Source organism: Herbaspirillum sp. GW103 (genome assembly GCF_000261365.1).
GTDB lineage: Bacteria > Pseudomonadota > Gammaproteobacteria > Burkholderiales > Burkholderiaceae_D > Herbaspirillum.
This window is the reverse complement of record NZ_AJVC01000006.1, coordinates 283,183-339,381: the sequence shown is the minus strand read 5'-3', so window position 1 is coordinate 339,381 and position 56,199 is coordinate 283,183. Positions and strand designations below refer to the sequence as shown.

53 protein-coding genes, 2 tRNA genes and 3 rRNA genes (2 of these 58 cut by a window edge) are annotated in these 56,199 nt (G+C 62.1%); 29 read left to right on the top strand and 29 right to left on the bottom strand.

Annotated features, from left to right (window positions below; translation table 11 throughout):
* Positions 1-931 carry the 3' portion of an FAD-dependent 5-carboxymethylaminomethyl-2-thiouridine(34) oxidoreductase MnmC gene (gene mnmC, locus GWL_RS20090; RefSeq protein ID WP_034351514.1) on the top strand. It extends 947 nt beyond the left edge of the window, so only the last 931 of its 1,878 coding nucleotides appear in the window; its start codon lies off the left edge, out of view; its stop codon occupies positions 929-931.
* Here mnmC and GWL_RS20085 read toward each other — a convergent pair.
* A complete protein-coding gene (locus GWL_RS20085) occupies positions 906-1,241 on the bottom strand; it encodes a YXWGXW repeat-containing protein (RefSeq protein WP_008333829.1) in 336 nt (111 codons plus the stop codon). The genes mnmC and GWL_RS20085 overlap by 26 nt on opposite strands.
* A gap of 236 nt (positions 1,242-1,477) precedes the next feature.
* On the bottom strand, positions 1,478-2,455 hold the full coding sequence (locus tag GWL_RS20080) for a helix-turn-helix domain-containing GNAT family N-acetyltransferase (protein ID WP_008333827.1): 978 nt from the start codon (positions 2,453-2,455) through the stop codon (positions 1,478-1,480).
* A 243-nt stretch (positions 2,456-2,698) separates the two neighbouring features.
* On the opposite strand from GWL_RS20080, the gene GWL_RS20075 reads away from it, so the two are divergent.
* On the top strand, positions 2,699-4,306 hold the full coding sequence (locus GWL_RS20075) for an NAD(P)/FAD-dependent oxidoreductase (RefSeq protein ID WP_008333825.1): 1,608 nt from the start codon (positions 2,699-2,701) through the stop codon (positions 4,304-4,306).
* Between the two features lie 89 nt (positions 4,307-4,395).
* On the opposite strand, the gene phaP is transcribed toward GWL_RS20075, so the two are convergent.
* The 3 genes from phaP to GWL_RS20060 form a co-directional block, all read right to left on the bottom strand.
* Entirely contained in the window at positions 4,396-4,965 is a 570-nt protein-coding gene (phaP, locus tag GWL_RS20070) for a TIGR01841 family phasin (protein WP_008333823.1), read from the bottom strand.
* 239 nt (positions 4,966-5,204) lie between these two features.
* Entirely contained in the window at positions 5,205-6,410 is a 1,206-nt protein-coding gene (locus GWL_RS20065; RefSeq protein WP_008333822.1) for a patatin-like phospholipase family protein, read from the bottom strand.
* 130 nt (positions 6,411-6,540) lie between these two features.
* Entirely contained in the window at positions 6,541-6,747 is a 207-nt protein-coding gene (locus tag GWL_RS20060) for a DUF3717 domain-containing protein (RefSeq protein ID WP_008333821.1), read from the bottom strand.
* Positions 6,748-6,950: 203 nt separating this feature from the next.
* On the opposite strand from GWL_RS20060, the gene GWL_RS20055 reads away from it, so the two are divergent.
* Both GWL_RS20055 and GWL_RS20050 read left to right on the top strand, forming a co-directional pair.
* Positions 6,951-7,883: a DMT family transporter gene (locus GWL_RS20055; RefSeq protein ID WP_034351512.1), complete on the top strand. Its 933-nt coding sequence runs from the start codon at positions 6,951-6,953 to the stop codon at positions 7,881-7,883.
* A gap of 12 nt (positions 7,884-7,895) precedes the next feature.
* On the top strand, positions 7,896-9,230 hold the full coding sequence (locus GWL_RS20050; RefSeq protein ID WP_008333819.1) for a DUF2863 family protein: 1,335 nt from the start codon (positions 7,896-7,898) through the stop codon (positions 9,228-9,230).
* A gap of 9 nt (positions 9,231-9,239) precedes the next feature.
* Here the strand turns inward: GWL_RS20050 and GWL_RS20045 are convergent, their stop codons facing one another.
* Complete coding sequence (locus GWL_RS20045; RefSeq protein WP_008333818.1) at positions 9,240-9,566, bottom strand: hypothetical protein; 327 nt, start codon at positions 9,564-9,566, stop codon at positions 9,240-9,242.
* Between the two features lie 412 nt (positions 9,567-9,978).
* Here GWL_RS20045 and GWL_RS20040 point away from each other — a divergent pair, with 412 nt between their 5' ends.
* Positions 9,979-10,824 carry a transporter substrate-binding domain-containing protein gene (locus GWL_RS20040; protein ID WP_008333817.1) on the top strand — a complete coding sequence of 282 codons (846 nt, stop codon included), beginning with the start codon at positions 9,979-9,981 and terminating at the stop codon, positions 10,822-10,824.
* Between the two features lie 93 nt (positions 10,825-10,917).
* On the opposite strand, the gene GWL_RS20035 is transcribed toward GWL_RS20040, so the two are convergent.
* Together GWL_RS20035 and GWL_RS20030 are read right to left on the bottom strand one after the other, a co-directional pair.
* On the bottom strand, positions 10,918-11,109 hold the full coding sequence (locus tag GWL_RS20035) for a hypothetical protein (protein WP_008333815.1): 192 nt from the start codon (positions 11,107-11,109) through the stop codon (positions 10,918-10,920).
* Complete coding sequence (locus GWL_RS20030; protein WP_008333814.1) at positions 11,109-11,399, bottom strand: hypothetical protein; 291 nt, start codon at positions 11,397-11,399, stop codon at positions 11,109-11,111. Before GWL_RS20030 ends, GWL_RS20035 begins: the two co-directional genes overlap by 1 nt.
* A 203-nt stretch (positions 11,400-11,602) precedes the next feature.
* On the opposite strand from GWL_RS20030, the gene GWL_RS24060 reads away from it, so the two are divergent.
* From GWL_RS24060 to GWL_RS20020, 3 genes are all read left to right on the top strand, one after another.
* Positions 11,603-11,734: a hypothetical protein gene (locus GWL_RS24060; protein ID WP_008333813.1), complete on the top strand. Its 132-nt coding sequence runs from the start codon at positions 11,603-11,605 to the stop codon at positions 11,732-11,734.
* A gap of 31 nt (positions 11,735-11,765) precedes the next feature.
* On the top strand, positions 11,766-12,917 hold the full coding sequence (locus GWL_RS20025) for a helix-turn-helix domain-containing protein (RefSeq protein WP_008333812.1): 1,152 nt from the start codon (positions 11,766-11,768) through the stop codon (positions 12,915-12,917).
* 84 nt (positions 12,918-13,001) lie between these two features.
* Positions 13,002-14,804: an NAD(P)/FAD-dependent oxidoreductase gene (locus tag GWL_RS20020; RefSeq protein ID WP_008333811.1), complete on the top strand. Its 1,803-nt coding sequence runs from the start codon at positions 13,002-13,004 to the stop codon at positions 14,802-14,804.
* An 88-nt stretch (positions 14,805-14,892) separates the two neighbouring features.
* Here GWL_RS20020 and GWL_RS20015 read toward each other — a convergent pair whose 3' ends face one another.
* The gene (locus tag GWL_RS20015) at positions 14,893-15,666 is read right to left on the bottom strand and encodes an amino acid ABC transporter ATP-binding protein (protein ID WP_008333810.1); all 774 of its coding nucleotides are present in this window, start codon (positions 15,664-15,666) and stop codon (positions 14,893-14,895) included.
* A 10-nt stretch (positions 15,667-15,676) separates the two neighbouring features.
* A complete protein-coding gene (locus GWL_RS20010; RefSeq protein WP_008333808.1) occupies positions 15,677-16,342 on the bottom strand; it encodes an amino acid ABC transporter permease in 666 nt (221 codons plus the stop codon).
* 355 nt (positions 16,343-16,697) lie between these two features.
* On the opposite strand from GWL_RS20010, the gene GWL_RS20000 reads away from it, so the two are divergent.
* Both GWL_RS20000 and GWL_RS19995 read left to right on the top strand, forming a co-directional pair.
* Positions 16,698-17,495 carry an SDR family NAD(P)-dependent oxidoreductase gene (locus GWL_RS20000; RefSeq protein WP_008333805.1) on the top strand — a complete coding sequence of 266 codons (798 nt, stop codon included), beginning with the start codon at positions 16,698-16,700 and terminating at the stop codon, positions 17,493-17,495.
* Between the two features lie 78 nt (positions 17,496-17,573).
* A complete protein-coding gene (locus GWL_RS19995) occupies positions 17,574-18,839 on the top strand; it encodes a D-amino acid dehydrogenase (RefSeq protein ID WP_008333796.1) in 1,266 nt (421 codons plus the stop codon).
* A 38-nt stretch (positions 18,840-18,877) separates the two neighbouring features.
* Here the strand turns inward: GWL_RS19995 and GWL_RS19990 are convergent, their stop codons facing one another.
* Positions 18,878-19,321, bottom strand: a complete 444-nt coding sequence (locus GWL_RS19990; RefSeq protein ID WP_008333794.1) for a hypothetical protein — start codon at positions 19,319-19,321, stop codon at positions 18,878-18,880.
* Positions 19,322-19,556: 235 nt separating this feature from the next.
* Here GWL_RS19990 and GWL_RS19985 point away from each other — a divergent pair, with 235 nt between their 5' ends.
* Positions 19,557-20,132, top strand: a complete 576-nt coding sequence (locus tag GWL_RS19985; protein WP_008333792.1) for a hypothetical protein — start codon at positions 19,557-19,559, stop codon at positions 20,130-20,132.
* A 137-nt stretch (positions 20,133-20,269) separates the two neighbouring features.
* Here the strand turns inward: GWL_RS19985 and GWL_RS19980 are convergent, their stop codons facing one another.
* A complete protein-coding gene (locus GWL_RS19980; RefSeq protein ID WP_034351704.1) occupies positions 20,270-20,935 on the bottom strand; it encodes a flagellar basal body L-ring protein FlgH in 666 nt (221 codons plus the stop codon).
* Positions 20,936-21,384: 449 nt separating this feature from the next.
* On the opposite strand from GWL_RS19980, the gene folE reads away from it, so the two are divergent.
* Both folE and GWL_RS19970 read left to right on the top strand, forming a co-directional pair.
* On the top strand, positions 21,385-22,128 hold the full coding sequence (folE, locus tag GWL_RS19975; protein WP_008333788.1) for a GTP cyclohydrolase I: 744 nt from the start codon (positions 21,385-21,387) through the stop codon (positions 22,126-22,128).
* A gap of 2 nt (positions 22,129-22,130) precedes the next feature.
* Positions 22,131-22,556: a BLUF domain-containing protein gene (locus GWL_RS19970; protein ID WP_008333777.1), complete on the top strand. Its 426-nt coding sequence runs from the start codon at positions 22,131-22,133 to the stop codon at positions 22,554-22,556.
* Positions 22,557-22,638: 82 nt separating this feature from the next.
* Here GWL_RS19970 and GWL_RS19965 read toward each other — a convergent pair whose 3' ends face one another.
* Positions 22,639-23,880: an HD-GYP domain-containing protein gene (locus tag GWL_RS19965; RefSeq protein ID WP_008333774.1), complete on the bottom strand. Its 1,242-nt coding sequence runs from the start codon at positions 23,878-23,880 to the stop codon at positions 22,639-22,641.
* Between the two features lie 329 nt (positions 23,881-24,209).
* Complete coding sequence (locus GWL_RS19960; protein WP_008333771.1) at positions 24,210-25,631, bottom strand: MFS transporter; 1,422 nt, start codon at positions 25,629-25,631, stop codon at positions 24,210-24,212.
* A 150-nt stretch (positions 25,632-25,781) separates the two neighbouring features.
* On the opposite strand from GWL_RS19960, the gene GWL_RS19955 reads away from it, so the two are divergent.
* The 11 genes from GWL_RS19955 (at position 25,782) to GWL_RS23525 (ending at position 37,538) form a co-directional block, all read left to right on the top strand.
* The gene (locus GWL_RS19955; RefSeq protein ID WP_008333769.1) at positions 25,782-27,026 is read left to right on the top strand and encodes a M20/M25/M40 family metallo-hydrolase; all 1,245 of its coding nucleotides are present in this window, start codon (positions 25,782-25,784) and stop codon (positions 27,024-27,026) included.
* A gap of 179 nt (positions 27,027-27,205) precedes the next feature.
* Positions 27,206-28,684 carry an ATP-binding protein gene (locus tag GWL_RS19950; RefSeq protein ID WP_008333762.1) on the top strand — a complete coding sequence of 493 codons (1,479 nt, stop codon included), beginning with the start codon at positions 27,206-27,208 and terminating at the stop codon, positions 28,682-28,684.
* Complete coding sequence (locus GWL_RS19945) at positions 28,674-29,174, top strand: hypothetical protein (protein WP_008333760.1); 501 nt, start codon at positions 28,674-28,676, stop codon at positions 29,172-29,174. Before GWL_RS19950 ends, GWL_RS19945 begins: the two co-directional genes overlap by 11 nt.
* Positions 29,175-29,244: 70 nt before the next feature.
* Positions 29,245-30,627, top strand: coding sequence for a sigma 54-interacting transcriptional regulator (locus GWL_RS19940; protein ID WP_034351508.1), 1,383 nt, complete (start codon positions 29,245-29,247; stop codon positions 30,625-30,627).
* A gap of 233 nt (positions 30,628-30,860) precedes the next feature.
* Entirely contained in the window at positions 30,861-31,205 is a 345-nt protein-coding gene (locus GWL_RS19935) for a BON domain-containing protein (RefSeq protein WP_008333756.1), read from the top strand.
* A gap of 695 nt (positions 31,206-31,900) precedes the next feature.
* Positions 31,901-33,433: ribosomal RNA gene (locus GWL_RS19930) — 16S ribosomal RNA — on the top strand.
* A 121-nt stretch (positions 33,434-33,554) separates the two neighbouring features.
* A tRNA-Ile gene (locus GWL_RS19925) sits at positions 33,555-33,631 on the top strand.
* 7 nt (positions 33,632-33,638) lie between these two features.
* A tRNA-Ala gene (locus GWL_RS19920) sits at positions 33,639-33,714 on the top strand.
* 283 nt (positions 33,715-33,997) lie between these two features.
* Positions 33,998-36,869 (top strand): 23S ribosomal RNA (locus tag GWL_RS19915).
* A gap of 139 nt (positions 36,870-37,008) precedes the next feature.
* A 5S ribosomal RNA gene (gene rrf / locus GWL_RS19910) occupies positions 37,009-37,121 on the top strand.
* The 16S, 23S and 5S rRNA genes sit together here with 2 tRNA genes alongside, the layout of an rRNA operon.
* 69 nt (positions 37,122-37,190) lie before the next feature.
* Entirely contained in the window at positions 37,191-37,538 is a 348-nt protein-coding gene (locus tag GWL_RS23525) for a hypothetical protein (protein WP_157174294.1), read from the top strand.
* On the opposite strand, the gene GWL_RS19905 is transcribed toward GWL_RS23525, so the two are convergent.
* Both GWL_RS19905 and GWL_RS19900 read right to left on the bottom strand, forming a co-directional pair.
* Entirely contained in the window at positions 37,519-38,922 is a 1,404-nt protein-coding gene (locus GWL_RS19905; RefSeq protein ID WP_008333754.1) for a sensor histidine kinase, read from the bottom strand. The two genes, GWL_RS23525 and GWL_RS19905, sit on opposite strands and share 20 nt — an antisense overlap.
* 4 nt (positions 38,923-38,926) lie before the next feature.
* Positions 38,927-39,613, bottom strand: coding sequence for a response regulator transcription factor (locus GWL_RS19900; protein WP_008333752.1), 687 nt, complete (start codon positions 39,611-39,613; stop codon positions 38,927-38,929).
* Between the two features lie 267 nt (positions 39,614-39,880).
* Between GWL_RS19900 and phnD the strand changes: the two genes are divergently transcribed.
* The 5 genes from phnD (at position 39,881) to glpD (ending at position 45,040) form a co-directional block, all read left to right on the top strand.
* Complete coding sequence (gene phnD, locus GWL_RS19895) at positions 39,881-40,870, top strand: phosphate/phosphite/phosphonate ABC transporter substrate-binding protein (protein ID WP_008333750.1); 990 nt, start codon at positions 39,881-39,883, stop codon at positions 40,868-40,870.
* 160 nt (positions 40,871-41,030) lie between these two features.
* Complete coding sequence (gene phnC, locus GWL_RS19890) at positions 41,031-41,801, top strand: phosphonate ABC transporter ATP-binding protein (RefSeq protein WP_013236645.1); 771 nt, start codon at positions 41,031-41,033, stop codon at positions 41,799-41,801.
* Positions 41,798-42,601, top strand: coding sequence for a phosphonate ABC transporter, permease protein PhnE (phnE, locus tag GWL_RS19885; protein ID WP_008333745.1), 804 nt, complete (start codon positions 41,798-41,800; stop codon positions 42,599-42,601). The genes phnC and phnE (GWL_RS19885) overlap by 4 nt, the downstream gene beginning before the upstream one ends.
* On the top strand, positions 42,594-43,424 hold the full coding sequence (gene phnE / locus GWL_RS19880) for a phosphonate ABC transporter, permease protein PhnE (protein ID WP_008333743.1): 831 nt from the start codon (positions 42,594-42,596) through the stop codon (positions 43,422-43,424). The genes phnE (GWL_RS19885) and phnE (GWL_RS19880) overlap by 8 nt, the downstream gene beginning before the upstream one ends.
* Positions 43,425-43,435: 11 nt before the next feature.
* Positions 43,436-45,040: a glycerol-3-phosphate dehydrogenase gene (gene glpD / locus GWL_RS19875; RefSeq protein WP_008333742.1), complete on the top strand. Its 1,605-nt coding sequence runs from the start codon at positions 43,436-43,438 to the stop codon at positions 45,038-45,040.
* Here glpD and GWL_RS19870 read toward each other — a convergent pair.
* From GWL_RS19870 to urtA, 13 genes are all read right to left on the bottom strand, one after another.
* On the bottom strand, positions 45,022-45,633 hold the full coding sequence (locus GWL_RS19870; protein ID WP_008333734.1) for a HupE/UreJ family protein: 612 nt from the start codon (positions 45,631-45,633) through the stop codon (positions 45,022-45,024). The genes glpD and GWL_RS19870 overlap by 19 nt on opposite strands.
* A 58-nt stretch (positions 45,634-45,691) precedes the next feature.
* Positions 45,692-46,324 (bottom strand): urease accessory protein UreG, encoded by a 633-nt coding sequence (ureG, locus tag GWL_RS19865; RefSeq protein ID WP_008333732.1) that lies wholly within the window; start codon positions 46,322-46,324, stop codon positions 45,692-45,694.
* Between the two features lie 51 nt (positions 46,325-46,375).
* Complete coding sequence (locus GWL_RS19860) at positions 46,376-47,056, bottom strand: urease accessory protein UreF (protein WP_008333731.1); 681 nt, start codon at positions 47,054-47,056, stop codon at positions 46,376-46,378.
* A 4-nt stretch (positions 47,057-47,060) separates the two neighbouring features.
* A complete protein-coding gene (gene ureE / locus GWL_RS19855; RefSeq protein WP_008333728.1) occupies positions 47,061-47,594 on the bottom strand; it encodes an urease accessory protein UreE in 534 nt (177 codons plus the stop codon).
* Between the two features lie 18 nt (positions 47,595-47,612).
* The gene (gene ureC / locus GWL_RS19850) at positions 47,613-49,313 is read right to left on the bottom strand and encodes an urease subunit alpha (RefSeq protein ID WP_008333727.1); all 1,701 of its coding nucleotides are present in this window, start codon (positions 49,311-49,313) and stop codon (positions 47,613-47,615) included.
* Positions 49,310-49,654, bottom strand: coding sequence for an urease subunit beta (locus tag GWL_RS19845; RefSeq protein WP_008333725.1), 345 nt, complete (start codon positions 49,652-49,654; stop codon positions 49,310-49,312). The genes ureC and GWL_RS19845 overlap by 4 nt, the downstream gene beginning before the upstream one ends.
* A gap of 10 nt (positions 49,655-49,664) precedes the next feature.
* Positions 49,665-49,967: an urease subunit gamma gene (locus GWL_RS19840; RefSeq protein WP_008333723.1), complete on the bottom strand. Its 303-nt coding sequence runs from the start codon at positions 49,965-49,967 to the stop codon at positions 49,665-49,667.
* 90 nt (positions 49,968-50,057) lie between these two features.
* Complete coding sequence (locus tag GWL_RS19835; RefSeq protein WP_008333721.1) at positions 50,058-50,957, bottom strand: urease accessory protein UreD; 900 nt, start codon at positions 50,955-50,957, stop codon at positions 50,058-50,060.
* A gap of 112 nt (positions 50,958-51,069) precedes the next feature.
* The gene (gene urtE, locus GWL_RS19830) at positions 51,070-51,768 is read right to left on the bottom strand and encodes an urea ABC transporter ATP-binding subunit UrtE (protein ID WP_008333719.1); all 699 of its coding nucleotides are present in this window, start codon (positions 51,766-51,768) and stop codon (positions 51,070-51,072) included.
* An 18-nt stretch (positions 51,769-51,786) separates the two neighbouring features.
* The gene (urtD, locus tag GWL_RS19825; protein WP_008333717.1) at positions 51,787-52,656 is read right to left on the bottom strand and encodes an urea ABC transporter ATP-binding protein UrtD; all 870 of its coding nucleotides are present in this window, start codon (positions 52,654-52,656) and stop codon (positions 51,787-51,789) included.
* Complete coding sequence (gene urtC / locus GWL_RS19820; RefSeq protein WP_008333714.1) at positions 52,653-53,783, bottom strand: urea ABC transporter permease subunit UrtC; 1,131 nt, start codon at positions 53,781-53,783, stop codon at positions 52,653-52,655. Before urtC ends, urtD begins: the two co-directional genes overlap by 4 nt.
* Positions 53,780-55,396 carry an urea ABC transporter permease subunit UrtB gene (gene urtB, locus GWL_RS19815; RefSeq protein WP_034351503.1) on the bottom strand — a complete coding sequence of 539 codons (1,617 nt, stop codon included), beginning with the start codon at positions 55,394-55,396 and terminating at the stop codon, positions 53,780-53,782. Before urtB ends, urtC begins: the two co-directional genes overlap by 4 nt.
* A gap of 171 nt (positions 55,397-55,567) precedes the next feature.
* Positions 55,568-56,199 carry the 3' portion of an urea ABC transporter substrate-binding protein gene (gene urtA / locus GWL_RS19810; RefSeq protein WP_008333704.1) on the bottom strand. 622 nt of this gene lie beyond the right edge of the window, so the window shows 632 of its 1,254 coding nt (coding positions 623-1,254); its start codon lies beyond the right edge, outside the window — the gene reads right to left on this strand; the stop codon is at positions 55,568-55,570.

Genomic DNA, 56,199 nt, shown 5'->3' with positions numbered 1-56,199 from the left:
GGAGGAGGGCACGGCCATTCGTGGCGAGCGCTGCGGCATTCTGCAGTTCGGTCGCGATGCCAAGCAGGCCGTCTCCTTCGAACAGGGGGCGCAGCAGTGGCAATATCCGCCGCGCTATGCCCGCTGGATGAGCGCCGAGCAGACGGCTGCGGCGCTGGGCATGCCGACCATGGGCGGTGGCTACTTCTTCCCGGAAGCGGGCTGGCTCAATCCGCCCTCGGTATGCCGCCGCTTGCTGGCGGTGGCGCAGGCGCAAGCAGAGGTGCGCACGCATTTCGGGCGTGCCGTCGCCCGTCTGGTTCGCGTGGACGACCAGTGGCAGGCACGGGATGCCGACGATGTGCTCATTGCACAAGCGCCGCTGGTGATACTGGCGGCGGGCGCCCAGGCGCGTGCGTTGCAACAGGCGGCGGGCTTGCCCTTGGCGGCGGTGCGCGGGCAGGTGACGCACTTGGCGGCAGCGGATTTTCCCGACCTGCCGTATGCCCTGTGTGGCGATGGTTACCTCACGCGTCCCTATGCTGGTCAAGTCTGCATGGGTGCCAGCTATGATCGTTTCGACGATCCGGCCCTGCGCGCCGACAGCCACGCCGGGAATCTGGCCCGCCTGCAGCACATGCTGCCGCAGATCGCGGCGCACCTGCCCCTGCCGCAAGCGGATGCCCATCTGGCGGGCCGGGTCGGCCAGCGCTGCATCGCACCGGACCGCTTGCCGCTGGTGGGCGCCTTGCCCGGGCAGGATGGCCTGTACGGCCTGCTGGGCTATGCCTCGCGCGGCTTGATCTGGGCGCCGCTGATGGCCGAGCTGCTGGCCGCGATGCTCGAGCGCGAGCCCTTGCCGCTGCCCCGCGAGCTGGTGGCGGCGCTGGACCCGGCCCGCTTCGGCGCGGACTCAGCCAGGGCCATCAACGTACCCAGTGACCCGGAATGAAGACCCAGCCGCGCCCACGGGGTTGCCAGTGGGCCGGTTCATAGCGGGCGTAGTCGCGGCGCACGCGCTCCCAGTGGCCGCCGACCCAGAGGTGGCGATGACCGTTCCACGCCCAGTAGCCGGGCGCCCAGGCATAGCCGTGGCGCGGCGGCGGCACTGCCTCGTAGCGCGGGGCGGGGGGCGGTGTGCCGATGCGCACGTCCACCCCGACTACCTGCGCCTGGGCGGCAGGGGATAGCGCCGCAGTGGCGCCGAGGGCGCAGAGGGTGGTGAGAAGAGCGAAGGCTAAGCGAGTGGTCTTGGTTTTCATGTCGGGCTCCTGCAAGGTGGTGTTGCGTGGATGCAGCGCGCGCCGCGAGGGCCACGCTGTGAAACCACTCTAGGAGCCGGGCTTCTTTAAGACTGTAATGTTGTGTTTCCAGTTGTGTCCGTGCGTAGCGCTGGCCCTTGTGGCTAGCCCGAAGCGCGTTCCGTACCGGGCAATTCCGGTAACAAATCGCGGCACATCGATACATGTCGCGATACATGCCGCGCGCCATCCACCGTTCATCTCTTGCGTGCCGGACGCACGTAACGTTGCTCCACGACGCGGCTTCCCCACTGCTGGCCGGGCGATTCCTCGGCCAGCGCGAAGCCAGCGGACAGATAGAGGTGGCGTGCCGCGTCCAGTCCCTGAAACGTCCACAGATAGCAGGCCAGACGATGGGCATCGACGAAGGCCATGGCCTGTTCCAGCAGGCGCCGCCCCACGCCGCTGCCGCGCAGGCTGCCATCGACGATGAACCAGCGCAGATGCGCTTGCCGGCGTTGCAGATCGCCATCGATCACGATGGAGGCCAGGCAGCGCCCATGCTCGATGTGAGTCCACAGTTGCTTGCCCGCATGGGGCAGCGTTTGTACGAAGGCGCCCAGTTCGCTGGCGACCTTGTGCTCGAAGAACACGCCGAACCCGGCGGCCTCGGCGTAGTAACGCGCATGCAGGCTGGCAATATCTCCGATGCAGCCGGGCTGGTAGCCGGTACTCAATGGCACCGTCGCGCCTTTGGCCGGGCGCGGTGCGGCATTGGGATTGTCGCGCGACAGGGCTTCCGAATACAGCGCCAGCGCACGCACCAGGCCCTGCTGGTCTTCCGGCAGGATGCGCCGCAAAGCCCCGGAGACCTGATCGGTGGCGAATTTGTCGATCTTCTTGCGCAGCGCCTGCCCGTCCTCGGTGAGCGCCAGGCTGAAGGCGCGCCCGTCGCCTGGCACCGGGCTGCGGCGCACCAGCCCCAGCGCCTCCAGCTTGGCCAACTGGCGGCTGGTATTGGACTTGTCCAGATACAGCAGCTCGCCCAGCTCCCGCGCCTGCAGGCCCGGTCGCAGCCCGATCTCGATCAAGGCATGGACCGCCGAGGGCGCCAGGTCGCTGCCGGCCAGGGTGCTGCGCATGAAGCCCAGCTCACGCACCAGCTTGCGCGAGAGCTCGCGCAACTGGCGGATGGTCTGGTCACGCGGGGGAGAGTGCAGGCCATCGTAGTCCATGGCGATATCCTGTAATGGTTGCGAATTGCAATCAATGTACCGCGAGATGATTGCGTTACGCAACTTGTCTGGCCGCAGTTGGTACGACCGTTGTGGCACCCGCGCAACTGGCGTGGGCCGCTTGGGAGCGCCGCCGGGGTGGAGTAAAATGTCGCCTTTCGCGCAGCCTTCCGCCGTGAGCACACCGGTCATCGTGGCCTGCGCCACCTCCTGCATCCCCAGTCTTGTTGAAAGTCCCCGCACATGTTGCGCATCTCTGAACTGACCCTTCCGTTGAGCCATACGGAAGAAGAATTGAACGCCGCTATCCTCGATCGCCTGGGCATCCCGGCTGAGGAGCTGGTGTCCTTCACGCTGTTTCGCCGCAGCTACGATGCCCGCAAGAAGACGGCCATCACCCTGAACTACACCATCGATGTTGAAGTGAAGGACGAGCCGGCCGTCCTGGCGCGCCATGTCAAGACCACCAATGTCGGCCCCACGCCCGATACCTCCTACCACTACGTCACGCGCGCTCCTGCGACCATCAAGAAGCGTCCGGTGGTGATCGGCTTCGGTCCCTGCGGTCTGTTTGCGGCGCTGATCCTGGCCGAGATGGGCTTCAACCCGATCATCCTGGAACGCGGCAAGACCGTGCGCGAGCGCACCAAGGACACCTGGGGCCTGTGGCGCCAGCGTGAGTTGAAGCCGGAATCGAACGTGCAGTTCGGTGAGGGCGGCGCCGGCACGTTCTCCGACGGCAAGCTCTACAGCCAGGTCAAGGACCCCAAGCACTATGGTCGCAAGGTGCTGGCCGAATTCGTGGCCGCCGATGCGCCGCCGGAGATCATGTATGTCAGCAAGCCCCACATCGGTACCTTCCGCCTGGTCAAGATGATCCAGCTCATGCGCGAGAAGATCGAGAAGCTGGGTGGGGAATTCCGTTTCGAGCAGCGCGTCGAGGATGTGCTCATCGAAGACGGCCAGATCCGTGGCCTGACGCTCAACACCGGCGAACAGATCGAAGCCGACCACGTGGTGCTGGCCATCGGCCACAGCGCCCGCGATACCTTCGAGATGCTCTACGAACGCGGTGTCTACATCGAGGCCAAGCCGTTTTCCATCGGCTTCCGCGCCGAGCACCCGCAGTCGCTGATCGACAAATGCCGCTTCGGCCCCGGTGCCGGTCATCCCATCCTGGGCGCGGCCGACTACAAGCTGGTGCACCATGCGTCCAATGGTCGCTCGGTCTACAGCTTCTGCATGTGTCCCGGTGGCACGGTGGTGGCGGCGACTTCCGAGCCGGGCCGGGTGGTCACCAACGGCATGAGCCAGTATTCGCGCAACGAGCGCAACGCCAACAGCGGCATCGTGGTGGGCATCTCTCCGGCCGACTATCCGGGCCATCCGCTGGCCGGCATCGCCTTCCAGCGCGAGTGGGAAAGCCGCGCCTATGAACTGGGCGGGGCCAACTACAATGCGCCGGGGCAACTGGTGGGCGACTTCATCGCCAATCGTCCCTCGACCCGGCTGGGCAGCGTGGAGCCGTCCTACAAGCCCGGCGTGACCTTGGGGGATCTGAACCCGTCGCTGCCCAAGTACGCCATCGATGCCATCCGCGAGGCGCTGCCGGCCTTCGAGAAGCAGATTCGCGGCTACTCCATGCACGACGCCGTGCTGACCGGCATCGAGACGCGTACCTCTTCACCGATCCGCATCAAGCGCGATGACCACACCCTGCAGAGCCTCAATACCAAGGGCCTGTATCCGGCGGGCGAGGGCGCCGGTTATGCCGGCGGCATCATGTCGGCGGCCATCGACGGCATCCGCGTGGCCGAGGCGCTGGCGCTGGATATCGTGGCGCAGTCCTGATGCGCTGATTCACGCTCTGGATCACTCAATGCAAAACGCCGCTCCGGTTGCCCGGGGCGGCGTTTTGCTGTTACGGCCAGAAGTGAAGATTACTTCTTGGCGCGGGTCGAAGCGACGGTCTTTTCAGCCACAGCGGTGAACTGTTTGGTCGCATTGGCCAGGTTGGCTTCCAGGGTTTCCACGGCTTGCTTGGAGTTCTTGGACAGTTGCTCGTAGGCAGCGTTGGCGTTGGTGAGGGTCGCCTTCAGGATCGAGACGGCCTGCTCCGAACCCGGGGGCGCATTCTTGCTGATCTCGTCGATCAGGGCCGACAGCTTGCGGCTGGTTTCGGAAATCTGGGCTTCGGCCGCCTTGGTGAATTCAGCCTGAGTCGAGGACACGATACCGGCCAGGTGACGGCTGTAGGCGGTGGCCTTTTCAGCGCCCGGCTGGGCTTGCGCGGCGGCCAGCGCCAGCAGTTCCTGCGGATCCTTGGCGCCGGCCAGCTGCTTGGCGGCGGCGGTGGCTTCTTCCAGGGTCGCCTTGGTGGCCGACAGGTTCAGTTCAACGATCTTTTCCACGCCTTCGAAGGCCTTGGCGGTCAGGTTGTTGATGAGGTCCAGGTGGGCTTGCAGATTGGCCTTGGTAGCGGCGGAAAACTGATCTTGGTACGAAAACATGTTCATCTCCTAAGTGATATGACAAATGAGCTTGCCGACGAGCGTGACGATCAAAACAATCGGCGTTCGAGCGCGGCTTTCGACCAGAATCAACTAACAATCATGATTTGTGCGCCGCAACAATTCCTATTTTATGCACTTCTTTGGTGAAATCAAGTGTTATTTGTGCGTCGCACAAAAATAATGCCGGGTGCCGTGGGGATTATGCGACGTCGCGCCCGCTGCGGCTTTGCCCGCGATCAAGCCGAACGGTCGGCCGTTTTCTCCGGACGGACATGGGTATCACCACCGGGCAGGTCGTGGACCACGATGCCGGTATCGCTTTCTCCGAACGGGCAAGCCCGGCCCAGGGCGACGGCACGCAGGCCATCCTCATAACCTTGTTCCCAGCGCCACATGACCGAGCCCTTGGCGAAATTGACGTCCTTGGAGGCCATGTTCCAGTCGCGTCCGGCATAGGCCAGGCGCACGATGTGGATGGTGCTGTCGGCACCCAGTTCGGCCATCATCTGGCGATCTTGCTGGGTCAGCAGATCGGCGGGCAACCGCTTGTAGAGTGCATGGGCAGCGCGCCGCAGGCGGTATTGCTGGAGATAGGCGTCGATGTGACGCTGCGAGCGCGAGGCGAAGGTGACATCCTTCTCGCGCGTTTGCACTTCTTCCAGCGTACGCGGTTCAGGGCCGTCGGCATGCCACAGGTCCACCATCATGCACAGCAGGTTGCTGCGCGCTTCGTCATTGAGTACGGCTTCCAGGGGCGTGTTGGAGTACAGGCCGCCGTCCCAGTACAGTTCGCCCTCGATGCGCACCGGGGCAAAGCCCGGGGGCAGGGCGCCACTGGCCATGACGTGCTCCGGCCCCAGGGGGCGCTTGCGCGAATCGAAATTGACCAGCGTACCGCAGGTGACCTTGACTGCCGAGACCGTCATGCGGATGCCCGAGGGGCCGTTGAGGTAATCGAAGTCGACCAGGCGCGAGAGTGTCTGGCCCAGTTCAGCCGTGCTGTAGAAGCTGGCCTCGTCGGGCGGCACCGGCAGGCCCAGCGCGAAGGCGTTCAGGGGACGCGGCCGGAAGAAACCGGGCGCACCGCGCAGGAAGGTGTCCAGCGTGGTCAGTCGCGTGGCCCAGGGGCGCAGGGTGTCCGGCACCTGGCGCAGGTCGAACAGGTCGGGGTGGGCCACCGTTTCCCAGAATTCGCGCAGGCGCGCGATGCGGGTTTCGCGCGGGTTGCCGGCAATCAAGGCGGCGTTGATGGCACCGATGGAGGTGCCGACCACCCAGTCGGGCGTCAGGTCGTGTTCGTGCAGGGCCTGATAGACCCCGGCCTGGTAGGCACCCAGCGCACCGCCCCCCTGCAACACCAGCGCCACGCGCGGCCTGGTGGCCACGGCGGCAGCGGTCTTGCGGCGTGGGGAGGGGGGTGACTGATCCTGATCCTTGCGCATCGTTCTTCCTTTCAGGGATACCGGGTGGATCCGGCAACAACGTGAAGGTTCTGCAATTGCAGAGGCCCTAGGATAACGCGCTTACAAGGAAGTGACCGTCACTGTACGCGGGCGTACGAAAAACCGCAGCTTAGCTGGCCAGCCAGGCCTCGATCAACTGGCGTGCCTGGGCATCGATCTGCTCCAGGTCCACTTCATGGCGGCGATGGAAGATCATCATCGCGTACAGGCCCGCCAGGGCATTGACTTCCGGGGACAGTGCGCACTCCTCTCCGCTGGCCGGGCGCTGCTGGCGCCAGTAGTTGATTGCATCTTCGAGTTCGGTGAGGGTGAGCATGGCGGTATTTCTTGATAGAGACGTAAGGTGAAACGTCGCGGCATTCTAACCGATTTCAGTGTCCGATACTGGTTGAAAACACAGTATGGCCGGGCTTGCCGTGTTGGTATCGGATCCAGCATGCCGTGCACGAGCGGTTAAAATGCGGGCTGACAAGAGAGGCAATCCCGCCTGTCGTGTCACCCACACTTGCCCTCTCCAACATGAGCTACACCCCCAGCCGCCCCATGGGCTACGGCTGTCTGATCCTGAGCATGTCCCTGGTCGGCGCCTACGTCGCGCTGACCAAGCCGCTGGCGGCGCTGCTGCCGGTGTTCCTGCTGGCCTGGCTGCGTTTCGCGATCGGTGCGGTGGCCATGCTGCGCTGGCTGAAGAAGCCGGCCGATGAAAAGCCGCTCTCCACGCAGTCGCGCTGGCTGGTCTTCCTCGAATCCTTCCTCGGCAATTTCCTCTTCACGCTGTGCATGATTACCGGCGTGTCGATGACCAATGCAGTCTCGGCGGGCGTGATCATGTCCTCCATCCCGGCCGTGGTGGCGGTGATGAGCTGGATCTTCCTCAAGGAAAAGATCAGCCTGCGCGTCTGGGCTGCGGTGGCCTGCGGGGCCATCGGCATCGGCTTGCTGTCCCTGGCCAAGGATGGCCACGGCGCTGCCGCTGCACCTGGCGGGCAGACCGCCTGGCTGGGCAACGTGCTGGTGTTCTGCGCCGTGCTGTGCGAGGCCGCCTATGCCGTCATCGGCAAGAAGCTGACCACGGTCCTCACGCCCAAGCGCATCAGCGCCGTCATCAACCTGTGGGGGCTGCTGCTGATGACCCCCATGGGCTTGTACACGGCACTGCATTTCCATTTCTCCAGCGTGCCGCTCAACATCTGGTTGCTGCTGGTCTTCTATGCGCTGGCCGCGAGCGTCTGGACGGTATGGTTGTGGATGACCGGACTGAAGGTGGTGCCGGCTGCACGTGCTGGCGTCTTTACCGTGATGCTGCCGGTCTCGGCCGCCGTGGTCGGTGTGCTGGCGCTGGGTGAAAGCCTCTCCGCGCTGCAGGCCGGCGCCTTCGCCGTGGCCCTGGCCGGGATGTTCCTGGCCACGCTGCCGGGCCGCAGCGCGGCCGACAAATTACCGCTGAACTGAGCGAGGAAAAAAGTGAATCAAGCCAAACGCCCATCAGGCAAACCACAGTCTCCGGGAGCCAGGAAGCCCGCGCCGGGCCAGGCCAGGCACCCTCCCAAGCCGGCGCCTGCCGGCCCGCTGCGTGACAAGCCCAAGACCCACGTCTCCACTGAAGCCGCGCGTCGCCGCCAGCATCAGGCGCATGCCGCCTCACAGACCATGGACGAGGACGAACTGCGGGTGCAGCAGATGGTCGCACTGGCCAGTGCCGTCGCCGCCGATGCTCCGGACCGTGCGGGCCGTCGTGTCGGGCAGGATGAACTGGAGCGCATGGTGCGCCACGCCTTGCGCGAGCGCGATGATGACACCCTCTACGAAGCACTGGAGCAGCTGCGCTACGACGATACGCGCGGCCATGCTTTTCTGCGCGAGGTGGTCGAGGAGAGCGCCGACATCATCGTGCTGCGACGGGGCGAGAAGGAACTGGAAATCAATGCCTTCCTGATCCCCTTGCTGGCCCGCACGCGTGGTGGCCTGCGCGAGGACCTGGCCATGGCCGATGGCGATGCCTTCGACGCCCTGCGCGAAAGCATCCAGCAGGCCGGTCTGGAAAGCCCCAAGGCGCGCGTGGTACTGGTGCATCACCTCTACCACCCGCAAGAGATCAACGCCTTGAGCTTCAGTGAAGTGGAGGCCATGAACCGCGATGCCTTCGCTTCGCTCACCGACAAGAAGATCCTGAGCGTGCCGGCCATCGAGCGCAGCATGCGCGGCTGGCCGGCCAGTCATTTTGCGGCCGATGACGAGGCGCTGGAACTGCGCTTCCTGCTGGGCTTTTCGCTCAAGGACGTGAATGATCCCTTCTACGCGATTCCGCAAGAGGAAGCCGCCGCAGATGCTTACTTCGAATCGCGCGCGCAACGGTTCCGCCAGTGGAGCCAAGAGATCACGCCGCTGATGCAGCAATGTCTGACCGGGCAATCCGGCCAGGCTGCGCAGTGCCAGCTGCATTTCCTGTACCAGGATCTGTTCCATGGCGCCAAGCACACCGGCAATGGTGAGTACCGCACCTTGCAGATGCTTTCCGAACTGGAAGCAGGATTGGCACAGTCCGGTGCGCAGGCAGCAGCGGCCACCGCCTTCCTGGCACTGGTGGACGAGGACGAGCAGACTACGCTGCAAGTCGTGCTGCGCAGTGCAGAGGCGACGTTGGCGCAGTCGGAGCATCCGGTGGAGGGCAATCTGCAGGCCCTGCTCTTGGATGCAGCCGATGCCGTGAGCTCGCTGGGCGTGTCCGCGCTGCGTCTGGCCGATGGCTTCGATGCGGATGGATTGCCGCTGCGCGCACGTGATTTCCCGGCGGCCTGAGCGGCCGGATCAGTCCAGCAAAGCTTGCAGGCTGGTTCCAGCGGGCTGGCAGCGGAAGTACAGCTCCACCTGCATCGGACGCCAGCCACGGATGAGCTGGCGCAGGTCGGCCCGCATCTGCTGCTTGCCGCAGAAAGCGTTGGCCTTTTCGCGGGCCGCCGAGGTCAGGGCCGGAATGGACATGGTGTAGCTCACGCCCGTGGCCGAGACCATGTACAGGTCGTCGCGCCCGGCGCTGACTTCGCTGAAGTTGGCACAGCCGCCCAGAGCGGCGGCACCGAGGCAGGCTGCGAGCAGGCCGCCGGTGCGGCGATGATGATGACGTTCAATGCGCATGAGATCCCCCGTTATGCTCGTGACGCGTGCGCTCCGCCGAATTTCCCTGCGGCATCAACGCGACAGGCCAAGCCTACGCGCGCGCCAGGCTCCGCTGGCGGCGGCTTACCCGGTTTTACCCGGATGCCGTGGCTGTAAAAAAATCTTCAATGAAGCTCGCACAAGGGGGCAGGCTGTCAATTTTCGTACAGCCATGTCAGGAGCTCGCACGATCGGTGATGGCGTAAAAAATTTCCTGCCTGCCGGGAGAGCGCCGCCTGGTGAGGTCCGTAGCAGGCATTTGCCTGCGCGAGCGGCTTGCGGCTGGGCTAAAATCATCGACGCGGTCTGGCCAAGCCGGACCGCAGACCCGTGCGCCATGTTGCCGACCACAGGGCAGCGGCGCCATCCGCCAAATCAGGGAGAACCGAGAATGACCAACCGTCGCAGTTTCATCACTGGCGTGGCCGGCCTTGCCGCCGCCACCGCCATCCCCAACGTCTTTGCCCAGGCCGCCGCTGCGACCGGCTCGACCGAGCCGACCCTGGCGCGCGTACAGCGCACCAAGACCCTGCGCATCGGCGCCGTGCGCGGTGCCGCGCCGTACTACAACAAGGACCTGGCCAGCGGCGAGTGGGGCGGTTTCATGATCGATTTCGCCAGGAGCCTGGCGGCCAGCCTGAACGTCAAGCTCGACATCACCGAGACCACCTGGGGCAATTCGGTGCTGGATCTGCAGACGCACAAGATCGACCTGTTCTTCGGCATGAACCCGACCCCGGCGCGGCGCGAGGTGATCAATTTTTCCGAGCCGCTGTTCCTGAATGCCTTCACCGTGGTGTCCAAGAAGGACTACAAGACCTGGGCAGACCTGAACAAGCCGGAGGTGAAGATCGCCGTCGATATCGGTTCCTCGCACGACCAGATGATCAGCCGGGTCTGCCCGAATGCCACCATCGTGCGCCTGGAAAAGGCCGACGACGCCACCCTGGCGCTGCAGACCGGTCGCGTCGATGCGCAGGTGCTGGTGTGGCTGCTGGCCCTGAACATCCTCAAGAAGAATCCCTCGCTGGGCAAGATGACTGTCCCGCAGCCGCTGGAAGCGACCTCCACCAACATCGGCGTGCCCAAGGAAGAGAGCAAGGCCTGGGTCGAGACCATCAACAAGTGGATCGCCGCCGAACGCGCCGCCGGCAAGATCAAGCCGACCGTGCTGGGCAACCTGGAGAAGCTCTCGGGCGTGAAGCCGGAGGATGTGCCGGCGCAGATTCCGTTGTAACGGCGGGCGGCCTGGCGGGCCGCACAGGGCGCAAAGAAAAACCCGCACGGGTGATGCCGTGCGGGTTTTTTCATGTCAGGCCCTAACCCGGATTCATTTGATTCGCTTGAATTCGCTGGCATGGAGCACGACCTCCAGCAGGGTCTCCAGCTTGATCGTGCGCTCGGTGAGGTTTTCGATGCGCATCTGTTGCTGACGTAAGGCTTCGCTCTGGCGACTCACCTTGTCCTCCAGCTTGATGACGGTCGCCAGGGCGCTCCAGATGCGACCGGTGAGGCCGAACATCAGGCGCTCCCGGCGCGGGTCCGCGCGTCCAGCGCGTCCAGACGCGCATTGCTGGCCTCGACGAAGGCCAGTGACGCCTCCACGCATGCACCGGCGCGTTCGGCGGCCTCCTGCGCCAGACATGCCAGCGCGTCCAGTTCTTCTTGCATCTGCCCACCTTGGTAGGCTACGGCCCCCAGACACATCAGTTCCGAGATGGGCAGTCCCAGCTTGCGCGCCTTGGCGGCGATGATCTTTTCTTCTTGCGCGGTAGCTTCGACCACGATGGTTGCAACGGCAGTAGCGGGCATGATGAACCTTCAGTCAGGGATAAGGTGAACCGGGAAATTGCCTGATGCCCCGTCCGAAGTCTAGGTGATGACAGTTTTTTGCAGGAGCGTCTCGATTTTTTGCGGCGCATCTCCCACCGGGTAGTGTCAGGGAGCAAGCCCGTGGGAGACGCATCCCCATTCGGCAAGTCTGCGCCGTGCGTTGGCGTCACAACAGAGAGGTCTTGCCGCTTGAGACAAGCGTCTCACCATCCCCCCATGCTGCGCCGCAGGACAACTCGCCGCGCACGCTGTGCTACAACATCACCCATCGCTTCACCGTCGTCTTCGCCCTGATCCGCATTGATCCGCATTGATTCGCGCAGTCTCGTCCCGCCAGGAGCCGCCATGCCCTACGTTGCGAAAGTCAGCCATCTCGACCGCGTGCGCCGTCTGCTCGATGGCCAGCCCGATCCCGCCGCCAGTCCCTACCTGCAACGGCTGAGCTCGTCCTATCTGCGTTCACTGGACCAGCATCACCTCGACCCTGCCGACATGCGGGGCCCGCGCGTGTTGAGTTCCGGCGAACTGCGCCAGGTGCAGCAGGGCGAGGAGGATTTTCTGCGCGCATCCGGTCAATGCCTGTCGGTGCTGCACCAGACCGTGCGCGAAGCCGATTACTGCGTCATGCTCACCAATGCCGGCGGTACCACCATCGACTATCGCGTGGACCGCGAACGCCGTCAGGATTTCAAGCGTGCCGGGCTTTATCTCGGTTCCTGCTGGTCCGAGAGTGAAGAAGGCACCTGCGGCGTGGCCGCCGTACTGCAGGATGCTCTGCCCATCACGGTGCACAAGGGCGACCATTTTCGCGCCGCCTTTACCACCCTGACCTGCAGCGCCGCCCCCATCTTTTCGCCAGCGGGCGAACTGATCGGTGTGCTCGATGCCTCGGCGATCCGCTCACCCGATGCGCGCGACAGCCAGAACCTGGTCAATCGCATCGTCCAGCAAAGCGCCACCCTGATCGAAGATGGCTATTTCCTCAACGCCATGGCCTGCGCCTGGGTACTGCTGGTGCATCGCAGCCGCCACTATGTCGAAGCGCAACCGGAAATCCTCATCGCCTTCGATGCCCTGGGCAACGTCATCGCCGCCAATGGCCGTGCGCGCGAGTGCATCGCCGGCCTGCAACGCTTGCCCTGCCCGTTGGACGAAATCTTCGACCTGCACTTTGAAAGCCTGCTCGACAGTCGCGCCCTGCAAGGCTTGCACCTGTTGCGCCTGCACGGTGGCGCCACGCTCTATGGCCGCGTACGCGCGCCGGTATCGCGCGCGCTGCGCCCGGCCCGCGCGCATGCGCTTGCGACGCCGGCTGCCTCCAGCGACGAGGGCAACGCCATCAAGGCTGATGAACGACAGGAGCGCGACCAGATCGTCGCCGCCCTGACCGAATGCAAATGGCGTGCCCCGCACGCCGCCCAATTGCTGGGCATGTCACGCGCTACGCTGTACCGGCGCATGGCGCGCTACCGCATCCTGCCGCCGCATCGACGTTAGCGCTGCAGGCTTCACCCAGGCGGTCAAAGAACCGCCACCCCCATCCAACCACGAGATCTATTGTCGAGATAGAGGAGACTTGTCATGCCCGAAGAAAACGCCAGCCAGGCCATTGCCCATACGCTGGAAACCCTGCAAGCCGCATTGCGCGAAGGCAATGCCGCCAAGGCCGCCGCCCTGTTCGAGGAGGAGGGCTACTGGCGCGACCTGATCGCCTTCACCTGGAACATCAAGACGCTGGAAGGCCGCGACCAGATCCGCGCCATGCTGCAGGCGCAGGTGCCGCATCTCGGATCGATACAGTTGCGGCTCGATCCCGATGAGACGCCATCGCAAGCCGATGGCGTGACCCAGGGCTGGATCCTGCTGGAGACCGGCATCGCCCGCGGCAAGGGCTACCTGCGACTGCGCGAGGGCAAGATCTGGACCCTGCTGACCACCGCCGCCGAACTGAAGGGCCACGAAGAACCCAAGGGCGTGAACCGTCCGCGCGGTGCGGTCCATGGGGTGCATACCCAGCGTCGCAGCTGGAAGGAAGAGCGCGAAGCCGAGGCGCGCGAACTGGGCTACCAGCAGCAACCCTACTGCCTCATCATCGGTGGCGGCCAGGGCGGCATCGCCCTTGGTGCACGACTGCGCCAGCTGGGCGTACCGACCATCATCATCGAACGCAACGAGCGTGCCGGCGACAGCTGGCGCAAGCGCTACAAGTCGCTGTGCCTGCATGATCCGGTGTGGTACGACCATCTGCCCTATATTCCCTTTCCCGAGAACTGGCCGGTGTTTGCGCCCAAGGACAAGATCGGCGACTGGCTGGAGATGTATGCCAAGGTGATGGAGCTGAACTACTGGGGCAGCACCGTCTGCAAGTCCGCCAGCTTCGACGAGACCACGCAGAAGTGGACTGTCGTGGTCGAGCGCGAAGGCCGGGAAGTGGTGCTGCAGCCGACCCAGCTGGTGCTGGCTACCGGCATGTCGGGCAAGCCCAATGTGCCGCAGTTTCCCGGAGCGGAAAATTTCCAAGGCGATCAGCATCACTCCTCGCGCCATCCCGGCCCCGATCCTTATCGCGGCAAGAAGGTGGTGGTGGTCGGCTCCAACAATTCGGCGCACGACATCTGCGCGGCACTGTGGGAGAACGGCGTGGACGTGACCATGCTGCAACGTTCCTCCACCCATATCGTCAAGTCCGATTCACTGATGGAACTGGCCCTCGGTGATCTTTATTCCGAGCGCGCAGTGGCCAGCGGCCTCACTACCGGCAAGGCCGACCTGCTGTTCGCCTCGATCCCCTACAAGGTCTTGCCGTCCATGCAGAAGCAGGTGTTCGACAAGATCCGCGAACGCGATGCGGACTTCTACCGGCGGCTTGAAGAGGCCGGCTTCCTGCTCGATTTCGGCGACGACGATTCGGGCCTGTTCATGAAATACCTGCGGCGCGGGTCCGGCTACTACATCGACGTCGGTGCTTCCGAGCTGATCGCCGAGGGCAAGATCCGCCTCAAGAGCGGCGTCGACGTCAAGGAGATCCGCGCGCATTCCATCCTGCTCTCCGATGGCAGCGAATTGCCGGCCGACGTGATCGTCTATGCCACCGGATACGGCTCCATGAATGGCTGGGCCGCCGACCTGATCTCGCGCGAGGTGGCCGACAAGGTCGGCAAGTGCTGGGGGCTGGGATCGGCCACCACCAAGGATCCGGGGCCGTGGGAGGGCGAACAGCGCAACATGTGGAAGCCCACGCAGCAAGCCGCGCTGTGGTTCCACGGCGGCAATCTGCACCAGTCGCGTCATTACTCGCTGTATCTGGCGCTGCAGTTGAAGGCGCGCATGGAAGGCATTGCGACGCCGGTGTATGGCTTGCAGGAGGTGCATCACCTGCAGTAAAGCGCTGGCGTAACGCAGGTGAAAAAATGGCGCGCAGATTTCTCTGTGCGCCATTTTTCAGTGGGTTTGCGCCGCGTGACCTGGACGATCAGGCATTGAAGCGGGCCAGGAAAGCCTGCGTCGCGGCCTCCCGCGGATTGTCGATCACCTGCGACGGCGGCCCGGCTTCGACCACCACACCATCGCGCATGAACACCACCTGGTCCGCCACTTCGCGGGCGAAGGCGATTTCGTGCGTGACCAGAATCATGGTCATGCCATCGGCCGCAAGGCCGCGAATCACGTTGAGCACTTCGCCGACCAGCTCCGGGTCCAGCGCCGAGGTGGCTTCATCGAACAGCATCACGTCCGGCTGCATGGCCAGCGCACGGGCGATGGCGATGCGCTGCTTCTGTCCGCCGGAGAGCTTTTGCGGATACATGTCGGCGCGTTCGGCCAGGCCCACTTTCTGCAGCAGGACCATGGCCTTGGCGCGCGCTTCGACCTTGGGCGTGCGCAGCACGGTGACCATGCCTTCCATCACGTTTTCCAGCGCCGTCATGTGCGGGAACAGGTTGAAGTGCTGGAACACCATGCCGGTGCGCGCGCGGAAGGCGGCCAGTTCACGATCCTTGGGCAGGCGCGAGTTGCGACCGCTGAATTCGAAGTGGCGCTCGCCGATGCGCACCGTGCCCTGGTCCGGCACGGTCAACAGGTTCAGGCAGCGCAGCAGGGTGGACTTGCCCGAGCCCGACGGGCCGATCATGGCCACCACGCTGCCACGGGGCACGGCGATGGAAATGTCCTTGAGCACCACGTGCTCGCCAAAGGCCTTCTTGAGATTGCTGATCTGGATCATCGCGTCCGAGTGTTGGTTGTTCATCGTGATCTCCTCAACCGTGCTGGACCGACAGGCGGTTTTCCAGGCGCTTGGCCCAGATGGTGGCCGGCAGCAGGATCACGAAGTAGATGATCGCCACCAGGGTGTAGATTTCCAGCGGGCGATAGGTTTCGTGGGCGATGATCTGGCCCTGGTACAGCAGGTCCGGCACGGCCAGCACCGACAGCAGCGAGGTGTTTTTCAACTGCATGATGGACTGGTTCACCAGCGGCGGCGTCATGCGCTTGAAGGCCTGCGGCAGGATCACGCGCTTCATCAGCTGGAAACGCGTCATGCCCAGTGCCCAGCCCGCTTCGGACTGGCCCACATCGATGGAGACGATGCCGCCGCGAATGATCTCGGAATAGAACGCACCGCCATACAGCGCCAGCGACAGCATGGCCGCCGTGCCGGCCGACATCTCGATGCCCAGCAGTACCGGCAGTGCATAGTAGAACCACACCAGCTGCACCAGCACCGGCGTGCAGCGGAACACTTCGACGAAGGCGCGCAGCGGGCCGGAGATGAAGGGGTTCGACGACAGCCGGCCCAAGCCCACCACCAGGCCCACCAGGAGGCCCAGCGCAATACAGGCCACGGTGTAGGAGAGGGTATAGACGAAGCCGATTCCGATGATGCTCCTGAATTGCCAGAGCGAGCCGAAGTCCCATTGATACATCTGCGATTTTCCTTGGTTGCCAATTGCATGAGCCCGAAGCGGGCAGGGTGTGCAGCGCATGCACGAACCATGCCCTGTTCATCCGGGACACTTGCGCGCCGGGTGCCGGGAGGAGGGAGGACATGGGAAGAACTGCCCGCGCGTGGATTGCAAGCGATTGCAATCGACGCTGCGGCGTGCCGCGAACCCGGCCATTGTAAAGGAGAACGCCTGGAGCACGAACTGAACAAAACGTCTCATCATGCGCCGGGAACCCCCGTAGATGCGGGCTTTGGCTAAAATGACGGGATTGCGCAAGTGAAGCGTTTTGCCAAATTCCCGATCAGCGGGAACGCGCTGTTTCACCTTTTGGATCATGAACCCGTCCCCTTTTCCTTCCCTTCCTGCTGCCACTCCACCCCATTCCGGGCGAGTCATCCTCATCACCGGTGCCGCGCGCGGCATCGGTGCGGCGGTGGCCTTGAGCGTGGCCTCACCCGATGCCGCCCTGGTCCTGCATGCTCGCACCGAGTCGCCGGAGCTGCAGGCGGTGGCGCAGCAATGCCGCGCGCAGGGCGCACAGTGCACGCTGGCGCTGGGCGACCTGGCCGATCCGCACACCGCAGCGCAGTTGCGGGACACGGCGCTCACGCACTACGGCAGGCTCGATGCGCTGGTGGCCAATGCCGGCTTTGCCGATCGCAAGCGCATCGGCGAACTCGATGATGCGGATTGGTCGCGCTCGCTCGATGCGCTCCTGGGTGGCTTCTTCCGCCTGATCACCGCCTGCCGCGCGCCGTTGGAGGGCAGCGGGCAGGGCCGCGTGGTGGCGGTGAGCTCGTTCGTGGCGCATGTGTTCCGCCTGGGCGAATCGGGCTTTCCGGCTTCGGCGGCGGCCAAGGCCGGCATCGAGGCGCTGGTCAGGTCGCTGGCCGTGCAGGTGGCAGCGGCGGGCGTGACGGTCAACGCGGTGGCGCCCGGTTACGTTCAGAAGAGCGACCCGGCCAAGTCGGCCATCGATCCGGCCGCCTGGGAGGCGGCGCTGGCGCGCATCCCCTTGCAGCGCCTGGGACAGCCGCAGGAGATCGCCAACGTGATCGCCTTCCTCCTCAGCCCGGCGGCGTCCTATGTCACCGGCCAGGTGTGGCATGTGGATGGCGGACTGACGCTGTAGCGACAAGAAGATTTAAATTATTTATATTGTTTAGTCTGTTTATATTCATTGATCCTTTCCGGAAGTTGAACTGACACCATGCGCATCATCGTGCTGGGCGCCGGCATCGTCGGCGTCACCACTGCTTATTTCCTCCGCGAGCGCGGCCACGAGGTCGTCGTGGTGGAACGCCGCGCCGAGGTGGCCACCGAGACCAGCGTCGGCAATGCCGGCCACGTCTGTCCCTCCTACGCCACCCCGTGGGCGGCACCGGGCATGCCGGCCAAGTCGCTGAAGTGGTCGGTGCAGAGCTGGCTGGGCATCGAAGCGGCCTTGCGCTTTACGCCCCGTCTGGATGCGCATCAGTGGAAATGGCTCAAGACTTTTCTGGCGCAATGCACGCCCGAGCGCTATGCCGTCAACAAGGCGCGCATGGGGCGGCTGGCGCGCTACAGCCACAGCCAGTTGAAGCAGATACGCGAGCGTCTGGATATCCGCTACGAGCAGACCAGCGGCGGCAACCTGCAACTGTTCCGCACCCAGGAAGGGCTGGACAATGCCGGGCTGTCGACCAAGGTATTGGCCGAAGCCGGAGTGCCCTTCGAATTGCTGGATGCCGAGGGTTGCGTGGCTTTCGATCCGGGCTTGCATGCGGCCCGACATGAATTGAAGGGCGGGCTGCTCTTGCCGCTCGATGAGACCGGCAATTGCCCGCTGTTTGCGCGCGCCCTGGCAGGATGGCTGCAGGCGCATGGGGTGGAGTTTCACTTGTCCACAGAGGTGCAGGCCATCGAGGTGGCCGGTGCGCAGGTCAGCGGGCTGCGTACCCGCACCGGCACGCTGCGCGCCGATGCCTACGTCGTCGCCTGCGCCAGCGCATCGGTACCGATGTTGAAACCCTTGGGGCTGGATCTGCCGATCTACCCGGTCAAGGGCTATGCCATCACGGTACCGGTGGCCGATCCTGCGAGCGCGCCGCGCAGTGGCGTCATGGACGAGTACTACAAGGTCGCCATCACGCGCATGGGGCAGCATATCCGTGCGGCAGGCACGGCCGAGATCGGCAGCTGGGATACGCGCGTCACGCCGCGGGACTGCGCCACGGCCCTGAAGTCGCTGAAGAATCTTTATCCACAGGGGGCCGATCTGGCCAAGGTGGAGTACTGGGCCGGGCTGCGGCCGATGACACCGGATGGCGCACCGCTCATCGGTGCCACCCGCTATGCCAATCTGTGGCTCAACGCCGGGCATGGTTCCAATGGCTGGACCACGGCCTGCGGCTCGTCGGCCATCATCGCCGACAAGATCTCGGGCGTGGCCAGCGCCATCGAGAGTGGCGATCTGGAGCCGCAGCGCGCGTTCTGAACCTGGAACGCATCGCGCAGATTTAATGTGAACAGGCCCTAGTGATCAAACAGCGCATCCACGTTGGCGCCATTGCTGAAGCTGCTCAATGCCCAGCCACCAGGCGTGTGGTAGAAGATGAACATCCACGGGATGGGCTGGCGTTCGGTCTTTTCGATATAGGTGAGCTTCATCAGTGACTGGCCCACTTTCTCGGAGCGGATGAATTCATAGCCGACCGAATTGCCGACCAGCGCCTCGATGGCCGAGCGCGCGCTGCGCGCGTTGGTGCGCGCAGTCTCGAAGGCGCGGATATCCACCAAGGCATAAGGCGAGAGCAGGCCGTAGGCATCATCGGTGCGGCCGGCACCGGCCTGGGCCATGACCTTGTCGGCCAGGGCGCGTACTTCGCTGTCGGACTTGAGGGTATCGGCGCGGGCGGCATGCAGCATGCCAGCCATCGCCAGCGAGGCCAGCAGGGAACGGGCGAGCAGTGAGGGCATGGAAGTCTCCTTGGAAAATCGATACAGGCGCCTATTGTGCCAGCACTGCGCAAGGCCTCGCCATGGTGCGTCCTGGCGTCACGTACGCGGCTGTTAAGCGTGTACAGGGTCAGCGTAAATCAAGGTAAAACGGCCATGTGGCGACAATATGCGCCGCTATGATGGGCAGCCTGTAATCCCTGCCCCTCGCGTCATGCGGGGACCCTGCCAGAGGATTGCGCTCGGGGAGAGCATCATGCGCACCATCATCATTGCCACCTTGCTGGCTTCATCGCTGTCGGGCTGCATCGTCACGTCCGGCAATGCCCTGGTCGATGCCGTGGGACTGGTTGGTTCCACCGCCTCCAGCGTGCGGGCGATGACGCCCAACTCGGTCCAGAATCCCATCGTCTACAGCAAAGACCCGATCCATGAAGTCTGCATCGAGTGGAATGGTTCGGTGGCCCTGAGCGACTTCGTCCCCGGCCTGCAGGGCGAACTGCAAAAGCACGGCGTACAAAGCCGCGTCTACGATGCCGGCACCCAGGCACTGAACTGCCCGGTGACCTTGAGCTATGTGGGTTACGTCAAATGGGATACCAAGGTCTTCACCGATGCCTATACCCCCTATCTCACCTATGCTGCGCTGACCCTGCGTCGCGAGGGACGCGTGCTGGGCACGGCGCAGTACCGGCTGGGCTCCTTCGGTCAGGACAAGTGGGCCAGCGCCGGTGACAAGCTGGCGCCACTGATCGATGCGCTGTTCCCCGGCAATCCGCAGGTGGCGGACAATTCGCCGGACAACATGCGCAGTGCGGCCAACGGATTCTGACGGTATCGCACATGCTTTGCCGCGCTCGACGCGGTGTGCGCGGTGATCGGCGCAATGAAAAACGGCAAGCTGCGCGCTTGCCGTTTTGTCGTTTTCCGTTTGTCCCTGCCGCATCCTCTGCGGCAGGGACAGCCCGATCACCAGATGGTCAGCAGCCGGCGGAAGAAGTTGCCATCGGTGCTGGCGTCGGCCACCGAGCCGCCGCCGACCTGTTCCAGCCGCGCGTCGGCCACGTTGGCCGAGGCCACGATGCCGCCACGGATGTCGCGCGTGCGCACTACGCCGGAGAAGCGCAGCGTATTGACGTTGCCATTGACGCCGATGCGCTTTTCACCGGCCACCACCAGGTTGCGGTTGGGCAGGACCTCGACGATGGAGACCATCAGCGTCCCGCTCATGGTGTTGGTATTGCTGCTGTCACCGGATCCCTTGAAGGTATTGCTGCCGCTGGCCGAATAGTTGGCGTCGTAGAGCTGCGTGAACAGGCCGCCCAGCGGTGCACCCGAGCCCGGGCCCTTTTGCGTGAGCGAACTGTCGCGGCTGTTGCTGGTGGCGGCCTTGTTGCTGCTGCTGATGGATTCGGAGATGTCGATCTTGATGATGTCGCCCACGTTGTAGGTGGTCGGCTCCTCGAAGAGCTGGGCGCTGGAAACCCGGAAGATGGCGCCGTTGTTTTCCACGTTGGCCACCTGATAGGCCGGTCGCACGCTGGTGGGCCCGGTCACCATGGGTGCCGGACTGTTGCAGGCCGATAGCGAGACGGCCAGTGCGCAGGCACCGGCAAGGCGATACTGGAATGTCATGGTGATCCCCCGATGGCGGCCAGGCTGGATGCCCGGCACACGTCGCCGCCTGCTGTTGCCAGATGCAGTAACACGTGCGTGCGGCGCGTGCAGGGATGATGGTGGCTGTGGACGTAAGCAGCGGTTAGGCCGGTGTAAAGTGCGGCAAACAATCATCAATGGTCGTTAAGCCTCAGTGCCGCCGGGGTGTGCCTCAGAGTCCGCTGCACGATCGGCGGCATCATCGGTGGCACCATCGGTGGCATTAAGCCAGGTTTAATGCTTCATCGATCAAGCATTAATGCGACATGAATGGGGCCTGCACCTTGGACTGCGCGCCACCAGGGCGATGCAGCCGATGTCATGACGCGGACTTGACGCTGGTTTGCCCTCAATGCGTCGACGTTTTTCCGTGCATAATGGCGCCACCCCCAACTCAGCGATCACGTTCGGCGTGCTCGCCCTCCATCATGGCAACAGACAAGAACCAGGCCGCCACCGGCACCGAGACGTCAGCACCCAGCGTGCATGACCAGCTGGTATCGGCCCGCATCCGTCAGCGTATCAAGGCGGCCGGCGTGCGTTTCCACGCCAACGACAATATCGCGGCCTTCATCAGGGAAGGCGAACTGGAGCAATTGCAGGCTGAGGTGCAGTCCAAGCTGGCGGCGGTGCTGGAGAGCCTGGTGATCGATGTCGAAAGCGATCACAACACCCAGGATACTGCCAAGCGCGTGGCCAAGATGTACTTGAACGAAGTCTTCAAGGGCCGTTACCAGGCACCGCCCCCGGTGACCGAGTTTCCCAACATCGAGCGCCTGAACGAGCTGATGATCGTCGGCCCCATCACGGTACGCAGCGCCTGCTCGCACCACCTGTGCCCGATCATGGGCAAGGTATGGGTGGGAGTGATGCCCAATGAACATTCCAACCTCATCGGCCTGTCCAAGTATGCGCGCCTGCTGGAGTGGATCATGAGCCGTCCGCAGATCCAGGAAGAAGCCGTCTCCCAGGCCGCCGACCTGCTCATGCAGAAGTTGCAGCCCGATGGCCTGGCCATCGTCATGGAAGCCGATCACTTCTGCATGCACTGGCGCGGCGTCAAGGATGTGGAGTCGAAGATGATCAACAGCGTCATGCGGGGATCCTTCCTGCGCGACGCCAACCTGCGCCGTGAATTCCTGGCGCTGATTTCCCAACGTCAACGAGGTTAATCATGCTGGTTCGTCTGATCTATGCAAGCCGTGCTCGCCAGACCATCACCCACGAGACCATCGAGGGCATTCTCGCGGCCTCGCGTCAGCGCAATCCGCAGCAGGGCATCACCGGCGTGCTGTGCTACAGCGATACCATTTTCGTGCAGGTGCTTGAAGGCGGGCGTGATCAGGTCAATCGTCTCTATGGCCGGCTGCTGCGTGATGATCGCCACCAGGATGTGATCCTGCTGGCCTATGAATCCATCGATGAACGCCAGTACTCGTCCTGGACCATGGGCAAGATCCGGCTGGACAAGATCAACCGCTCGCTGTTGCTGAAATATTCGGCCACGGGCGAACTCAATCCCTATGACGTCTCCAGCTGTTCGACGGTGGCGTTGTTGAATGAGCTGGCGTCGACGGCGGCGTTCGCGCAGCGCGATTGAGTGCGACTGACTGCGATTGATGCGGAGCAGATGAAAACGGCGCCCAAGGCGCCGTTTTCCATTCTTGCGGCTTCAGTGTCACTCAGTTCAGGTCGATGCCGGGCAGGCTGCGGATGCCCCACTTGGCCGGATCGGCATAGGCCACGATCTTGTCGCCGCCGCGCGCCAGGTCGATGATCTCCGGCTGGAGAGGCATGCGGCTGGTGGTCGAGTAGAACAGTTTGATGCGCGGCGTGAGCAGCTGGTCCGGACGCTGGTCCACCACCACGCCCAGGCGCCCCGATTGCAGGATCACGCAGGAGCCGGTCGGGTAGATGCCAATGGCCTTGACGAAGGCTTCCATCGTGATCGGATCGAAATGCCCGGCGCTGGCAGCCATGTGGCGGATCGAGCGGGCCGGATCCCAGCCGGCCTTGTAGGGACGGTTGGAGGTGATGGCGTCATAGACATCGCATACCGCACCCATCTTGGCCATGATGGAAATGCTGTCGGACTTGAGGTTGAAGGGATAGCCGGTGCCATCGATCTTCTCGTGATGATGCAGCGAGACATCCAGCGCCGCCTCCCCGATCCCTTCGATCTGCTGGAGGATGCCGTGACCCTGCACGGTGTGCGAGCGCACCGAGGCGAATTCCTCTTCGGTCAGCTTGGCCGGTTTGTTGAGGATGTCCAGGGGCACGGCCATCTTGCCCACGTCATGCAGCAGCCCCGCCATGCCGGCCTGCCTGGTCTGTTCCGGGGTCATGCCCAGCTGGTTGGCCAGCGAGATCATCATCGCGCATACCGCCACCGAGTGCATGTAGGTGTAGTCATCGGTGGTCTTCAGACGCGCCAGGCTGATCAGGGCATCGGCATTGCGGGAGACCGACGAGGTGATTTCGGTCACCAGTTCGGCGGCGTCCTTGACGTCCACCGTCCTGCCCATGCGCGCTTCGGAAAACATGTGGAGCACGGTGGACTTGGAGGAAGAGATGATGCGGGCCGCGCGTTCGCGTTCCACCGCCGTCTCGGTGCGCGTGGCCGGCCGGCGCACGGCCACGGTGGCGCTGGCGCCCTGATGGGCGATGACGATCTCGGCCGACGGTTGGGGCTGGTCGTCGGCGGCGGGGGCCTGATCGTCGTGATCATGTTCGGGCGCGATGTCACGGCCCTTGGCGGTATCGATGGTGACTTCGTCGACCGGGCAGTCGCGCAGCGTCTGCAGGTCTTCCAGCGTATCGATCTTGAAGGATTTGCGCCAGAAAGGGTGATTGATCCATCCGCCGGGGATGGAGTGGACATACATGCCCAGGCGCAATTGTTCTATGGCGATGGATTTCAACATATCGAATTCAGGTCTTGGCCTGCTGCTGGTTACCGTGCTGAACGCGGTTCGATTTCCCTGATGAAATGGACGCCTGTTCTTCTGTGGCTGGCTTCATGGTGACAGTCGGTAATGATGGATGAGCTGTCGGGTTTATCGTAACAGAATGGCTTTGGCTTTAGGCTGTTCGGGCGCTGCCTGGCGAGGAAATTTAGCGGGGATCTTGTGTAAAGTTTATGCGGGGAAAATGTTTGGAATGGAGATGTCACAAAAACTGACGAAACCCCACAAAAGACAGCCACCGCGCGAGAATCCGGGCGGTGGTGGCGATGGGCAATACTGAGAAAAACTTATTTTTTCAGCGGAGCAGCGTAAGGGTTGCTGGTGAGCAAACGCAGGAAGCTGGCGATGCAGGCCACCCCGGCAAAGGCGGCACCGAAACCGAGGGCCAGGCGCGAGCCCTGGGTTTCCGACAGGTTGAAACACAGCGCTACCAGCGCCGCGCCCACGCTCTGGCCCAGCAGGCGCGCCGTGGCCACGATGCCGGAGGCACCGCCGCTGCGATGGGGCGGGGCGCTGGTCATGAGCGCCTTGAGATTGGGCGACTGGAAGAACCCGAATCCCATGCCGCAGAGCAGCATGCGCCAGCTGATCTCCCAGACGCTGGGCGCCGCCGGCATGAAGGTCATCGTCAGCAGTCCAGCGCAAAGGAGCGCCAGGCCGACGCCGCCCAGGATGCCGACCGGATAGCGGTCCGACAGGCGTCCTGCAATCGGCGCCATGATGGCCACGGCTACCGGCCAGGGTGTCATCAGCAGGCCGATCTCGACCTGGCTGCGGCCCAGGTCATGGTGGAAGAAGAAGGGCAGCGAGACGAAGGCCAGGCCCTGCGCTGCAAAGGAGCATACGGCGGTAATGGCCGAAAGCGTGAACATGGGATGACGGAACAGGTCCACCGGCAGCATCGGCGCCGGATGCGACAGTTCGCGTCGCAGCAGGAACAGTCCGCAGAGGATGGCAGCAGCCAGCTCCAGCCCCACCACGCTGGCCTGGGCCCGATGCGCACCCTCGCCGATGGCCAGGATCAGCAGGCCGAAGGCGGCTGCGTTGAGCACGGCGCTGCGCAGGTCGAAGGCGTGCGAGGACAGCGCGGTATGCGGCAACGAAGGCAGTGCCAGGATCACGGCCGCTACGCCCAGCGGTACGTTGACCGCAAACAGCCATGGCCAGGGGGCGATGGCGAGGATGCCGGAGGCCACCGAGGGACCGACCGTGAAGGCGATGGCCACGATGAGGGTATTGAGTCCCACGCCGCGCCCCAGCGAGCGGGTGGGATAGATGAAGCGGATCAGCGCGGTATTGACGCTCATGATGCCGGCCCCGCCCAGTCCCTGCAGGAAGCGCGCCATCACCAGCGTGGGCAGTGACCAGGCCACGGCGCACAGCAGCGAAGCGGCCGTGAAGAGCACCAGTCCCCAGACATAGATGCGGCGATAGCCGATGATCTCTCCCAGCGCCGCCAGCGGCAGCAGGGCCACCATCATCGCCAGTTGATAGGCGGTGACGATCCAGACCGAGGCCGCCGGTGTGGTGTTGAGGTCCATCGCCATGGCGGGCAGGGCGGTGTTGGCGATGGCGGTATCGAGTGTGGCCAGGCCCACCGCGATGCCCAGCGCCAGGATGGCGCGGCCGCGCTGCTCGGGAGGCAAGCCCTCGCCGGCGATGACGATGTGAGGAGCAGGAGCGCCGGAGGCGGAGGGTTGTGAGGGCATGGGTTCGTTGGGTTCTGGCGTTGAGACAGGGCGGTCAATGATAGCGGGGAACGTGGGAGTACGCAGGAGGCGGCCACGCGCCGGGCGGCTGCGCTATGATGGCGGTTTGCGCCGGCGTGGCTGGCGGTTTTTGATCACGGAGTGGCAAGCATGTCCAAACAGCAGTTGTCGGAGCGCCTGTGCGCATGGATCGATCAGCATTTCGAGGAAGAAGTCGGCGTACTCCAGCAACTCATCCGCATTCCCACGGACACGCCACCCGGCAACAATGCTCCCCACGCCGATGCGGTGGCCGCGTTGGTCCAGACCTGGGGCTGGCAGGCCGAGAAGCATGCGGTGCCGGCCGAGCAGGTGCGTGACTACGGCATGCAGAGCATCACCAACCTGATCGTGCGCCGTCCCTATGGCGACGGTGGTCCGACCCTGGCCTTGAATGCCCACGGCGACGTGGTGCCGCCGGGCGAAGGCTGGACCCGCGATCCCTATGGCGGCGAGGTGGCCGATGGCCGCATCTATGGCCGTGCCGCGGCCGTCTCCAAGAGCGACTTCGCCAGCTACCTCTTCGCCACCCGCGCGCTGGAGTCGCTGGGTGCTGCACTGCGCGGCGCGGTCGAGCTGCACTTCACCTATGACGAGGAATTCGGCGGCGTGCTCGGCCCGGGCTGGCTGCTGGAACAGCAGCTGACCCGTCCGGATTACGTGCTGGCGGCCGGTTTCAGCTACAACGTGGTGACCGCGCACAATGCCTGCCTGCAGTTCGAGGTGACCGTGCATGGTCGGGCCACCCACGGCTCCATGCCCGAGACCGGCCATGATGCCCTGCAGGCGGCCAACGCCATTCTCAATGCCATCTACGGTGCACTGCCGGGCTTGAAGGAGATCCGCTCGTCCATCCCCGGCATCAGCCATCCGACCATGATCGTCGGTCGCATCGATGGCGGCACCAATACCAACGTGGTGCCGGGCAAGGTGGTGCTGAAGATGGACCGCCGCATGATTCCCGAGGAAGACCCGGCACAGGTCGAAGCCGGTGTGCGCAAGCTGATCGCCGATGCAGTGGCGGGCCTGCCGGGCATTCGCGTGGAGATTCGCCGCCTGCTGCTGGCGCGTGCATTGCGTCCGCTGCCCGGTCACGAGAAGCTGGTGGAGAGCCTGCTGCGCAATGCCGAGCAGGTCATGGGCGAGACGCTCACCACCAATGGTTCGGCGCTCTACACCGATGCCCGCCTGTATGGCGAAGCCGGCATTCCGGTGGTGCTGTTCGGTGCCGGGCCGCGTACGCTCATGGAATCCAACGCCAAGCAGGCCGACGAGAACCTGGCTCTGGAAGACCTCAGGAAGGCCACCAAGGTGGTGGCACTGATGCTGCTGGATTTCCTCGGCCCGCAGGACTGACACCGGTATCGGGCCTGGGGATTGCCATCAGGAAACGCCGCCGCATCGCAGGCGGGCCGACAAATGATTACAATGTGTGCCCGCAACAGCGTGGCCGACATTGCCCGTCGGCATGTTCCGGGCCGGAGGGCTGAGCCCCCGGATAACCAGGCAAGTCTTGTGGGACCGAGATCAATCGCATGTTCAACGCCATCGAGCACACTCATTCGCCCCAGTCGCCAGCCGACCGCAAGCCCGGCTACCTGGGACTGTCGTTCCGGCAGTTGCTGCTGGCGGCCTTCCTGCTGATCGCCGCGCTGCTCAGCGGCGCCTCCATCCACGCCCTCTTCACGCTGGACCGCATGTCGGCCAACAGCCGCGAGACCGCGCGCCAGGCCGTGCAGCTGACCGAATCGGCGCAACGCCTGGCCGAGCGGACCGTGGCCATGGAGCGCAGCGCGCGCCAGTATCTGGTGCTGGATGACCCCGCCTTCCGTGACCGCTTCAACGAGGCGCGCGAGCAGGCGCGCCAGGCGCTGGGGGAATTGTCGGATTCGCTGCCGATGGCGCCGCGCGAGCTGTTCAGCCAGTGGGGGCTGTCCGTGGACGAGGCCGCCGGCGTGCTGGAGGCCGATTCGCGCAAGGACAAGGACGAGCAGGCCAAGCTGTTCCAGGACTTTGCCCGCCTGCCTGCGCTCAATGAACGCATCGCGCTGGAGAGCCGGCGCGAGGTGGATCGCCGCAACAATGCGCTGTCGGCCGCGCTGGAACAGCAACGTCAGCTGCTCACCATTCAGGTGGTGGGGGCCATCGTGCTGGCCGTCCTGCTGGCCTTCTGCTTCGGATTGTGGCTCTCGCGGCCGATGGCGCGGCTGGAGCAGGCCATCGGACGCCTGGGCGACAATCGCTTCGACCAGCCCATCGACGTGCGCGGCCCCGCTGACATTCGTCGCCTGGGCCAGCAACTGGACTGGTTGCGCCAGCGCCTGGCCGACCTGGAGGCCGAGAAATCGCGCTTCCTGCGGCACGTCTCCCATGAGCTGAAGACGCCGCTGGCCGCCCTCTGCGAAGGTGCGGCTCTGCTCGACGATGGCGTGGCCGGACAGCTCACCGACAACCAGCGCGAGATCGCCCGCATCCTGCGCCAGAATACCCAGTCGCTGCAGACCCAGATCGAGGACCTGCTGCGCTATAACGAAGTTTCCTTCGATGCCCAGCGCATCCATCCGGTACCGGTGGACCTGCGCGCGCTGTTGCACAAGGTGATCGATGACCAGCGGCTGCAATGGCTGGCGCGCCAGCTGAAGGTGGAAATCGAGGGGGCCGCCCGCACCGTGGTGGTCGATCCCGAGAAGATGGCCATCGTACTGGCCAACCTGCTCTCCAATGCCGTGCGCTTCAGCCCGCAGGGCGGTTTCATCCGTTTCCTGCTGACCGAGCTGCCGGGCATGGTGCGGGTGGAATGCCTGGACCAGGGGCCCGGTGTGGCACCCACCGATGCGGCGCGCATCTTCGAACCGTTCTACCAGGGTCTGCACCAGCCCACCGGTGCCCGTCGCGGCAATGGCATCGGTCTGTCCGTGGTGCGCGAGTACGTGCAGGCGCATAGTGGCAAGGTGTATCTGGTCCCGCGCGAGGGTGGGGCCCATTTCCGAATCGAGTTGCCTGATGAAAAATAAAATCCTGATCCTGGCCTGCTCCGTCCTGCTGGCTGCATGTGCGGGGCAGCAGTTGGCCCCGACTTCCACTGTGCAAATGATTCATTCCAGCAGCAACATCGACGAGCTGCTGGCCTACAACGCCCAGCTGCGCAAGATGACACCGGCTGAACTGGCGCGTGAGTTGCAGCGCCTTAACACCTATCCGGCCGGCCCGGCGACCAACGTGCGCCGCGCCATGGCGCTGTCGCTGACCCGCGATGCCATCGATCTGGCCAAGGCCGAAGCGCAGCTATGGAACGTCATGGCCGATCGCAGCGTCGAAGCGGAGAAGCTCAAGCCTTTGGTGCAGTTGCTGGTTGGTCATTATTCCGACCTGCGCCGCGTGGCCGACGTTGCCGAGAAGTCTTCGGTACAACTGAAGGAAGCGCAGCGCAAGGTCGATCAGCTCAACGACAAGCTGGAAGCGCTCAAGAACATCGAACGGACCCTGCCGGCTGGCGGCAAGTGACCTGAGTCCCTGAGGACCGGGACGCCGCCATCCCGTCGGGGCCGTTCCCTTTACTGGAACTGGAGTCCCGATGGGAAAGACTGCCCCCCTGATGCTGGTCGACGATGATCCCGACCTGCTGCGCCTGTTGACGCTGCGCCTGAACGCCAGCGGCTACCGTATCCTGGCCGTGGAAAGCGCCGAGGCCGCCCTGGCCCAGCTGGCCATTGCGCTGCCGGCGCTGGTAGTCACCGATGTGCGGCTGCCCGGCATGGATGGACTGGCCCTGTTTGCCGAGATCCGCAGCCGGTATCCCGCCTTGCCGGTGATCCTGCTGACTGCGCATGGGACCATCCCCGATGCCGTCGAGGCCACGACCAAGGGCGCGTTCGCCTATCTCACCAAGCCCTTTGACGGTCATGTCCTGCTGGACAAGGTGGCGCAGGCCCTGAGCCTGTCCGCCCCGGCCCAAGACGCACCGGACGAAGCCTGGCGCGCCGATATCATCAGCCGCAGCCAGCGCATCGACGAGTTGCTGGCCGAGGCGCGGCTGGTGGCGGCCTCTGATGCCAGCATCCTCATTCGAGGCGATAGCGGGACGGGCAAGGAATTGCTGGCCCGCGCCATCCATCGCGCCAGTCCGCGCGCTGACAAACCGTTCATCGCCGTCAATTGCGGGGCCATTCCGGAACAGTTGCTGGAGTCCGAGTTGTTCGGCCACGTGAAGGGCGCATTTACGGGGGCTGTGGAGCATCGTGAAGGTTTGTTCCAGGCCGCTGATGGCGGCACCCTGTTTCTCGACGAAATCGGCGATATGCCACTGGCCCTTCAGGTCAAGCTGTTGCGGGTACTGCAGGAAAAGACCGTTCGGCAGGTCGGCGCCAACGAGGCCACCGCAGTGGATGTGCGGGTGATTTCGGCGACGCACCGCGATCTGGACCTGGCCATGAACCAGCGGCAGTTCCGCGCCGATCTGTACTATCGGCTCAATGTGGTCACCCTCAGCCTGCCGCCGCTGGAGGAGCGACGCGAGGATATCCCCTTGCTGGCCAATCATTTCCTCAAGACCATTGCTGCCCGGTACCCCAAGCGGCTGACCGGTTTTGCGCCGGACGCGCTGGAGGTGCTGAGTCTGGCACATTGGCCGGGCAATGTGCGCCAGCTCTACAACGTGGTCGAGCAGGTTTGTGCGCTGTCGACTGCAGCGCTGATTCCGGCTTCTCTGGTGCAGCGGGCCTTGCGGGTGCCGACCCTGGATCTGTTGCGCTATGCCGAGGCCAAGCAGAAGTTCGAGCGCGATTATCTGGTGCGATTACTGAAGTTGACTGATGGCAACGTCTCGGATGCGGCCCGGCTGGCTGATCGCAACCGCACCGAGTTCTACCGCCTGCTGCAGAAGAACGGATTGGATCCGCGCCGCTTCAGGGGCGGCGAAGAGCCGGTCGCGCTGGAGCGACAGGATGGAGTCGTTTGAAATCAAGGACTTGCGCGCGGCCGCGCCGCCTGGTGTCGCGGCAGGCCGACGAAAAACGCGGGTTTGTCTGCTCATCAGTAGCGGGGCGGGCCGGAGTCGCTACGATAAGTCACTGATTTCATTGGCAAAATGAAGACTTGGCATGGCCCTTGCGAAGTGGCCAGTCAGAGTTGCCTATATAGATGAAGTAAAAGGCAATGCCGCGATTACCTCAGTTCAACAAGGAGAACGCCATGAACACATCCTCACTTGCAGCACGATTGCTGGCCGCCACCCTCACCATGGCCGCTGTCGCGCCCGCAGTCCAGGCAGCCGATTCCGGTAGCGCCCATGCACCTTCCGCCCAGAAAGCCGGTGCTTATATAGATGACTCCGTCATCACCGCGAAGGTGAAGGCGGCGCTGGTTGAGGACAAGCAGATCTCTTCCATGAAGATCAAGGTCATCACCAAGGAGGGCGTGGTCACCCTGAAGGGATCGGTCCCCAGCGCCGAACTGGGGCAGCATGCCTTGCAGTTGGTCGCCGGGATCGACGGCGTGAGGGACGTCAAGAGCGAATTGACGGTGAAGGCTGGATGAGAGAGCCTGTAAGTACGCAAGAAAATTCACTAACCATTTGAATCACTTTGGTCGGTAGAAAGGGCCGCCCGTCAGGGCGGCCCTTTTTTCTGAATGATTTCGCATTTCTTCATATCGGCTGGAAACCGGCGCCGGTAAAGGGCCTTGAGCGGATCGTGAAAGCGCGTGGAGCGCTCTTACTAAATTATTTTCGCTTATTTTTCAAAAAGTGCTTGCGTGGTGTGTGGGGCATTGCTATAGTTCGCCCCCTGCTGACGCGACACACGAAGCGAAGTTGAAAAACAAAGCGACGAAGGTGGGCGAAGCAAAGAGGTGTGAAGCAGGTTGTAGGGCGTTTTAAATTGGAAGTAGTCAAAGCGAAAGTTAAGCGAGACGAAAAAATTTAAAACGAATCGCAAAAAAGTAGTTGACGCGACAAACAAACTGCTACATAATCTCGTTTCTCTGCTGCTGACGAACAAAACGATTCGCAGCGATGCAAACAGCGCACAGAGCGTTTGCGGCAGACAAGATCTTTAAAAATTAACAGCCGATAAGCGTGGGCGTTTAATGAAGTGCGACAGAACTTCGGTTCTGGAAACTTTAAATATTAAATGCTCACAAGAAATATAGGTAAGTTCGCAAGAAATTACCTGTCAGTATTTTGAGAGAGCGATGCCCTTCGGGGTAGCCAGAAATGGCACAAAACAGAGATTAAACTAAAGAGTTTGATCCTGGCTCAGATTGAACGCTGGCGGCATGCCTTACACATGCAAGTCGAACGGCAGCATAGGAGCTTGCTCCTGATGGCGAGTGGCGAACGGGTGAGTAATATATCGGAACGTGCCCTAGAGTGGGGGATAACTAGTCGAAAGATTAGCTAATACCGCATACGATCTACGGATGAAAGTGGGGGATCGCAAGACCTCATGCTCCTGGAGCGGCCGATATCTGATTAGCTAGTTGGTGGGGTAAAAGCCTACCAAGGCAACGATCAGTAGCTGGTCTGAGAGGACGACCAGCCACACTGGGACTGAGACACGGCCCAGACTCCTACGGGAGGCAGCAGTGGGGAATTTTGGACAATGGGGGCAACCCTGATCCAGCAATGCCGCGTGAGTGAAGAAGGCCTTCGGGTTGTAAAGCTCTTTTGTCAGGGAAGAAACGGTGGTAGCTAATATCTACTACTAATGACGGTACCTGAAGAATAAGCACCGGCTAACTACGTGCCAGCAGCCGCGGTAATACGTAGGGTGCAAGCGTTAATCGGAATTACTGGGCGTAAAGCGTGCGCAGGCGGTTGTGTAAGTCAGATGTGAAATCCCCGGGCTCAACCTGGGAATTGCATTTGAGACTGCACGGCTAGAGTGTGTCAGAGGGGGGTAGAATTCCACGTGTAGCAGTGAAATGCGTAGATATGTGGAGGAATACCGATGGCGAAGGCAGCCCCCTGGGATAACACTGACGCTCATGCACGAAAGCGTGGGGAGCAAACAGGATTAGATACCCTGGTAGTCCACGCCCTAAACGATGTCTACTAGTTGTCGGGTCTTAATTGACTTGGTAACGCAGCTAACGCGTGAAGTAGACCGCCTGGGGAGTACGGTCGCAAGATTAAAACTCAAAGGAATTGACGGGGACCCGCACAAGCGGTGGATGATGTGGATTAATTCGATGCAACGCGAAAAACCTTACCTACCCTTGACATGGATGGAATCCCGAAGAGATTTGGGAGTGCTCGAAAGAGAACCATCACACAGGTGCTGCATGGCTGTCGTCAGCTCGTGTCGTGAGATGTTGGGTTAAGTCCCGCAACGAGCGCAACCCTTGTCATTAGTTGCTACGAAAGGGCACTCTAATGAGACTGCCGGTGACAAACCGGAGGAAGGTGGGGATGACGTCAAGTCCTCATGGCCCTTATGGGTAGGGCTTCACACGTCATACAATGGTACATACAGAGGGCCGCCAACCCGCGAGGGGGAGCTAATCCCAGAAAGTGTATCGTAGTCCGGATTGGAGTCTGCAACTCGACTCCATGAAGTTGGAATCGCTAGTAATCGCGGATCAGCATGTCGCGGTGAATACGTTCCCGGGTCTTGTACACACCGCCCGTCACACCATGGGAGCGGGTTTTACCAGAAGTGGGTAGCCTAACCGCAAGGAGGGCGCTCACCACGGTAGGATTCGTGACTGGGGTGAAGTCGTAACAAGGTAGCCGTATCGGAAGGTGCGGCTGGATCACCTCCTTTCTAGAGTGCGCACGAAGTTAAGCGTCCACACTTATCGGCTGTAATTCAAAGAACAGTTATTTGGTGAAGCACGGTCTGCAGCACAACGCTGTGATGACTTGCTACTGATACTGATCCAAGCGGGTCTGTAGCTCAGCTGGTTAGAGCACCGTGTTGATAACGCGGGGGTCGTTGGTTCGAGCCCAACCAGACCCACCAAGGTTTCGGGGGTTTAGCTCAGCTGGGAGAGCACCTGCTTTGCAAGCAGGGGGTCGTCGGTTCGATCCCGTCAACCTCCACCAAGAAATGTCAAACCTAAGTCAGCGTTCAAGTTGGCGTAGTGATTTAGGTTTGATCTTTTACGATCAATGGCTGTTTTTGTTCTTTAACAATCTGGAAGAAGTAAAGATTCATTTAAACGATCGCCAGGACTTCGGTTCTTGCGAAAGTAAAAATGGGTGTGATTGTATCAATCAAAGTATTACGAAGTGATCTTAGCAATTAGAAGACTTACTTTGGAATACGGCAAACGCTAAAACTCAACGCTTCTTTATAACGCTCTTGCAAAAGAGGCTAACGTTATAGGAACAAGCGAATAAGTGCACATGGTGGATGCCTTGGCGATTACAGGCGATGAAGGACGTAGTAGCTTGCGATAAGCTGCGGGGAGCTGGCAAACAAGCTTTGATCCGCAGATTTCCGAATGGGGAAACCCGGCCGTAAGGTCATCGTTATCTGAATACATAGGGTAACGAAGCGAACGTGGCGAACTGAAACATCTAAGTAGCTACAGGAAAAGAAATCAACCGAGATTCCCAAAGTAGTGGCGAGCGAAATGGGATCAGCCTGCAAGATTTAGCATCAACGATAGTAGAACGGAATGGAAAGTCCGGCCATAGTGGGTGATAGCCCCGTATGCGAAATCGATGGTGTGGAACTAGGCTTGCGACAAGTAGGGCGGGACACGTGAAATCCTGTCTGAACATGGGGGGACCATCCTCCAAGGCTAAATACTCGTAATCGACCGATAGTGAACCAGTACCGTGAGGGAAAGGCGAAAAGAACCCCGGAAGGGGAGTGAAATAGATCCTGAAACCGTGTGCATACAAACAGTAGGAGCCCTGTAAGGGGTGACTGCGTACCTTTTGTATAATGGGTCAGCGACTTACATTCAGTGGCAAGCTTAACCGAATAGGGAAGGCGTAGAGAAATCGAGTCCGAATAGGGCGTTCAGTCGCTGGGTGTAGACCCGAAACCAGATGATCTATCCATGGCCAGGTTGAAGGTGCGGTAACACGCACTGGAGGACCGAACCCACTAATGTTGAAAAATTAGGGGATGAGCTGTGGATAGGGGTGAAAGGCTAAACAAATCTGGAAATAGCTGGTTCTCTCCGAAAACTATTTAGGTAGTGCCTCAAGTATCACCATCGGGGGTAGAGCACTGTTATGGCTAGGGGGTCATCGCGACTTACCAAACCATTGCAAACTCCGAATACCGATGAGTGCGAGCTTGGGAGACAGACGCCGGGTGCTAACGTCCGACGTCAAGAGGGAAACAACCCAGACCGCCAGCTAAGGTCCCAAAGATTGGCTAAGTGGAAAACGAAGTGGGAAGGCTAAAACAGTCAGGAGGTTGGCTTAGAAGCAGCCATCCTTTAAAGAAAGCGTAATAGCTCACTGATCGAGTCGTCCTGCGCGGAAGATGTAACGGGGCTAAGCCAGTCACCGAAGCTGCGGATATCCGTAAGGATATGGTAGGAGAGCGTTCTGTAAGCCTGTGAAGGTGTCTTGTAAAGGATGCTGGAGGTATCAGAAGTGCGAATGCTGACATGAGTAGCGATAATGCGGGTGAAAAGCCCGCACGCCGTAAGCCCAAGGTTTCCTGTTCAACGTTCATCGGAGCAGGGTGAGTCGGCCCCTAAGGCGAGGCAGAGATGCGTAGCTGATGGGAAGCAGGTTAATATTCCTGCACCGTCGTTAGATGCGATGGGGGGACGGATCGCGGAAGGTTGTCCGACTGTTGGAATAGTCGGTTTTTGCATCGAAGAAGGCTGTTAGGCAAATCCGGCAGCGTAATTCAAGGGTGTGAGACGAGCGAACTTGTTCGCGAAGCAATCGGAAGTGGTTCCAAGAAAAGCCTCTAAGCTTCAGTCTAACGAGACCGTACCGCAAACCGACACAGGTGGGCGAGATGAGTATTCTAAGGCGCTTGAGAGAACTCGGGAGAAGGAACTCGGCAAATTGGTACCGTAACTTCGGGATAAGGTACGCCCAAGTAGTTTGACTGGCCTGCGCCAGAAGGACAAAAGGGTTGCAATAAAATGGTGGCTGCGACTGTTTAATAAAAACACAGCACTCTGCAAACACGAAAGTGGACGTATAGGGTGTGACGCCTGCCCGGTGCTGGAAGATTAAATGATGGGGTGCAAGCTCTTGATTGAAGTCCCAGTAAACGGCGGCCGTAACTATAACGGTCCTAAGGTAGCGAAATTCCTTGTCGGGTAAGTTCCGACCTGCACGAATGGCGTAACGATGGCCACACTGTCTCCTCCCGAGACTCAGCGAAGTTGAAATGTTTGTGATGATGCAATCTACCCGCGGCTAGACGGAAAGACCCCATGAACCTTTACTGTAGCTTTGCATTGGACTTTGAACCAATCTGTGTAGGATAGGTGGGAGGCTTTGAAGCAGGAACGCTAGTTTCTGTGGAGCCGACCTTGAAATACCACCCTGGTTTGTTTGAGGTTCTAACCTTGGTCCGTTATCCGGATCGGGGACAGTGCATGGTAGGCAGTTTGACTGGGGCGGTCTCCTCCCAAAGTGTAACGGAGGAGTTCGAAGGTACGCTAGGTACGGTCGGACATCGTGCTAATAGTGCAATGGCATAAGCGTGCTTAACTGCGAGACTGACAAGTCGAGCAGGTACGAAAGTAGGACATAGTGATCCGGTGGTTCTGTATGGAAGGGCCATCGCTCAACGGATAAAAGGTACTCTGGGGATAACAGGCTGATTCCTCCCAAGAGTTCATATCGACGGGGGAGTTTGGCACCTCGATGTCGGCTCATCACATCCTGGGGCTGTAGCCGGTCCCAAGGGTATGGCTGTTCGCCATTTAAAGTGGTACGTGAGCTGGGTTTAAAACGTCGTGAGACAGTTTGGTCCCTATCTGCCGTGGGCGTTGGAAGTTTGAAGGGGGCTGCTCCTAGTACGAGAGGACCGGAGTGGACGAACCTCTGGTGTATCGGTTGTCACGCCAGTGGCATTGCCGAGTAGCTAAGTTCGGAAGAGATAACCGCTGAAAGCATCTAAGCGGGAAACTCGCCTTGAGATGAGACTTCCCGGGAACTAGATTCCCCTAAAGGGTCGTTCGAGACCAGGACGTTGATAGGTCAGGTGTGGAAGCGCAGTAATGCGTTAAGCTAACTGATACTAATTGCCCGTGCGGCTTGTTCCTATAACATTAGCTCTGTTATAGACAAGTTGAGCATATATTGTGTTTGCCCTAGTGCATCACACCCAAGAATCTAATAAATACTTCTTCCAGTTTGGGTTAGTTGCTGCTCCAGTGAGAGCAACTGACTTTACAAGTTATGCCTGATGACTATAGCAAGTTGGTACCACCCCTTCCCATCCCGAACAGGACCGTGAAACGACTTCGCGCCGATGATAGTGCTGCAACCAGTGTGAAAGTAGGTCATCGTCAGGCTTGTTACTCCCAGGAACCCTCGTTACGAAAGTAGCGAGGGTTTTTGCTTTGGGCGGCCGGTTTGTATTGATGCCCGTTGGCCCTGGCCGGATTCCTCATAAAACGGTCGAATACTTCATCTTTTCCACAGCCGCTCCTGTCGTGTCGCCCGATTATCGGGCTGTCTTGCATCTTTCTTTCATATCGCCCCTGAACCGCCCGCGCGTGGACCTTGCCATCCCGGCAAGCGGCACAAGCTTGTGTTTTCCACAGGTCACATTCCCATTCCGACAAAATCGGGAAGATGATTTATCCACAGCTGTACTTGCACCAAGCCGACCGACCGGCCGCCGCTTGATTCCTTATTCTTTCCTGCAGCGGGAAGTCACCGGCATCAACGTATCAAAGCATCAAAGCATCATGCAGCAACTGCTCTGAAATGCACCAGCGCATTCAAGCCTTCAATCGATCCCCCTTTGTTGATCCGATTGCGCAAGCTGATGGTCGCCTGCATCGAATCGACAATCTCGCCGCAAATGGTCAGCCCCAATCCCCCCGCTGAAGAGACATTCGAGGAGAACGCCTTGAACACATTCTCCATCGCCTGATCATCAATTCCTTCGCCACTATCCCAGATCAGCAGCTCAGCCACGTCCTCACGTGCGCTGATGCGAATGCCGAGACGACCCTGTACCGGCGTGTGCCGGATCGCGTTATGCAGCAGGTTGGAAATCAACTCGCCAATCATCCACGGATGTCCCATCACCAGAATCTTTTCCCCCTCCAGTTCGAAGTCCAGATCCTTCTCCGCAATCAGCGGTGACAGGTCCACAGCCGTCTCGCGCGCCAGCATGCCAAGGTCGCAGACCTCCTGCGCTCCCCGGCCGCGTATCTGTTCTACCTTCGCCAGCGACAGCAACTGATTGGCCAGCGTAGTGGCGCGTTCAACCGTGCCCGACATCTCCTGCCAGATCACCGGCGCCGGAGCATCGCCGCGCAAGCCTGATTGCAGCTGGGTCTTGAGCACGGCCAGCGGTGTACGCAACTGATGCGAGGCATTGGCCACGAAGCGTTGCTGATGATCGAGCAAACGTCGCAACCGTGTCATCAGCTGATTCAAGGCGTCGATGAACGGTTGCAATTCACGCGGCGCCATCGGTGGCGCCACCGGTGACAGATCATCGGCCGGGCGCTCATCGAGCTGCCGACGCAGTGCATCCACAGGTTGCAGCGCGCGCCGCACCACATACAGGGTCACCGAGACGATCACCACCAAGAGCGCCGCCTGGCGAATCAGCGTTTCCCAGAAAATCTTGCGTGCCAGCGCACTACGGTTCTCCATCGTCTCGGCCACCTGCACCAGGGCCGCCCCCCGCGGATCATTGGTCACCACCGGCTGAAACAGCGCTGCCACCCTGACCGGCACCCCGTTGTAGGTGTCTTCATAGATATGCGCCAGCGCCGGATAGATAGCCGCCTTGTCTGCTTTTCCCTTGTAGGACGGCAGATCCTGGTCGCCCTCGAAGAACTTGCCATCCAGCCCGTCGATGCGATAGATCATCCGGCTCGAATAATCGGCCTCGTAAATCTCCAGCGCCGCATAAGGCAGCGATGCCTTGAGCTCGCCATTCTCGATGCGCAACAGATCCCCAATCGAATGTACCGATGCAATGAGCATCCGGTCATACGCCGTATTCACCGACTCCAGCGTATTGCGATAGAGCGAAAAGGAATCAATGACGATGAACAGCGCAATCGGCGAGATGATCCACGCCAGCAGATAGGCGCGTACCGAGCGTCGCCGCGAAAACAGATGTGCCACCTCCTCAGCCCCCGCTACCCTGCTGCTGCCGATCCCGCAGCAGATAGCCCAGTCCGCGCAAGGTCATGATCTCCGCACCCGTTTCCATGAGTTTCTTGCGCACCCGATGCACCACCACCTCGATGGCTTCGAGCTGGGTATTTTCTTCCATCGGGAAGACCAGCCTGAACAATTTCTCCTTGGTCACCGCATGTCCCGGCTTGGCGATCAGCGCCTTCAACAGCGTATGCTCGCGCGGCGTCAGTTCAAGCGGTTCATCGTCGCAATAGAAAGCCCCCGAACCGCGATCAAAGCGCAAGCGCCCGCACCGTTGCAGCCCGTCATCGGCATTGGAGCGTCGCCGCAGCAGCGCACGGATGCGCGCATCGAGCTCATCCAGATCAAAGGGCTTGGCGAGGTAATCATCCGCGCCGGCATTGAGTCCGACCACGCGATCGCCTACCGCGCCGCGCGCCGTCAACACGATCACCGGCGTGCCGATATCCTGCGAGCGTATGCGTTGCAACAGGTGCAGCCCGTCCAGTCCCGGAATATTGAGATCGAGCACCACCAGGTCGCCGATCCCATCCTTGATGTGCGAGAGCGCACTGATGCAATCGCCGCAATGCGTGACCTGAAAGCCGCGTCGCTCCAGTGCGCGCAGCAAGGCGCGCGACATGTCGATGTCATCCTCCACCAGCAGGATATGCATGATCTCCCGTGTCGTTATCGTTGTGCAGCCGCCTTTATACCGCCAAACCACGCCATGCGCGAGTCCCTTGCCGAGGTGCTTTGAAAGCAGATTGAAAGCCACTGGAAAGGCAGCTGCAAGGAAACCCCCTCCTTGGCCGCCGCGCCCGGTAGCAAAAGGCGTTCCCCTCGCCTACACTGCCGCACATCGCCAGACTCGCACCAGGCAACACCGCTGTGGCGACCGGCAACAAGACCAAAACCAACACCATCATCACCAGGAGACAGCATGACCCCACGTCTGATCAAGACTCTGTTGGCACTCGCCCTGGCCGCACCGGCCGTCGCCTTTGCCCAGGACACCTGCAGCAATCGCGGCGACCTCGACCAGCAATACTGCGACGCCAATCACGACCTGACCGCCGACACCCCCACCGATCCCAAGAAGCTGAAGAATCCCAATACCCTGGTCTTCACCTTCACCCCCGTGGAAGATCCGGCCGTCTACGACAAGATCTTCAAGCCCTTCACCGACTACCTCTCGCAATGCACCGCCAAGAAAGTGGTGTTCTTCCAGGTACAGTCCAACGCCGCTGAAATCGAAGCCATGCGCTCGGGCCGTCTGCACGTCGGCGGCTTCTCGCCGGGGCCGACCAACTTCGCCGTCAACATCGCCGGCGCCGTGCCGTTTGCCGTCATCGGTGACGCCAAGGGTTATCAGGGTTATACCCTCAACGTGATCGTGCGCAAGGACAGCCCGATCCAGAAGATGACCGACCTCAAGGGCAAGAAGGTCGCCCACACCGCGCCCTCCTCCAACTCCGGCCACATGGCTCCGATGGCGCTGTTCCCCAAGCTGGGCGTGACGCCGGACAAGGACTACAAGATCATCTTCTCCGGCAAGCATGACCAGTCCATCCTGGGTGTGAACTCGGGCGACTATGATGCCGCCGCCATCGCTTCGGACGTTTTCGATCGCATGGTGGAACGTGGCGTCATCAAGGCCGAGAACTTCCGCGTCATCTGGCACAGCGAGAAATTCCCGACCCAGGACTTCGCCTATGCGCACGATCTGGAGCCGAACTTCCGCGACAAGATGCTCAAGTGCTTCTACGACTATCGCTTCACCGATGAACTGAAGAAGGCCTTCGCCGGTTCCGATCGCTTCTACCCGATCAACTACAAGAAGGACTTCGAGATGGTGCGCTTCGTCGCCCAGTCCGCTGGCGAATCCTTCAACCGCGCCGCCTACGACAAGCAAAGCGCCGGCAAGAAGTAAGTACCACCGCATGGCATCCCTGATCGTTCAGGTCCGGATGCCGCAACCAGATCCAAGCACCAACATGCAGCACAGCCCCTGCTCCAGAGCAGGGGCTGCGGCCCGTCGCATCCTGCGCACTGCCGCAGCCGCAGAAAAATCCACAGAGAAAGCGCCTCCCATGTCACACGCCATCGAAATCCAGGGCCTGGTCAAGGAATACAAGCCCGGCCATCCCATCCTCAAAGGCATCGACCTGAAGATCGGCGACGCCGGCCTGATCGCCATCATCGGCCCCTCCGGCACCGGCAAGTCCACCCTGATCCGCTGCATCAATCGCCTGGTCGATCCCAGCCGTGGCGCGATCTGGTTTGAGGGGGAAGGCAAGCGCGTGAATCTGGCCGAGCTGCGTGGCCGCGCCCTCCGTGAGCAACGCCGTCACATCGGCATGGTGTTCCAGGAATACAACCTGGTGGAACGCCTTTCCGTGATGGAGAACCTGTTGTGCGGAAGATTGGGTTACGTCAATGCCTTCACTGCCTGGCGCCGCAATTTCGCCAAGGAAGATATCGCGCATGCCTTCGAACTGCTGGACACCGTGGGCCTGGGCAACTTCGCCAACCAGCGCGCCGATGCGCTCTCCGGCGGTCAGCGCCAGCGCGTGGGCATCGCCCGCGCGCTGATGCAGCGTCCGCGCCTGCTGCTGGCCGATGAGCCGACCTCATCGCTGGATCCCAAAACGTCCTTCGAGATCATCTCGCTGCTCAAGGAGCAGGGCCGTGCGCAGAAGATCCCGGTCATCGTCAACATCCACGATGTGGAACTGGCCAAGCGCTACGCCGACCGTATCATCGGCATGTCCGGTGGCCACGTGGTCTACGACGGCAATGCCGAGAACCTGTCCGACGATTTCCTCAAGCAGATCTACGGTGGCGAGGACTGGCTGGCATGACGACTTCCACGACTTCCTCCACGCCCCGCGTGAGCCTGGCCTTCAAGCCGCAGCTGGCTACCCGCGTGGTGATCTGGCTCATCGCCCTGTATGCGATCTATGCCGCCACGCAACTGGGTTTCTCCTGGGAGCGCTTCTCGTCCGGTCTCGGAAACGGTGCCAAGTTCCTGGGCCGCATGTTCCCGCCCGACCTCTCCAAGGGCGACATCCTCTGGGGCGGCATCAAGGAGACCCTGCAGATCGCCGTGCTGGCATCGCTCTTCGGCATTCTGTTCTCGCTGCCCATCGGCCTCATGGGCGCGCGCAACCTGATGCCCTCGTGGGTTTCGTGGCCTGCGCGTGCGCTGGTGTCGGTGTGCCGTTCGCTGCATCCGGTGATCGTCGCAATCCTGTTCGTCAAGGCGGTCGGATTTGGCGCGCTCGCCGGTGTGCTGGCGCTGATCGTGGCCTCCATCGGTTTCATCGGCAAGCTCTTTGCCGAAGCCATTGAAGAGATCTCCATCAAGCAGGTCGAAGCCATCCGCGCCACCGGTGCGTCCTTCATGAACGTGATCCTGTTCGGTGTGCTGCCGCAGGTGATGTCGCGCTTCGTCGGCTTCTCCACCTACCAGCTTGACTCCAATCTGCGCAACTCGACCATGGTCGGCATCGTCGGTGCGGGCGGTGTGGGCGGCGTACTGTTCTCGGCCTTCCAGCGTTTCGATTACGACTTCGTGCTCACCATCCTGGTCACCATCATCACCATCATTGTCGTCGGCGAACTGCTGGCGAACTCGGTCAAGAAGGTCTTCAATGTCTGATACCGTCCTCTCCCGCCCCGCCGCGCTCAACCCGGCCGAGCGCGAATGGCAGCGCCACACGCCGCTGCAGCGCATCCTGCGCTTCACGGTGTGGCTGGTCATCGCGCTGGCCGTGGTGCAATCGCTGCGCTACATCGAGATCATCCCCGAGTTCCTCTACGATGCGCCCGAACAGATGAGCGACATGCTCGCCCGCATGTGGCCCATCGACTGGGCCTACTTCGGCAGCGACGTGAAGGCCGGGCTGATCGAAACCCTCCACATCGCGACCCTGGGTACCCTGCTCTCCATCGTGCTGGCCATTCCCTTTGGCCTGCTGGTGGCCCCCAACCTGACCCGCCATCGCGGTCTGAACCTGTTGGCCCGCATCGTGCTGGTCGCCAGCCGCTCGGTCAATTCGCTGGTGTGGGCCCTGTTGTTCCTGGCCATCTTCGGGCCGGGTCCGCTGGCCGGTACGCTGGCCATCGCCTTCCGCTCCATCGGCTTCGTCGGCAAGATGGCCGGCGAGACCATCGAGCAGATGCCGCGCGGCCCCATCGAAGCGCTGCAGGCTTCCGGTGCGAGCAAGTTCTCCGAGATCTGGTATGGCTACTGGCCACAACTCAAGCCCGCCTTCATGTCCATCGTGCTGCTGCGCTGGGACATCAACGTGCGTGAATCGGCCGTGCTGGGCATCGTCGGCGCCGGTGGCGTGGGCATGGTGCTCGATACCGCGTTGAACCTGTTCCAGTGGCCGCGCGTGGCGACGGTGCTGGTCTCCATCTTCGCCATCGTGATCGTGACCGAAGTGGTGGTCACGCAGATCCGCAAGCGCATCCTCTGATCGGAGCCCGCATGAAAGCACATGGCACGCAAGGCATCACCTATCCCCCGCAGTACGATGTGCTGGTAGTCGGCGGCGGCATCAATGGCGCTGGCATCGCCCGTGACGCCGCCGGGCGCGGCCTGTCGGTGGCGCTGTGCGAGCAGCACGACCTGGCGCAGCATACGTCGTCGTCCTCCAGCAAGCTCATCCACGGTGGCCTGCGCTACCTGGAACATTACGAGTTCGGGCTGGTGCGCAAGGCATTGATCGAACGCGAAGTACTCTTGCGCAGCGCCCCGCACATCATGTGGCCGCTGCGCTTCGTGATGCCGCATGACCGGGGACAGCGCCCGGCCTGGCTGATTCGACTCGGCATGTTCCTCTACGATCACCTGGCCCGACGCGAACTGCTGCCCGGCTCACGCGCACTGGACCTGCGCCGTCACGCCTCGGGTGCGCCACTGAAAGCACAGTTCACGCGTGGCTTCGTTTACTCCGATGGCTGGGTCGATGATGCCCGGCTGGTGGTGTTGAATGCGATGGATGCGGCAGAAAAAGGCGCGCACATCATGACCCGCACCCGCTGCGAATCGCTCACGCGTCAGGACAACGGCTGGCAAGCCGTGCTGCGCCAGGAAGATGGTCACGCCATGCAGGTGCGCGCACGTTGCGTGGTCAATGCGGCCGGCCCATGGGTGGCGCAATTCCTGGGCGATGCGGCGCATGTGCATTCGAGCAAGTCGGTGCGTCTGGTCAAGGGCAGCCACATCGTGGTGCCGCGCCTGTTCGAACATGATCACGCCTACATCTTCCAGAACCCGGATGGCCGCATCGTCTTCGCCATTCCTTACGAGCAGGACTTCACGCTCATTGGTACCACCGATATCGATTATCAGGGCCGGGTGGAAGACGTGGCCATCTCCGAGGGCGAGACGGCCTATCTCTGCCAGCTGGCCAACCGATATTTCGAACGGCCCATTACGCCCGCCGATGTCGTGTGGTCCTACTCGGGCGTGCGCCCGCTGCTGGAAGATGCCGCCGCCGATGCCTCCGCCGTCACGCGCGACTACCAGCTCGATCTCAATACGCAAGGCGCCCCGCTGCTCTCCGTCTTCGGCGGCAAGATCACCACCTTCCGCAAGCTGGCCGAGGAAGCCGTGGACATGATCGCGCCGGTGCTGGGCAAGCAGCGCGGTGCCTGGACAGAACATGGCTGCCTGCCGGGTGGCGACTTGTATGGTGCGCAGCCGTCCAACCGCTCGGTGCGCCAGTTCGATCAATACGTGCAAGGCTTGCAGCAGCAGTATCCGTGGCTGTCCGCTGCATTGTTGAAACGCTATGCGCGCGCCTATGGCAGCCGCACGCACACGCTGCTGGAAGGAAGAAAGAACTTGGAAGAGATGGGAGAAGAAATCCTCGGTGGACTCTATGCCGCCGAGGTGGACTACTTGTTGCGCCACGAATGGGCGACCAATGCCGCCGATATCTTGTGGCGCCGTTCCAAGCTCGGCCTGCATTTCCCCAAGGGCAGCGAGGCCGTACTGGACGCCTGGCTGGCCGCGCGGGGCGGCCAGTCTTCAGATCAGGAACAACCCGCCGAAGCGGGCGAGTTGCTTCAGGCAGCCAGCAGGTAAGCACCCACGGCGGCGATACCGATGCCGCCGATGCGCACCACGCGGTCGGCCATCTGCTTGCCGGCGATCAGGCCGATGCCCAGACCGGCGGCATGCAGCAGTGCGGTGGCGGCGATGAAGCCAGCACCATACAGCGCGGCCGAGCTGCCGTGCGGCAGTTCAGCACCGTGCGCGTACCCATGGAACATCGCGAAGACCGACACCACCAGCGTGCTGCCCCACAGCGGCAGACGCACGGCAAAGGCGATCAGCAGGCCCAGTACGGCCACTGAGGCGGCGATACCGGTTTCCACGGCCGGCAGCTGCAGGCCGGCGAAGGCCAGCAAGGCACCGGCTACCATCATCAGCGGGAAGGCCAGCGGCAGCACCCACAGGGCGCGCTGCTTGCTCTGCGCGGCCCACAGGCCCACGGCCAGCATGGCCAGCAGATGGTCGATGCCCGAGAACGGATGCGCGAAGCCGGCGGCCATGCTGGTCGAGGCATCCATGGTCGAACCCGGATGGCCGGGGTGCGCCATTGCAGTGCCGGCCGCCAGTGCGGCGACGGCCAGAAGGCCCAGGCGGGCGCGGGTCTTGGTCGAGAGGGTCAACATGTTTTCTCCTTGGGCTGATACGGCAGATTCTTGATCGGGGAAATGACGGGGTTCAGGTTCAGTTCTTCGGCTTCTCGTCCAGCAAGCCCTGCTTGCGGATGTATTCGATGACCTTTTCCACCCCGTCGCCACTGCGCAGGTTGGTGAACACGAAGGGGCGTTCACCGCGCATGCGCTTGGCATCGGCCGCCATGATATCCAGATTCGCGCCCACATAGGGAGCGAGGTCGGTCTTGTTGATGATCAGCAGATCCGAACGCGTGATGCCGGGGCCACCCTTGCGCGGGATCTTCTCGCCACCGGCCACGTCGATCACGTAGATGGTCAGGTCCGACAATTCCGGGCTGAAGGTGGCGGCCAGGTTGTCGCCGCCGGACTCCACCAGGATCAGGTCCAGGTCCGGAAAATCGGCGCTCATGCGGGCAATGGCTTCCAGATTGATCGAGGCATCCTCGCGGATGGCCGTGTGCGGACAGCCACCGGTCTCCACCCCCATCAGACGTTCTGCCGGCAGCGCATCGGCGCGCAGCAGGATTTCCATGTCTTCCTTGGTGTAGATGTCATTGGTGATGACGGCCATGTCGTAATGGTCGCGCATGCGCTTGCACAGCATTTCGCACAGTGCGGTCTTGCCGGAACCGACCGGGCCGCCGATGCCTACGCGCAGCGGATTGGAAGTTGCATTGCTCATGGTTGGTCTCTTGATCTCTTGGTCGCTTAAAAACGTAAATGGTATAAATAATTAAGAGCGATAGATGCGGCTATATTGCACCTCATGCTGCATCGACAGCAGCGACAGCCCCGGTGCCCAGTTGCACAGGTCTTCATCCTCCAGCGTCAGCGCGGTGGCCGCAGCCTTTTCCAGCTCCGGCTGCAACGACAGCAGGATGCGCTGCCCCGCGACCTGCCCCAGCGGAACGGTCTTCACACAGGCCAGCACCTGGTTCTCGGCCCAGGCAAACAGCATGCCCAGCACCGCCGCCTCGCGCGGCACCTGCAGGGCCACCGTGGCAAAGGCCAGCGAGGTTGGCAGCGGCAGTTCCGGCTGCGCCTGCAGGATGGCCAGCAAGGCCTCATCGCCCAGCTTCAGGTCGGTCGCCAGTTTGCCCAGCGAATAGCCCATCTGAATGGTTTCGGCACGAAACTCCGACGTGTCGCGGGCCGCGATGAAGCGTTCGGTCCACAACGTGACCTTTTCTGCATCACGGGCCTCGAAGGCCGCCACCAGCCGCGCAAAGATGGGAGCTTCGAAACGCGCCACCACCTCATGCAGTGCATGGCCGATCCAGGCGCGGGCCGTAGCTTCGCTGCCCACGCGCCCACACTCGATGGCCGCCTCCAGCCCTTGCGAATAGCTGTAGGCACCTATCGGCAAGGACGGGCTGCTCAGTTGCAGCAGATGCAGCAAGGCGGCAGCTTGCATGGGGTCAGCCCTCTTCCTTCTTGTCGCTCGGACGATGGATCTTCTGGCGCAGCGGAATCGGTGCCAGCGGATTGTGGTGATGGTCATCGCCATGATGGTGATGGCCGCCACCATAGGCGCCCGCTTCCGGCTCGAAAGCCGCCAGCTCTTCAGTCACGCGTGCTCCCAGCCCTTCCAGCATTTCCTTCAAGACCGGATCTTTGCGGATGCGCAGGAAACCCGCACCACCCTCGTGGCCCACATGCGCCTGGGTGTGACGATTGCCGAGATGGAAGGCGCAACGCAGCAGCAGGTGCGCATCGGCCGCATCGACGCGATAGGTCGCTTCGGCCTTGGCGATGATCTTCACTACGCGGCCATCATCGCCGCGCAGCAGGTCGCCATCGCGCAGTACCGTACCGCGCACGGTGAACACTGCCACGTCCTCACCCGAACGCAGGGTGGCACGCAGGCGGCTCTTCTCGCGCTGGTCATAGGGCAGTTCCAGTTCGCCGTCGATCTGCTCGGCCTGGGCTATCTTGGTATTGAGAGTGAGCATGAAAAAATCTAAAGAAAATCAGAACAGGAAATAGCGTTGTGCCAGCGGCAGCGAGACCGCCGGTTCGCACACCAGCAGCTCGCCATCGGCGCGCACCTCATAGGTTTCGGAATCGACTTCCATCTTCGGCGTGGCACCGTTGTGGATCATGTCGCGCTTGCGCAGGTTGCGCATGTTCTTCACGGCCACCACCGGCTTGTTCAGTTTGAGCTGTTCACCGATGCCGGCATCGAAGGCCGCCTGCGAGACAAAGGTCATCGAGGTCTTCAGTCCACCGCCATAGGCACCGAACATCATCCGGTAATGCACCGGCTGCGGGGTCGGGATGGAGGCATTGGGGTCACCCATCTGGGCGGCCGCGATCATGCCGCTCTTCAGAATCATCGAGGGTTTGGCCCCGAAGAAGGCCGGCTTCCACAGCACGATGTCGGCGATCTTGCCCACTTCCAAGGAGCCCACCACGTGCGAGATGCCGTGGGTGATGGCCGGGTTGATGGTGTACTTGGCGATGTAGCGCTTGATGCGGAAGTTGTCGTTGCGCGAGCTATCTTCCTTGAGCGAACCACGCTGCACCTTCATCTTGTGCGCGGTCTGCCAGGTGCGCATGATCACTTCACCCACGCGGCCCATGGCCTGCGAGTCAGACGACATCATCGAGATCGCACCGAGGTCATGCAGGATGTCTTCGGCGGCAATGGTCTCGCGGCGAATGCGCGATTCGGCAAAGGCGATGTCTTCGGCGATGGCCGGGTCCAGGTGATGGCAGACCATCAGCATGTCCAGGTGTTCGTCCAGCGTATTGACCGTGAAGGGACGCGTCGGATTGGTCGAGGACGGCAGCACGTTACCCTCGCCCACCGCCGCGATGATGTCCGGTGCGTGACCACCACCCGCGCCTTCGGTGTGGAAGGTGTGAATGGTGCGGTCCTTGAAGGCCGCCAGCGTGTGCTCCAGGAAGCCGCCTTCGTTGAGGGTATCGGTGTGGATGGCCACCTGGATATCCATGCGATCGGCCACCGTCAGGCAGTTGTCGATGGCCGCCGGGGTCGAGCCCCAGTCCTCGTGCAGCTTCAGGCCGATGGCTCCGGCGCGGATTTGCTCCTCCAGCGGCAGCGGCAGGCTGACGTTGCCCTTGCCGAGGAAACCGAGGTTCATCGGGAAGGCGTCCGCTGCGGCCAGCATGGAATGGATGTGCCAGGGGCCGGGCGTACAGGTGGTGGCGGCCGTGCCGACGGCCGGACCGGTGCCGCCGCCCAGCATGGTGGTGACGCCGCTCATGAGGGCTTCCTCGATCTGCTGCGGACAGATGAAGTGGATGTGGCTGTCGATGCCGCCGGCGGTGACGATCATGCCTTCACCGGCGATGATTTCGGTCGCCCCGCCGATGGCCATGGTCACACCGGGCTGGATGTCCGGATTGCCGGCCTTGCCGATGCCGGCGATCTTGCCGGACTTGATGCCGATGTCGGCCTTGACGATGCCCCAGTGATCGACGATGAGCGCATTGGTGATGACGGTATCCATCACCTCGGCATGGGCGCGCTGCGACTGGCCCATGCCGTCGCGGATCACCTTGCCGCCGCCGAATTTGACTTCCTCGCCATAGACCGTGTAATCCTTCTCCACTTCCAGGAACAGCTCGGTGTCGGCCAGGCGCACGCGGTCGCCGACGGTGGGGCCGAACATTTCGGCATAGGCCGAACGGGAGATCTTGCTCATTTGGTTTGCCCCTTCTTGTCGTTGCCGTGCTGGGCCTTCAGCTTGCCCATCACCAGTGCATTGAAGCCATAGACGCGGCGGTCCCCGGCCAGCGCCACCAGTTCCACCGTGCGTTCCTGTCCGGGTTCGAAGCGCACTGCGGTCCCGGCTGCGATGTTCAAGCGCATGCCATAGGCCGCTTCACGTTCGAAGCGCAGTGCCAGATTGGTTTCGTAGAAATGGAAGTGGGAGCCGACCTGGATCGGACGGTCGCCGCTGTTGGCCACCGTCACCGTCACGGTGGGGCGGCCGACGTTGAGTTCGATGTCGCCGGGTTCGACCAGCATTTCGCCTGGAATCATGACGCGCTCCTCAAGGAATCGGATGGTGGACGGTGACCAGCTTGCTGCCGTCGGGGAAGGTGGCTTCGACCTGGATGTCGGGGATCATCTCGGGCACGCCTTCCATGACGTCGTCACGGGTCAGGATGGTGGTGCCCTCGGACATCAGCTCGGCCACGGTCTTGCCATCGCGCGCGCCTTCCATGATGGCGGCGGTGATCAGCGCCACCGCTTCCGGATAATTGAGCTTGAGGCCACGGGCCTTGCGGCGCTCGGCCAGCAAAGCGGCGGTGAAGATGAGCAGCTTGTCTTTTTCTCTGGGTGTCAGTTCCATGTGAGCTCCTGGCCGTTTGGTGGCCTTCAGTTTCTATAACGTAGGGCGAGGCTTGATTCAGTTTTCCTGATGCAGCTTGTTACGTCGTGTTCATGTATTCCAGATGCGTGGAATGGCGGCTTGCTTGCCGGTGACGGCCGGGCGCAGCACATGCCAGGCCGCATGCAGCCACTGCCGCGCCACCAGGCTGGATGGCCCCATGTAGCGCGCGATGAGCACCTGCTTCATCAGCGTGGCACCGCTGCGTCCTTCCAGCTGCAGGGCAGCGATGCTCTCGCGCAGGCGGCCCAGCAGCGCGGTATCCATGCCGTCTCCCACCGCGATCAGGGTGCCGCAGATGGTTTGCCCATCCAGCGCCAGCGGGCCTTGCATGGCACCCGCCTCGGCTTGCAGGCGACCCTGCTCGAACCATACCAGCTTGCCGCCACGGCGGATGCTGGTGCGCTGGCTGACGGCACCGGTGTTGAAGGTTTCGCCCGAAGCGGTGCGGCCAAAGCAAAGGATTTCCGCACCCAGGTAAGCCGCGTCGGCGGCCAGGGTCACTTCATGTTCCATGCGCACGTCGGCCCCATCGAAGAAGATGGTTTCCTGCGGCAGCCATTCCAGCGTGGCCCCTGCTGCGGCGTCGAGCCGGACGGCCTGGCGTGATGACTGGCCATTGGCGCGATACCACTTGCCCGCACCGGGCGTGGTCAGCAGCGCATGGGCGCGTTCGCCCGCCTCAGCGGTGATGGAAAGCTGGTCGCCACCGACGATGCCGCCCGGCGGATGGACGATGATGGCGTGGCAGATGGACGGGTCTTCGGGATAGAGCGGCTTCTGTACGCGCAGGGGGCCGAAGTGCTGGCGGTGCATGAGGCGCGTGGTGCCTTTGTCGTCGGCAAAGCCCAGCGCCAGGCGTGCCTGGTCCGGCGCATGCCGCAGGGGCGCGCCTGGTGTCGCGGGGGCCGGCATGCTGGCGGGTTCCGGATGGCCGGGGAGTCGTTTCATACCTGGTTCTTCATTGCGTGGAAGGCGGCGTGTGCAAGCGGACAGCCTGGCCGCGAACATGCGACTTTATAGCAGACCCGCTGCAAACGCGCAGCCTTCCTTTGCGACGGCCTCAGACCGCCAGATGCTTCTTCACGTCCTCGCCATCCATCTGGTCCTGGGTACCGGCCGCGACCACTTCGCCGCGCGACATCACCACGAAGGTATCGGCCAGTTCGCGGGCGAAATCGAAATACTGCTCGCACAGCAGGATGCCGATGTCGCCGCGCTGGCGCAGCAGGCTGATGACGCGACCGATGTCCTTGATGATGGAAGGCTGGATGCCCTCCGTCGGTTCATCCAGGATGATCAGCTTGGGCTCGGCCAGCAGCGCCCGGGCGATGGCCAGCTGCTGCTGTTGGCCGCCGGAAAGGTCGCCGCCGCGCCGATGCAGCATTTCCTTCAACACCGGGAAGAGTTCATAGACCTCGCCCTTGATGGTGGAGGCACGGCGACCCGAGAGCGTAGCCATGCCCATGAGCATGTTTTCTTCCACCGTCAGGCGCGCGAAGATCTCGCGTCCCTGCGGCACGTAGGCGATGCCCAGCTTGGCGCGCTGGTGCGGCTTGAGACGGGTGATGTCCTGGCCTTCGAAGCTGACATTGCCCTTGGCCACCGGCAGCACGCCCATCAGGCATTTCAAGAGCGTGGTCTTGCCCACGCCGTTGCGGCCCAGCAGGGACAGGACTTTGCCCTTCTGCACATCGAGCGAGACGCCGCGCAGGGTATGCGCCGCGCCGTAGTACTGGTTAAGTTCATTGACTTGCAGCATGGATGATGGTCTCCGCTCTTATCGTCCCAGGTAGACTTCGATGACGCGCTCGTTGGATTGCACCTGGCGCATGTTGCCCTCGGCCAGTACCGATCCTTCGTGCAGTACGGTCACCTTGCCACCTTGGGCGATCTCCTCGACGAAGCCCATGTCGTGTTCCACCACCATGATGGAATGCTTGCCGCGCAGCTCGTTCAACAGCTCGGCGGTGCGTGCGGTCTCGGCGTCGGACATGCCGGCCACCGGTTCATCGAGCAACAGCAATTGCGGTTCCTGCATCAACAGCATGCCGATTTCCAGCCACTGCTTCTGCCCGTGCGAGAGCAGGCCGGCCACGCGATGCTCCTGGCCGTTCAGGCGGATCAGCTTGAGGATCTCCTCGATCTTGCCGATCTGCTCCGAAGACAGGCGCGCAAAGAGCGTGGTCTTGACGCGCTTGTCCATCTTCATCGCCAGTTCCAGGTTCTCGAACACGGTGTGCTGCTCGAACACGGTCGGACGCTGGAACTTGCGGCCGATGCCCGCATGCGCGATCTCGTATTCGGTCATCTTGGTCAGGTCAATGGTCTGGCCGAAGAAGGCGGTGCCGGCGGTGGGCCGGGTCTTGCCGGTGATGACGTCCATCATCGTGGTCTTGCCCGCGCCATTGGGACCGATGATGCAGCGCAGTTCACCCACCGAGATATCCAGGTTCAGGTTGTTGATGGCCTTGAAGCCATCGAAGGAGACCGTGATGTTTTCCAGATAGAGGATGGCACCGTGGGTGGTATCGACGCCCTCGGGTTTGATGCGTTCGTAGGATGCACCGTGGTCGGCGCGGGGCGTGTCGACATTGCCGCCCAGGCCGCCAATGCCTGCCGGGTTCTTGCCGGGTTCGACTGCGCTCATGCTGCCTCCTTGGATGCGCTGCCCTCAGCGGGCACGGCATCGCGTTTCTTGAATTTCTGCGCCAGGCCCAGGATGCCCTGCGGCAGGAACAGGGTGACCAGAATGAAGATCAGCCCCAGCGCATACAGCCACAGGTCCGGGAAGGCGGCCGTGAACCAGCTCTTCAAACCATTGACGGTGAAGGCACCGATGATGGGGCCGATCAGCGTGCCACGCCCGCCCACAGCCGCCCAGATCACCATCTCGATGGAGTTGGCCGGCGACATCTCGGAGGGATTGATGATGCCCACCTGCGGCACGTACAGCGCACCGGCGATACCGCAGATCACGGCCGAGAGCGTCCACACGAAGAGTTTGAACCACAGCGGGTTGTAGCCGATGAACATGAGGCGCGATTCGGAATCACGCACGCCCTGCAGCACGCGGCCCAGCTTGGAGGTGACGATCATGCGACACAGCACCAGCGCACCGAACAGCAGCGCCAGCGTTACCAGGTACAGCACCGCCTTGGTGGCCGGTGCGGTGATGGTGAAGCCCAGGATGCGCTTGAAGTCGGTAAAGCCGTTGTTGCCGCCAAAGCCGGTATCGTTGCGGAAGAACAGCAGCATGAAGGCGAAGGTCATGGCCTGCGTGATGATGGAGAAATACACGCCCTTGATACGCGAACGGAAAGCGAAGTAACCGAACACGAAGGCCAACAGACCCGGCACCAGCACCACCAGCAGCATGGAGAACCAGAAGTGATCCGTCATCCACCAGTACCAGGGATAGGCCTTCCAGTTCAGGAACACCATGAAGTCCGGCAGGTTGCTCTGGTACACGCCGTCACGGCCGATGGCGCGCATCAGGTACATCCCGTGGGCGTATCCGCCCAGTGCGAAGAAAACGCCATGCCCGAGAGAGAGGATGCCCGTATAGCCCCACACCAGGTCCAGTGCCAGCGCAGCCATGGCGTAGCACATGAACTTTCCTACCAAAGCGACGGTGTAGGAGGAGACGTGCAGGCTGCTTCCGGCGGGGAACAGCAGGTTGCAGACCGGCAGCAAGGCCAGCACGATGGTGCAGATGACGATGCCGGTCCAGGCCGGACGATTGAACAGCGAGGGGCGCATGATCATGGTGCTCATTCCACGCTCCTTCCCTTGAGTGCGAAGAGGCCTTGCGGACGCTTCTGGATGAATACGATGATGAAGACCAGGATGGCGATCTTGGCCAGCACGGCACCAGCCACCGGCTCCAGGAATTTGTTGACTTCGCCCAGGCCGAAGGCAGCGATGACGGTCCCGGCCAGCTGACCTACGCCACCCAGCACCACCACCATGAAGGAATCCACGATGTAACCCTGTCCCAGGTCGGGGCCGACATTGCCCAGCTGCGAGAGCGCCACGCCACCGAGACCGGCGATGCCGCAACCGAGGCCGAAGGTCATCATGTCGATCTTGCCGGTGGACACGCCCACGCAGTCGGCCATGCGGCGATTCTGCGTGACGGCGCGCACGAACAGGCCCAGGCGGGTCTTGTTCAGGATCAGCCAGACCGCGAACACCACGAACAGCGCAAAGAACACGATCACGATGCGGTTATAGGACAGCACCAGCGAACCCAGCACGGTGACGCCACCAGACATCCAGCTCGGATTGGCCACTTCCACGTTCTGCGCGCCAAAGATGGAGCGCACGCATTGCATCAGCATGAGGCTGATACCCCAGGTACAGAGCAGGGTTTCCAGCGGACGGCCATAGAGCCAGCGGATCACCAGCCGTTCCAGCGCAATGCCGACGGCTGCGGCGACGATGAAGGCCGCCGGCAGGGCCACGACCAGATAGGCATCGATGGCACCGGGGAAGAACTTGCGGAACACCAGCTGGCACACATAGGTGGTGTAGGCGCCGATCATCAGCAGTTCACCGTGGGCCATGTTGATGATGCCCATGAGACCAAAGGTGATGGCCAGGCCCAGTGCGGCCAGCAGCAGCACGCTGCCCAGCGAGATGCCATAGAACAGCTTGCCGGCGAAGTCGACGATGGCCAGGTGGCGGTCCAAAGCGGAGAGGGTGCGCACCGCTTCCACGCGTACGCCTTCATCCGGCTCCACGTAGGAGCCATCGGGATTCTTGGTCAGCATGTTTTCCAGGACCGGCTTGAGCGACGCATTGGTCGTCTCGGCCAGTTTCCTGACCGCAGCGCGGCGTGCAGCCGGATCGGGAGAATGCAGGTTGGCGGTGGCCTGTACCTGCTGCAGCACGTCCTTGATCTGCGCATCGTTTTCCTTGGCCAGCGCCTTGAGGATCAGCGGCATCTGGGCCGGATCGGCATTCCTGAGCAGATCATTGGCAGCGGCCAGGCGCTCATCGCGTTGCGGCGAGAGCAGCTTCAGTCCCGAGAGCGCACCCTCGACGGCACCGCGCAGGCGGTTGTTGACGGTGATGCCTTCGGCGTCATCGGGTGCGGGGCCGCTCTTGTCGGTGGCCGGGTTGAAGGCCTGGCCGGCATCATCGACGATGAGGATGTCACCGGCAGGCGTGACATAGAGCGCGTCGCTGTTCAAGGCGTTGAGAATCTTGAGCGCGTCGTCGTTGGCCAGCGCGGCAATCTGGTTGACGGCGTCGATGCGCGCGTCGGGGTCGTCTCCGCCAAGGGGCTTGAGCAGGGCCGGATCGATGGCTGCGAACGCCCCGAGGGCGTGCACGCAAAGCCAGGTCGCGAGCAGCCCGCGTAGGAACTGGATGGCTGGTTTCATGGTCGGTGTGCGCCTCGAAGCGCGGGCCGGGCTGCTGCGGCCGGGGCGAGTCGTCGGGCGGTTTTCTTGTGGAGGGAAATGCGTGGGGCGGACGGAGCGCCTTGGATACGCCGCGCAAGCGGCGTATCCAAGGCGCTCCGAAGAACGCCATGAACTACAACAACCGCAAGCTTAGTTCTTCTGCTTGCTCTCGTTGCCCGGGATATACGGGCTCCACGGTTGCGCGCGGATGGTGGTCTTGGTCTTGTAGACCACGTTGAACTGACCATCGGCCTTGATTTCGCCGATCATCACCGGCTTGTGCAGGTGGTGGTTGGTCTTGTCCATTTCCAGCGTGTAGCCCGACGGTGCCTTGTAGGTCTGGCCCGCCATGGCCGCGATCACCTTGTCGGTGTCGGTGGACTTGGCCTTTTCCACGGCCTGCGCCCACATGTGGATGCCGACGTAGGTGGCTTCCATCGGGTCGTTGGTCACGACGGTGTCGGCATTGGGCAGGTTCTTGGCCTTGGCGTAGGCCTTCCACTTCTTGATGAAGGCGGCGTTGACCGGATTCTTCACCGATTCGAAGTAGTTCCACGCGGCCAGGTGGCCCACCAGCGGCTTGGTATCGACACCGCGCAATTCTTCTTCACCCACCGAGAAGGCCACCACCGGCACATCGGTCGCCTTCAGGCCGGCGTTGCCCAGTTCCTTGTAGAAGGGCACGTTGGAGTCACCGTTGATGGTCGAGATCACGGCCGTCTTGCCACCGGCGGAGAACTTCTTGATGTTGGCCACGATGGTCTGGTAGTCGGAGTGACCGA

Bases quoted from the DNA above. Each gene is read 5' to 3' on its own strand.
- GWL_RS20085 (WP_008333829.1), bottom strand. From the start codon at position 1,241: ATGAAAACCAAGACCACTCGCTTAGCCTTCGCTCTTCTCACCACCCTC.
- GWL_RS20080 (WP_008333827.1), bottom strand. From the start codon at position 2,455: ATGGACTACGATGGCCTGCACTCTCCCCCGCGTGACCAGACCATCCGC.
- GWL_RS20075 (WP_008333825.1), top strand. From the start codon at position 2,699: ATGTTGCGCATCTCTGAACTGACCCTTCCGTTGAGCCATACGGAAGAA.
- phaP (WP_008333823.1), bottom strand. From the start codon at position 4,965: ATGTTTTCGTACCAAGATCAGTTTTCCGCCGCTACCAAGGCCAATCTG.
- GWL_RS20065 (WP_008333822.1), bottom strand. From the start codon at position 6,410: ATGCGCAAGGATCAGGATCAGTCACCCCCCTCCCCACGCCGCAAGACC.
- GWL_RS20060 (WP_008333821.1), bottom strand. From the start codon at position 6,747: ATGCTCACCCTCACCGAACTCGAAGATGCAATCAACTACTGGCGCCAG.
- GWL_RS20055 (WP_034351512.1), top strand. From the start codon at position 6,951: ATGAGCTACACCCCCAGCCGCCCCATGGGCTACGGCTGTCTGATCCTG.
- GWL_RS20045 (WP_008333818.1), bottom strand. From the start codon at position 9,566: ATGCGCATTGAACGTCATCATCATCGCCGCACCGGCGGCCTGCTCGCA.
- GWL_RS20040 (WP_008333817.1), top strand. From the start codon at position 9,979: ATGACCAACCGTCGCAGTTTCATCACTGGCGTGGCCGGCCTTGCCGCC.
- GWL_RS20035 (WP_008333815.1), bottom strand. From the start codon at position 11,109: ATGTTCGGCCTCACCGGTCGCATCTGGAGCGCCCTGGCGACCGTCATC.
- GWL_RS20030 (WP_008333814.1), bottom strand. From the start codon at position 11,399: ATGCCCGCTACTGCCGTTGCAACCATCGTGGTCGAAGCTACCGCGCAA.
- GWL_RS20025 (WP_008333812.1), top strand. From the start codon at position 11,766: ATGCCCTACGTTGCGAAAGTCAGCCATCTCGACCGCGTGCGCCGTCTG.
- GWL_RS20020 (WP_008333811.1), top strand. From the start codon at position 13,002: ATGCCCGAAGAAAACGCCAGCCAGGCCATTGCCCATACGCTGGAAACC.
- GWL_RS20015 (WP_008333810.1), bottom strand. From the start codon at position 15,666: ATGAACAACCAACACTCGGACGCGATGATCCAGATCAGCAATCTCAAG.
- GWL_RS20010 (WP_008333808.1), bottom strand. From the start codon at position 16,342: ATGTATCAATGGGACTTCGGCTCGCTCTGGCAATTCAGGAGCATCATC.
- GWL_RS20000 (WP_008333805.1), top strand. From the start codon at position 16,698: ATGAACCCGTCCCCTTTTCCTTCCCTTCCTGCTGCCACTCCACCCCAT.
- GWL_RS19995 (WP_008333796.1), top strand. From the start codon at position 17,574: ATGCGCATCATCGTGCTGGGCGCCGGCATCGTCGGCGTCACCACTGCT.
- GWL_RS19990 (WP_008333794.1), bottom strand. From the start codon at position 19,321: ATGCCCTCACTGCTCGCCCGTTCCCTGCTGGCCTCGCTGGCGATGGCT.
- GWL_RS19985 (WP_008333792.1), top strand. From the start codon at position 19,557: ATGCGCACCATCATCATTGCCACCTTGCTGGCTTCATCGCTGTCGGGC.
- GWL_RS19980 (WP_034351704.1), bottom strand. From the start codon at position 20,935: ATGACATTCCAGTATCGCCTTGCCGGTGCCTGCGCACTGGCCGTCTCG.
- folE (WP_008333788.1), top strand. From the start codon at position 21,385: ATGGCAACAGACAAGAACCAGGCCGCCACCGGCACCGAGACGTCAGCA.
- GWL_RS19970 (WP_008333777.1), top strand. From the start codon at position 22,131: ATGCTGGTTCGTCTGATCTATGCAAGCCGTGCTCGCCAGACCATCACC.
- GWL_RS19965 (WP_008333774.1), bottom strand. From the start codon at position 23,880: ATGTTGAAATCCATCGCCATAGAACAATTGCGCCTGGGCATGTATGTC.
- GWL_RS19960 (WP_008333771.1), bottom strand. From the start codon at position 25,631: ATGCCCTCACAACCCTCCGCCTCCGGCGCTCCTGCTCCTCACATCGTC.
- GWL_RS19955 (WP_008333769.1), top strand. From the start codon at position 25,782: ATGTCCAAACAGCAGTTGTCGGAGCGCCTGTGCGCATGGATCGATCAG.
- GWL_RS19950 (WP_008333762.1), top strand. From the start codon at position 27,206: ATGTTCAACGCCATCGAGCACACTCATTCGCCCCAGTCGCCAGCCGAC.
- GWL_RS19945 (WP_008333760.1), top strand. From the start codon at position 28,674: ATGAAAAATAAAATCCTGATCCTGGCCTGCTCCGTCCTGCTGGCTGCA.
- GWL_RS19940 (WP_034351508.1), top strand. From the start codon at position 29,245: ATGGGAAAGACTGCCCCCCTGATGCTGGTCGACGATGATCCCGACCTG.
- GWL_RS19935 (WP_008333756.1), top strand. From the start codon at position 30,861: ATGAACACATCCTCACTTGCAGCACGATTGCTGGCCGCCACCCTCACC.
- GWL_RS23525 (WP_157174294.1), top strand. From the start codon at position 37,191: ATGCCCGTTGGCCCTGGCCGGATTCCTCATAAAACGGTCGAATACTTC.
- GWL_RS19900 (WP_008333752.1), bottom strand. From the start codon at position 39,613: ATGCATATCCTGCTGGTGGAGGATGACATCGACATGTCGCGCGCCTTG.
- phnD (WP_008333750.1), top strand. From the start codon at position 39,881: ATGACCCCACGTCTGATCAAGACTCTGTTGGCACTCGCCCTGGCCGCA.
- phnC (WP_013236645.1), top strand. From the start codon at position 41,031: ATGTCACACGCCATCGAAATCCAGGGCCTGGTCAAGGAATACAAGCCC.
- phnE (WP_008333745.1), top strand. From the start codon at position 41,798: ATGACGACTTCCACGACTTCCTCCACGCCCCGCGTGAGCCTGGCCTTC.
- phnE (WP_008333743.1), top strand. From the start codon at position 42,594: ATGTCTGATACCGTCCTCTCCCGCCCCGCCGCGCTCAACCCGGCCGAG.
- glpD (WP_008333742.1), top strand. From the start codon at position 43,436: ATGAAAGCACATGGCACGCAAGGCATCACCTATCCCCCGCAGTACGAT.
- GWL_RS19870 (WP_008333734.1), bottom strand. From the start codon at position 45,633: ATGTTGACCCTCTCGACCAAGACCCGCGCCCGCCTGGGCCTTCTGGCC.
- ureG (WP_008333732.1), bottom strand. From the start codon at position 46,324: ATGAGCAATGCAACTTCCAATCCGCTGCGCGTAGGCATCGGCGGCCCG.
- GWL_RS19860 (WP_008333731.1), bottom strand. From the start codon at position 47,056: ATGCAAGCTGCCGCCTTGCTGCATCTGCTGCAACTGAGCAGCCCGTCC.
- ureE (WP_008333728.1), bottom strand. From the start codon at position 47,594: ATGCTCACTCTCAATACCAAGATAGCCCAGGCCGAGCAGATCGACGGC.
- ureC (WP_008333727.1), bottom strand. From the start codon at position 49,313: ATGAGCAAGATCTCCCGTTCGGCCTATGCCGAAATGTTCGGCCCCACC.
- GWL_RS19845 (WP_008333725.1), bottom strand. From the start codon at position 49,654: ATGATTCCAGGCGAAATGCTGGTCGAACCCGGCGACATCGAACTCAAC.
- GWL_RS19840 (WP_008333723.1), bottom strand. From the start codon at position 49,967: ATGGAACTGACACCCAGAGAAAAAGACAAGCTGCTCATCTTCACCGCC.
- GWL_RS19835 (WP_008333721.1), bottom strand. From the start codon at position 50,957: ATGAAACGACTCCCCGGCCATCCGGAACCCGCCAGCATGCCGGCCCCC.
- urtE (WP_008333719.1), bottom strand. From the start codon at position 51,768: ATGCTGCAAGTCAATGAACTTAACCAGTACTACGGCGCGGCGCATACC.
- urtD (WP_008333717.1), bottom strand. From the start codon at position 52,656: ATGAGCGCAGTCGAACCCGGCAAGAACCCGGCAGGCATTGGCGGCCTG.
- urtC (WP_008333714.1), bottom strand. From the start codon at position 53,783: ATGAGCACCATGATCATGCGCCCCTCGCTGTTCAATCGTCCGGCCTGG.
- urtB (WP_034351503.1), bottom strand. From the start codon at position 55,396: ATGAAACCAGCCATCCAGTTCCTACGCGGGCTGCTCGCGACCTGGCTT.